Here is a 57,671-nt window from a genome sequence, read left to right on the forward strand (position 1 = left end):
ACCCCGGTATTACCAAGCGTGGCCTGACGGATTTGACCGGCTGCGACAAGTCCACCGTCTCGGCGATTCTGCGCGCGTTTGAAGACATTGGCTTTGTCGAATCGGATGCGGCGCAAGAAACCGGCAAGCGCGGGCGCCCCTCGGCCAACTATCGGCTTTCTGCCGACAATGGCTTGCTGATTGGCGTGCACCTTGAGTTTGAACAGATGGCGATCGTCGCGGCCAGCATTGATGGCACACCGATTCGCAAATGGAGCCAGCCGCTGCCGACCGACCCGGCCGCACTGGCAACCGATCTGCGCCACGCGATTGGCGCGCTTTGCCATGAGATCTCCCGCAGCCAAGATGAGATCCGCGCCATTGGCATCACCCTGCCGGGGCTCGTGGAATCAAGCGGCGGGCTCGCCCATGCGCCGAGCCTTGATTGGTATGAAACCGATATCGGCAACCTGCTGCGCGACCAGATCGACGCGCCCGTCTATATCGACAATGACACCAACGCTGCCGCGATGGCCGAGTATCTCTTTGGCCAATGCGGGCAGCTGACCGATTTTGTGATGATCGACGGCGGGCTTGGCCTTGGCGGCGGGATCTTTTTGGATGGCCGCCCCTATCGCGGCGCTTCGGGCTTTGGCGGCGAATTGGGCCATATCAAAGTGGTGCCCGATGGCCGGATTTGCGGCTGCGGCGCACAAGGCTGCCTGTCGGCCTATATCGCTGCGCCCGCGCTTTTGGCCGCCGCGCAACGATCGTTGCGGGTGCGCAATGTCGAAGAACTGATCCGCGCCGCCAAAGACGGCGCCCCACCGATCCTTGATCTGTTTGAGGATTCAGGCCGCCATCTGGGCCGCGCGCTTTCCGACATCGTCAATATTTTCAACCCCTCGGCCATTGTGCTGGGCGGGATCGTGGGCCGCATCTGGCCCTATGCCGAAATCACCGCGCGCAAAGAACTGGCAAAGCTGGCCATGCGCGCGCCGCTGCAAAACACGCAGATCCTCGTCTCCGATATCAGCGCCGCAGAAACCCCGGTTGGGGCGGTGGCGCTGGCGCTCGAAGGCTTCACCTCTCTCGACGGCCAAAAACCCGGCCCTTGGTAATTGGCTCCCGTCGCCCTCCCACGCTCGAACACGGACCCCTCCCATGGCAACACTCTCCCTCAAATCAGTCACGAAGAGCTATGGCACTGCGCAAGCGGTGCGCGGGATCGACCTAGAGATCCCCGATCATGCCTTCGTCGTCTTTGTCGGCCCTTCGGGGTGCGGCAAATCCACCACCTTGCGGATGATCGCAGGGCTCGAAGACATCAGCACCGGCACGGTCGAAATTGATGGCCGCCCCGTCAACCACCTTGCGCCTGCGGAACGCGACATTGCGATGGTGTTCCAAAACTACGCGCTCTACCCGCATATGTCGGTGCGCGACAACATCGCCTTCGGCCTGCAACAGCGCAAAATGCCAAAAGCCGAGATCGCAGAGCGGGTGCAGAAGATCTCTGACATGCTTGAGCTTTCCGCGCTTTTGGACCGTAAACCGCGCCAGCTTTCGGGCGGGCAGCGCCAGCGCGTTGCGATGGGCCGGGCAATGGTGCGTGACCCGGCGGTGTTTCTTTATGACGAGCCACTCTCCAACCTTGATGCCAAGCTGCGCGTGCAAATGCGTACCGAGATCAAGCGGCTGCACCAAGTCGCCCCCACGACCACGATCTACGTCACCCACGACCAAACCGAGGCGATGACGCTCGCCGATATCGTGGTGGTGATGAAAGACGGGCTGATTGAGCAAGTCGGCACGCCGCAAGAGCTTTACTTCCACCCGCGCACCGCTTTTGTGGCGCAATTTGTGGGCTCGCCCTCGATGAACCTGATCCAAGCGCAGGTGACGGGCAGCGCAGAGGCCCCGCAACTGGAACTCAGCGATGGCACGCTTCTGCCCGTATTGCCCGAGCGCATCCCGGCCTATGGCGCGCATCTGGGCCGCACCATGACCTTTGGCGTGCGCCCCGAAGACCTGCTTTTGGCCGAAGAGGGCGCGCCCGGCTTTGGCATCACGATCGATCTGATCGAACCCTTGGGCCAAGAGATCCTCGCGTTTTTCAAAATCGACGGCCAAAGCTGCGCAATGCGGCTTGATCCGATGTCCGAGGTGCGCCCCGGCGACCGGCTCACCGTCACCCCGCGGCTGGAACGCTGCCACCTCCTTGACCCTGAAACCGACCTTGTCGTGGCCCATGCCGCGACGCCCACAACTGAAAGTGCCTCCCAATGAGCCCGAATTACGATCTTGTCATCAAAGGTGCGACTGTCGTCACCGAGGGGGGGCCGCGCCAATGTGACATTGGCATCACCGGCGAGCGGATCGCCGCCTTGGGCGAGGCGCTTGAGGGCACCGAAGTGGTGGATGCAAGCGGCCTGATCGCCCTGCCCGGCGGCGTGGATAGCCATTGCCACATCGACCAAGTGGACCCGCAAAACGGCCACGGTGCGGAAAGCATGATCTCGGGCACCCGTGCGGCGCTGGCCGGCGGCACCACCTCGATCATCTCGTTCATCTCGCAACATGCGGGCGAAGAAATCGCCGATGTGTTTGCCGAAAGCCTGCGTCGCGGCGAGACCTCGCTTGCCGATTACACCTTCCACCAGATCATCTCGGACCCGACCGACAAAGTCGTGCTTGAAGACATCCCGATGGTGGTTGCGGCGGGCATTCGCTCGCTCAAAGTGTTCCTCACCTATGAAGACGCGCATCTGACCGACCGCGAATTCCTGCGCGTTCTGGCCGCCGCCCACCGCGAAGGCTGCATGGTCACCGTGCACTGCGAAAACTACGACGCGATTGGCTTCTTGACCGAACAGCTTCTGGCGCAAGGCATGGTCGAGCCGAAATATCACGCGTGGTCGCGCCCCGAGGTGGTGGAACGTGAGGCCACCTACCGCACCATTTGCTTGGCGGAACTGGTCGACACGCCGATCCAAATCTTTCACGTCTCGTGCCACGAGGTCGCCGAAGAGATTGAGCGCGCGCAAAAACGCGGCCTGAAAGTCTGGGGCGAAACCTGCCCGCAATACATTGTGCTCGGCGCCAAAGACATGGATCGCCCCGGCCGCGAAGGCGCGAAATACATGTGCTCTCCGGCACCGCGCGACCCGGCCAATGTGGAACCGTTTTGGGATGACATCCGCCGTGGCGTGATTGATGTGATCTCCTCGGACCACAGCGCCTTCTTCTTCTCTGGCCCGAAAAACTCCAAAGAGGTGAACGGCACGGATGCCGATTTCAGCCAAATCCCGAACGGCGTTCCGGGGGTGGGTTCGCGTATGCCGCTCGTTTTCTCAGAAGGGGTGTCGAAAGGCCGGATCGATCTGGAAACCTTTGCCCGCCTGACCGCCACCAACCCGGCGCGGATCTTTGGGCTTTACCCGAAAAAAGGCGCAATTGGCGTGGGCTCGGATGCCGATATCGTGCTGTGGGATGCCAACCGCAAAGTCACCATCACCAATGCTTTGCTGCAACATGCCGTCGATTACACCCCCTATGAGGGGATGGAAGTCACCGGCTGGCCGGTGGCGACCTATCTGCGCGGCAAGCTGTCGATGAAAGACGGCGTTGTCTGTGCCGAGCCGGGCCAAGGCCAATTCCTCAAGCGTGAGGCCTATGAGCTGGCCACGCCGCGCGGCATCACTCCCAACGGCTTCAACGCCGCCAAACTCCCACCGCAAGAAAAGAAGTAAGATCATGACGGTTCAACGCAGCCCGATCCCGCCCAGCAAATCGGAACTCAACATTCTCACCTTCCCCGGCGGCGGCAAGCTCGTTTGGGCGGTGGCCTCGGCCGATGATGTGACCGCCGATTTCACGGGCCAAACGCTTGATGTCTTCGCCAAGATTGAACGCATCTTGAAATCGGCGGGCACCGATCAAACCCATCTGGTGAAAGCCGAGGTGGTGGTGACCGATCACGACAACAAGCCGCTTTTCGACCAGCTTTGGGGCAAGTGGGTGCCGTCCGACCGGGGCCCGGTGCGCTCCTTCGTGGAAAGCCGGATGCCCGAAGGCGATCTGGTCGAATTGATCGTCACCGCCGTGATGCCCGAGGACGAATAATGCCGAAACTGAACTTCCACCGCTCGATCCTGCCCTTGGAGGCGCGCACTTGCGCGCCGGGCGCCACCGCCTATTTCCGGGGCGCGGTCGAGCGCAACTATGCGCTGCTTCCCCCCGAAGGCGTGCTCGACAGCCGCATGCCCGATTATGCGGGCACCATCGTGCGCTTTCTCGCCAGCCCCAAAATGGGCGCGGGCTTCGTGCAAACGATGCTGTTGGTCGCGCCGGGTGGCGGCACCTCGCGCCCCCGAAATGATGGGCTGCAGCATTTCTTGCTGGTGCAAGAAGGCACGTTCAATCTCGGCATCGAAGGGTTCTGTGAAAGCCATGAACTGACCGAGGGCGGCTATGCCTATTTGCCGCCCGGGGTATCGTTCACGCTCAAGAACGAAGGCGACCGCACCGCCCGCGTGCTCGAATTCTACCGGCCGTATGTGCCCGCCGAAGGTCTGGCGACGCCCGGCCCGGTCGTTTCGAACATCGCGCAAGTGGAAAAGGTCAACCACACCGGCAATCCGGGCCGTGGCTGGCAGCATCTGCTGCCCGATGATCTGGCCTTTGACATGGAAATGAACGTGCTCAGCTTCGCGCCCGGCACGCATTTCCCCTCGGTCGAAACCCATATCATGGAGCATTCGCTCTTCTTGCTCAAAGGTCAGGGCATGTATCTGCTTGACCGTGATTGGCACGAGGTCTGGGCCGAGGATTACATCTGGATGGGCCCCTGGGTGCCGCAGCAATTCTATGCCACCGGCTGGGATGAAAGCGCCTATCTGCTTTATAAAGACGTGAACCGCGATGTCAGCTTTGGCTGAGCGGACCTTGGCGCGGCTGGCGGAGCTGGCCGCGATCACGGCGGAGCCGGGCAAAATGACCCGGCTCGCCTTTAGCCCGGAAATGCGCGCCGCAAATGATCTGGTGGCGCGCTGGCTGCGCGAGGCGGGTGCCACCTCGGTGCGTATGGATGCGGCGGGCAATCTGATTGGCCGCTGGGGCGGGCCCGGCCCGGCGCTCGCGCTTGGCTCGCACCTTGATACGGTGCGCGATGGGGGCATTTATGATGGCCCGTTGGGCGTTCTGGCAGCCATCGCCGCAATGGAAGCGCTGCAAATGGCAGGCGACGCCCTGCCCTTCCCCGTGGAAATTCTGTGCTTTGGCGATGAAGAGGGCACGCGCTTTGGCACCTCTTTGGCCGGAAGCCTATCGCTTGCGGGCGGCCACCGCGAGGGTGGGCTGGTGTTGTGCGATGCAGATGGCATCACCGCCCGGCAAGCACTGAGCGATTTTGGCCTCGACCCGGATCGGATTAGCGAAGCCGCTGCTGGCCATAGGGCCTATTTTGGCTATCTGGAACTCCATATCGAACAAGGCCCGGTGCTGGAACAAGCCGGGGTGCCTTTTGGCGTGGTGAGCGGCATTGCGGGCGCCACACGCGGACGGATTGTGGTCACCGGGCAAGCGGGCCATGCGGGCACGGTGCCCATGGCGCTGCGCCAAGATGCGCTCACCGGCGCAGCAGAGATAATTTTGGCGATTGAGCGTGCGGCAGGCCCCGATGTGGTGGCAACGGTCGGTCAATGCACGGTGCGCCCCGGCGGCACCAACACCATCCCCGGCGCGGTGGAATTGAGCCTCGATCTGCGTGCGCTTGAGAATGACAAACGCGCAGCAGCCTGCGCGCAAATCCAGTATGAGATTGCGCAGATCGCCAAGCGGCGCGTGCTCAGCGCCGCGCTCGACATCACCAGCCAATCCGACAGCAGCGCCTGCGCGCCACAGTTGATGGCAAGCCTTTCGCGCGCCACCAAGCGCATGATGGGCGCCGCCCCGCCGGTTCTACCGAGCGGTGCAGGCCATGATGGCGCGCATATGAAAATGATCTGCGATTACGGCATGTTGTTCATGCGTTGCCGGGGTGGGATCAGTCATCACCCAGACGAAGCGATTGACACGCAAGACGTGGCCCCGGCGATTGCCATACTGGCCGAAACCTTGCGCGATCTCGCCCATCACCTAACCGCATAGCGACACAAATTTTGCCCCAAAGGTCAAGTCCCCAACGGGGGAATTGATAGGTTTTCCATAGCCTTACACACTGCCACGGATCGCCCAAAAACCGGGCCAACCGTGACAAAGGAAAGACCCGCTATGTATGACCTGTTTGAGAGCCCCGCCCTGACCGATGAAGCGCAATACGTCGAAGCGCTTATGGACACACTGGCCGAGACGACTGCCGCCGATTGGGGCTTGGATGCCCTGAGCTTGAGTACAGTAGCAAACAGCGCCGGGAGTATCGCCTCCGGAGGAGCAGGCCTTATGAGCACCGTTCAGGGCCTCGCACAGGTCGGGACGAGCGCCGCACAAGCCGCGCTCTCGGAAACCGAAGCCGACGACAGTGGAAAGGTTGCAGGCGCAGCGCCCATTGGCAGTGCCTATGACTTGTTTGGAGCATTCGTTAAAGAACTCCTCGCCTTGAACGACCTGATCCTAGAATTGGCCGCCAAAGGTGCGTCAGAGGAGCAACTCGCCGCCCTCGCGCAGAGCACTTTGACGGGGAAAGCTGGCTACTTCGGCGATAGCATTGGAGCGGCGTTCGGGGACTCGCTCGGAGATGCGATTGGCGACGCGATTGGTGGGGCGATCGGTCCCATCGAAGACGCCATCGAAGAAGCTATAGGCGAGATCGGTGATGCCATCGCAGCCGCGTTAGGCGTGAAAGACCAAACGAGCGAAGAAGCGGAACCGAAAGAGGCAGAAGCGGCAAAGCAAAGCGGATCTGAGCCTGAACAGCTTGACCTTTCCCAAGTTCTCAAAGCGGATAGCTTCGCCTTTACCTTTGCCGCCTAAGGCGCAAGCCGTGGCGCCCTATGCTGCCCGAAACGGCGCATAGGGCCCCTCACCTGCGACCGCAGCGCGCCTGACCAGTTGCTTGCAAATCCCCCTACGATTGGTAATTTCACCTAACCAGTTTTAGGAGAGCCCAGTGACCGTCATTACCTGCATCGACGATTTGAAGCAGTTGCACCGCAAACGCACGCCGAAGATGTTTTTTGATTATTGCGAAAGCGGCTCTTACACCGAGCAGACCTTCCGCGAAAACGTGTCGGATTTCTCGCAAATCCGACTGCGCCAGAAGGTGGCGGTGGATATGTCGGGCCGCTCGACGGCGACCACAATGGCGGGCCAAGATGTGGCTTTGCCGGTGGCGCTCTCCCCGGTTGGGCTTTTGGGGATGCAGCGCGCCGATGGAGAGATCAAAGCCGCCCGCGCCGCCGCCAAATTCGGTGTGCCGTTTACGCTCTCCACCATGTCGATTTGCTCAATCGAGGATGTGGCCGCGCATTCCCCCGACCCGTTCTGGTTTCAGCTTTACGTGATGCGCGACGAAGACTTTGTCGATGCGATCCTTGAGCGGGCGAAACGCGCCAATTGCTCGGCGCTGGTGCTGACGCTGGATCTGCAAATTCTGGGGCAACGGCATAAAGACCTCAAAAACGGTCTCTCCGCGCCGCCCAAGCTGACACTGCCGAACATGATCAATATGGCGATGAAAACGCAGTGGGGCCTTGAGATGCTGGGCACCAAGCGGCGTTTCTTTGGCAATATCGTCGGCCATGCCAAAGGGGTGGCGGATGCCTCCTCGCTCTTTAGCTGGACGGCGGAGCAATTCGACCCCTGCTTGGATTGGTCGAAAATCGCGCGCATTCGCGACCAATGGGGCGGCAAGTTCATTCTTAAAGGCGTGCTTGATGCCGAAGATGCCCGCGTTGCCGCCGATTTTGGCGCCGATGCGATCATCGTTTCAAACCACGGCGGGCGACAATTGGATGGCGCACTGTCTGCCATTCGGATGCTGCCAGAAATCGTGCAGGCGGTGGGCGACAAGGCCGAGGTCTGGCTCGATAGCGGCATCCGTTCTGGCCAAGATATTCTCAAAGCGCTGGCCCTTGGCGCCAAGGGCACGATGGCAGGGCGCGCTTATGTTTACGGCCTTGGCGCGATGGGCGAAGCGGGGGTGACCAAGGCGCTTGAGGTGATGCAAAAGGAGCTTGATATCTCGATGGCGCTATGTGGCGAAAAACGGGTGCAAGACCTCAGCCGCGACAACTTGCTGATCCCGAACGGGTTCTTTGAAACCTACGCCTAAACCGCTCAGGTCCGGGGCGCGCGCATCAGCGCCCAAAGCCCCGGACCCACGGCGGCCATCGCCAACGCCAGCATCAAAAACACCACCCGCAGCCCGGCCCATTCGGCCAAAGCGCCCATTAACACCGGGCCGATGAAAAAGCCCGAAAAGCCGATCATCCACGCGCGCGACAGCGCCCGTGCACGGGCTGCGCGCGTCACCCGTTGACCCAAAAGCGCATTGGTGGAGGGCACCACCACCGCCGCCCCGACACCAATCAAGCCAAGCCCCAAAACGGCGAGTGGCAGCGAGGGCGCGGCCGCGGTGATCACCGCCCCAACGGCCCCGGCTGCGGCGGAAAAGGCCACCAAGCGCGCTTCACCCAGCCGCGCGGCCAGCATTTGCCCACCCAAGCGAAAGAGGCCCATCACCAGCCCAAACATGGCAGGCCCCAAAGCCCCTGCCCCCACCACACCGCCAAGCCCACGTTCCAGATAAAGGGCAGACCATGTCTCGGTGGTGTTTTCCGTCACGAAGGCAGCAAAGAAAATCGCAGCCGCCGGCAAAACAACCGCCCATGGCATCGGGCTTGGCCCGGTGCTCGGCGCATCGGCTTCCGGCCCGGCGCTGTCTCTCGCCACGTGCAACCGCGAAGCCACAAGCACCAGCGCCAAGGCCAAACCGGGCTGGACCAGCTCAGGTGGGAACCCCGCACCGCGCAAGGCGCCCGCGAGCAAAGCCGCCCCGCCAAGCCCAAAGGAAAAGAGCGCATGGTTCCAGTTCATCAAGGGAAGGCCGGTGTCATGCTCTGCCTCCGAAATCCGCACATTGGCGGCAATATCGAGCGCCGACATCGCCGCGCCCATCATCAGCAGCGCCGCCGCAAGCCCCAAGGCAGAGTGGATCATCAAGGGCGTAAAGGTCACTGCAACCAACACAAAGGCGAGCACCTTGAGCGAGCGCGCGCCAAGCTTGGCGGTGATCCGTGGCACCAAGGCCATCGCCCCAACCCCGCCCAGCGCCGCGCATAGCAGCAGCAGCCCAAAGGTGCCGTCATCGACCCCCGCGCGCAGCTTGTAATCAGGAAGATAGGCGGCAAAGGCCCCCCAAAAGGCCCCAAGCCCCGCCAGAGCCAGCCCCGTTTCGCGGCTGGCCCGCATCACTTGCCCTAGTCGCATTCCCGCCCCCCGAAATCTTCGGGTTTAGCGGTAGCACGGGTTTATTCCGCCGCCCACTCCCGCGGGCAGGTTTGTCGGCAAGCTCTTGCCGGTTCTGCAACCTGATCGTGATGGGTGGGCGGGGCCACCACCCGTGTGCAGACCGCGCAGCGCTTCATTTGTTCCAGATGTTTGGCAAAATGCGCCTCTATCCCGCCATCAATCTCGATCTCGCGCTGGATCAAGTCGAAAGCCTCGTCAAAGGGCAGCGCGGCGACATCCGGCAAATGCGCCAACGTGTCATGCGGATCAAGATCGGCCCAATCATCGAACATCGAGCCGATGTCGCACAAAAGCACCGCACCATTGGCGCTCATCACCAATTCGGGCTCTTCAAAGCGCAGCCGATACAGCACGGCCTTCGGGCCGGGGTTCACTGTGGTCACCTGCGGCAAAAGGCTCAACACCTTGGCGGGCACCAACAGCAGGGGTTTGTCATGCTCGATCTGCGCCAACTCGCTGTGCAACAGCAAGCATTGCTCGGGCGCGACAAGCCGCCGATCATTATTGCCCAAAAGCCCAGCAGGCAGCGCAAGCGGCCAGAACCGCTCCGGCAAAGGATGCTGCAATCGCTCAATCGGGAAGCGTTCGATCACCTGGATCGCCCGGCTTCCATTGGCGAAGGTGCGCACCTCCTCACCTTCAATCAGGCTAGAGACTCGGCGCAAACCGCGCGCGGTTTGCAATACGGTTTTACCGTAAAGCCCTTGGGCGAGATCCAGAAACTCGTCCGCCCCACGTAAGTGCTGGCCGGTCGTGGCCATGCGTTCGTCGAAATGAAACACATCGGCGAAAGTATCGCGAAACACGGTCATATGTGACTCCCCTGCCCCCGGATACGTCCCAGCCCGTGTTCTTAGAATTATCCCAAAAACTTAAGGATGAGTTGATTGCCGCCGACCAAGCACAAAGCGCATGACGGCTTGGGGGGGCATGTGCTAGCGTTTTTGAAATTACCTTGTCATCAGCATCCAAACAGTTTCATGTCCGAAACCCTTCCGGGCCTTCCTGCTACCCAAACCAGCGCGCCGGTGGACAGTGTCGATCCGGACAAAACGCACCCGCCGGCCACGATGCTCCGCTATGGCTCGCCAGAAGCGCTGTTTCTCGCCATTCCGCAGATTTCGGAAATGGTGCAGGCGCGTCCGCGCGAAGGAGAAGAAATGGCCGCATTTTTATCGCGGCTGCGGTCCTCCACCACCCCCGAAGAGGCGGTGACCTTCACCGCTTTTGCCGTGGTGCCGCAATTGGCCGTTTGGTGGGCCTACGAATGCCTGCGGCTTTTGCCCGAACAAATTGAGTCACGCGACCGCCCACTTTTGGAAGCGATTGCGGGCTGGACGGCAGAGCCCACGCAAGATCGCCGCTTTGCGCTTATGCGAGAGGCGCTCTTCGCGCCCTTTCGTTCCCCGACCGTGATGTTGGCGCTGGCAGTGGGCTGGTCTGGCGGGCCGCTCGCCCCGAATGACCCGATGCCGGTTCCCCTGCATCGCGCGCCGCGTTCGATCAATGCGGCGGTGCTGTCGTGCCTTGCGCGCGCCGATCTGTCGCGTCGTTCGGTGCTGCTGGCGCGGTTCATCACCATGGCCGAAGCCCTTTACAGGGGCTAGAACACGGGCCACAAATGGGGTTCCTGACGCCGATCGGCGGGGGTGAAGGATCGGACGATGCCGCTGGTTTTGCAAATCGAGAACGTCGATCGTCTACCCGACGGTGGCCCGGTGCGGATCATGGTGGGTTCGCAGGGCTGTCAGGTCGGGCGCAATTCGACCATGCATTGGGTGCTGCCAGACCCGTCGCGAATGATTTCCGGCCATCATTTCGATATTTCCTTCACCGATGGGGGCTGGTGGCTGACCGACCGTTCGACCAATGGCACCTTCTTGCAAGGCAGCCGGTATCGGCTCGATCAGCCCTATCGGTTGCGCCATATGGACCGGTTTCAGGTCGGCCATTACTTGATTGTCGCGCTGATCAAGGAACCTGCCCCCGCGCCACCGCCGCCCAGCCCGCAACCGCCGAGCCCTCAACCCGCTTGGTCGATGCCCTCGCCAAACCCGTCGGCGGGCGCGTACGACCCTCCGGGGGCGGCTTATACCGGTGGGATCTGGAACCTGCCGGGGCAAGATGCGGCAACGCCAGCGGCCAGTGCAAGCGATCCTTGGGCAACGCCTGCGCCAACGCCATCCCCCGCGCCCGCTCCGCAACCGGCCCCCGCGCCGATGCCGCAGCCCAGCCCGATTCCGGCTTCGCAACCGATGCCGCGCCCGGCCCCGCAGCCCTTTGCAACGCCGAGCCAAGCAGCCCCGATGCCCCCTTCGACCGGGCGGATGCCCGGACAGGCAGGCGATTTCGCCGATGATTTCGTCGCCAACCCGGTGTTTCGGCCCGGTACGGTGCCAGAGCCAGCCCCCCCACCAAGCCCTGCGCCCGCCGCACCGCCGCTCGCGGCCCCGACACCAGCGCCCGCTTCGGACGCGCCACAAAGCGCGATCTTGCAACCGCCACCCCCTCCTTCAGAGGAAGGCGTCACGGGGCTTGGCAGTCCGCCCCCCGCGCCGGAACCGCAGCCTTTGTCTGTGCCCCCGCGCGACATCTCTACCCCGCCTGCGCAGGTTTCGCTCCCGCCTCAGGGCGCGGCATCCCCCGGACTTCCCCAAGAAGCAAATACCCCGCCCAACGCGGGGGCAACCGGTGACCTTGTCCGTGCCTTTTGCACCGGGGCAGGGCTAGATCCCGCCGCCTTTGCCGATATCGACCCCGAAGCCTTGGCGCAGACACTGGGCAAGACGCTCAGGTTGACCGCGTCTGAGGTGATGACACAGCTGCAATTGCGTGCTGCAGCCAAGCAATTCACCCGTGGTGGCGACCGCACCATGCGCACGGCGGAACATAACAACCCGCTGAAATTCTTGCCCGATGTCGAACATGCGCTGGAAGCGATGTTCTTGCGCCCGCGGGCGGGTTTTCTGCAAGGCCCTGACGCCATGCAAGAAGCGCTCGTTGATTTGCGCCATCATCAGGTGGCTTTGTTCGCAGCCCTGCAACCCGCACTCAGCCAGCTTCTGGGCGATCTCGCCCCCGAAGATATTGAAGGGGTGACAGAGGGCGGGCTGTTAGGCGGGTCTCGCAAGGCAAAAGCTTGGGAAACCTATGTCGCGCGCTGGGATGCGAAGACTGCGCCGCATGAAAACGGCATCCTTGATGCCTTCTTGATGCATTTCGCCGCCGCATACATGGAAAGCATCGCGGGGCAAAATGGTGGGCGCGGCGGAAACGGCGCGGGCTAGGCCGGCCAAAGCCACACCATAAAAAGCCCCGAATGCAGCCTTGACCCAAACCGGGAAAAAGGGGACGCTCCCGGCATTGACTTAGCTTTTTGGGCCCTTGGGCCAAGAATTTCGGGGGGACCATTACGATGGACTGGTTGACCGACCCTATCTCGGACGAGGCCCCCTGCGGCCCCGATCTAGAAAAGACGGGCGATGCGGAATTCATTGAATATTACTTCGCCGCAGAATCGGAACTCCCCGAACGCTATCTGATGCCTCAGGTCTTCGACCCGGCGTCCATCGACTATCGCAAGGAAAGCACCAAGATCGAAGCGCTGCTCAAACGCAGCCGTGATTTGCGCCTGCTATCCCTTTTGGCGCGCTTCGCCATCCTTTCTGGCCGGGTGAAAGAATTCGCCCAAGCGCTTGAGTCGATGGTCGCGCTGCTGGAAACTTGGCCAGAAGCCGCACATCCCGCGTTGCCTGCGCGCGGCTCGGCGCGGCGCGTGGCGCTCGATTGCCTTTCCAGCACGCCTTGGGTGGTGATGCCGATCCAATATCTGCCGCTTAATGGCATGGCAGAGGTGACTTTGCGCCGCCATCAGGTGGCAACCGGAGAGGCCTCGGCCCGCGACGGCGAAGAAACCAGCACCGCCGCGCAGATCATGGATATGCTGCGCAGCCCCGGCAACAGCGCCAAGGCCGCCGCCACGCAAGAGGCACTCTCGCGCGCTGCGGCAGCGCTGACGAAAATCGCCGATATCTGCACAAAAATCCCCGCCAAACAGATGCAACTTGATTTCGCGCGCCCCTTGGCCGCGATTGCGCAGGCGCAAGAGTTGATCGCGAGCGCCGATCCCACGCTGGCAGTTTGGGCGGGGGATGCCGCGGCGCCCGAAACCGAGGCCGAGCCAGCGAGCACGGAAACCGCCGCTGGCGCCCCCGAGGTTATTCTGCGTGCCCCTTCGGTTTCCGGGGCGAGTTCTGCCCCCGCAATCGAATCCATGGCGCAGGTGAAGGTGGTTTTGAGCGCACTTGAGGCGCATCTTGCGCGCACGGAGCCTTCTTCTGTTGCGCTCCTTTTGGTCACACAAGCGCGGCTCTTGATTGGCAAATCTTTGGTCGAGGCCCTTGAGACATTGCTGCCCGCCGAAGCGAGCAAGGCGACGGTGGATTTTGGCCCGGCCTCGGGCTTTTCGCTCTCGATGGATCGGCTGAAAGCCTTGGCTTCAGAAACCACCGAGACGGCGGAAACAGACACGCTCAGCCCGCCGCAAGCGCCCAGTTTGCGCAACCGCGCCGATATCGCCGCACAGATGCGCGCTGTTGAAGCGTGGTATCGAACGAACGAACCGACGAGTCCAATCCCGCTTCTGCTGACACGGGCCAGAAACTCGCTCGACAAAGATTTCGAAGCCCTTGTCACCGAATTGTTGTCAAAACGAGAAACATGAGGCCGAAAAACGCAATATTCCATCCCGAAGGCACAACGCTAACGGGAATTACGTTGACTCGCACGCGACCCATGCGTTTCACTTTATCCATAAAAGGGAGGTTCACCGATGGCCGCCGACAAAGCCACTGATTTTATCAAGCGCAATCGCCCGCCCCGCGTGCAGATTTCATACGAAGACCCCTATGATAGCGAAAAGCTCGTCGAGCTGCCTTTCGTGATGGGCGTGATGTCCGATCTTTCGGGCAATGCCTCCAAGGTCGAAAAGCCCGAAGTCGAAGAGCGCGAATTTCGCGATGTGACCGGCGCGACCTTTGATCAATATATGTCTGATGTCGCCCCCGGCACCTCCTTCATGGTAGAAAACAAACTTTCTGGCGCGGAAGGCGCGACCAAGATGGGGGTCGAGTTGCATTTCTCGACGATGGAAGATTTCAACCCCGCCAAAATTGCGATGCAGGTCGAGCCGCTGAAAAAGCTGCTTGAGGCGCGGATGCAACTGGCCAACCTGCAACGCTACATGGCGGGCAAGCCCAAGGCGATGGAGCAGATCGAAAAGCTTCTGGCCGATCCTGAACTGATGGCCGCACTCGCGGCGCGTGGCGCGGACGAAGAGAAGGACAGCTAAGATGGCCGAAATGGAAACCCAAGCTGAAGCCCAAGCCGGTGATCTGTCCGAACTCGATCAGTTCTCCGAAATGCTGCGCCAAACGATAAAGCCGCGCACCACAGAAGCCTCGCGTGAGGTGGATAACGCCGTTTCGGCGCTGGTGCGCGAGGTCATGGGCGATCAAGAACTGGTGGCGGGCGATGCGCTCGACACGCTGCAATCGGTCATTTCCAGCCTTGATCAGAAGCTGACCGAACAGATGAACGAGATCCTGCACCATCCCGAATTCCAAAAACTGGAATCCGCATGGCGCGGGCTGGCCTATACGGTCAACAATTCCGAAACCGATGCCACCTTGCGCGTCAAGGTGATGAATATCTCCAAATCGGAACTGGAAGGCATGTTCCGCGCCTATCCCGGCGCGCGCTGGGACAAGAGCCCGCTGAACATGAAGATCTACGAGGCCGAATTTGGCACTTTGGGCGGCAAGCCCTTTGGTGCGCTCGTGGGCGATTACTACTTCGGTTTCGGCTCTGCCGATGTGGCGCTTTTGAAAGATATCGGCAAGATCGCAGCAGCCGCGCATTGCCCCTTCATTTCGGCCGCCGCGCCCGAACTTCTGGGGATGGACAGCTGGAACGAGATCGGCGTGCCACCCGATATCTCGGAAATGTTCCAAACCCCCGATTACGCCGCTTGGAACGGCCTGCGTGACAGCGAAAATTCGCGCTACATCGCGCTGACCATGCCGCGCGTTTTGGCGCGCGAACCCTACAGCCAAGACTCGACCATGAAAGTCGCCGAATTCTCGTTTGAAGAGGATACCGACGGCCATAAGGGCGAGAAATATAGCTGGATGAACGCCGCCCATGCGATGGCGGTGAACATCAACCGCGCCCATAAAGAATATGGCTGGACGGTGCGCATTCGTGGCGTGCAATCGGGCGGTGAGGTGCTGGGCCTGCCGACCCATGTGTTTGAAACCGGCGATGGCTCCAAAGACCTCAAATGCCCCACCGAAGTTTCCATCACGGACCGGCGCGAAGGTGAGCTTTCGGCGGCGGGTCTGTTGCCGCTTGTGCACCGTAAACATACCGACAAAGCCGCCTTCATCGGCGCGCAAACGCTCTACAAACCGAAGAAATACCAAGACGATCTGGCGACCGCCTCGGACAATATGTCGTCACGCCTGCCCTATATCTTCGCGGTTTCGCGCTTCAGCCATTATCTCAAATGCATGGTGCGCGATAAAATCGGTCAAGCGCCCACACGGGTGCAACTACAGACCGAGTTGCAAGGCTGGGTGAACCGCTATGTTGCGGGCAACCCGGATACCGCTTCGGAAGCCGAAAAGGCAAAGAAACCACTCGCCGCCGCAAAAGTCGAAGTGCTGGAGGACGAGGAAAACCCCGGCTACTATATGGGGCGTTTCTTCCTAAAACCGCATTTCCAACTGGAAGGCATGGATATTGGCATGAGCCTCGTCTCCAAGCTTCCCAACAACAAGTGATCAACCAAAGCAGTGACCATTCGAGTGTTGCCTAATCAACGGAGCTTACCATGTCTGTCGATATCTTTCTGAAACTTTCCAATAATATCAAAGGCGAGTCGCAAGACACGACCTATGCGGACAACATTGACGTTCTGGCCTGGTCCTGGGGCATGACCCAGTCGGGCACCACCCATATTGGCGGCGGCGGTGGCGGCGGCAAGGTGAATGTGTCGGACATCACCTTGACCAAATATGTCGACCTTGCCTCCAATGACCTGATCAAACGCTGCACCTCAGGCGAGCATATTGAGGAAGCCGAGCTGATCGTGCGGAAGGCGGGCGGCAAGGCCCCGGTCGAGTACTTCAAGCTGAAGATGGAGATGGTGATGATCACCTCCTACCAGACTGGCGGCTCGAAAGATGGTCTGGACCGGATTCAGGAAACGCTGACGCTGAACTTCCGCAAATTCCAGATTACCTACACGCTGCAAGAAGAGTCTGGCGCTGCGGGTCCGGAAAGCACGACCGGCTGGGACATCGCCAAAAACGAGGAATGGAGCTGATCCATTTGCGCAACCGCGCAGCATGACAGGATGCGGCACCTTATGTGCCGCATCTCTTCCTTGTTATTTCAAAGCACCGGACAGCCGCGATGCGACAGCCCGTTTCTTCGGCGTCCGGCTCGGGACGCACTCCGCAAAGCGGTTTCAAGCAGCGTGACCGTGCCCGCCGCCAGCTTTCCGTGATGCATGTCTTTCGCCTGTGCGCCGAAACTGGCAGCTCGCGGAAATCGACGATGCAAGCGCTGTCGAGTGACGGCGAAACCACCACCCCGCCGATGGTGCGGCTGGCGCGCGAAGGGGTCTCGCCCGAAGATTTGCGCCGACATCTGTCGATTGACCTTGCGAGCTTGATGAACACGATCCGGCTCGATTCCGTCATCAATCTCGACAATCAGCCCAATGTGCGCCGCTCGGTGATCAACCATGGCTTTCTGGATCTGACGGCGATTGCCCGCTCGCGGCGGGCCGAATTGGCGATTGCCGAAGAAATCCGCCGCACGCTGATTGAGCGTGAGCCACGGCTCAACCCCGACACGCTCTCCGTCACGCTTGGCGAACAAGATCAAACCCGCACAGAGAAACTGACCTATCAGATCGAGGCTGAAATCCGCGCCTATCCGGCCGATGTGCCCGTGGGCTTCACCGCCGAAATTGACGTTGGTGCAGGCAAGATACGGATGCGTGGGATGCAGGGGGGCAGATGAAAAAGGCATTCCGCGACACTTATAACGATGAACTCGCGCTGCTTTACGAGCGTGCGGCGGAATTTGCGGCGGAATATCCGGGCATCGCAGAACGCTTGGGCGGGTTGCTGCAAGACAATACCGACCCCGGCATCGCCGGGCTGTTAGAGGGGACTGCCTTCCTCGCAGCGCGGGTCCAGCTCAAGCAACGCGAAGAGTTTCGCGGCTTCACCGATGAATTGCTCGAACAATTCATGCCCGGCCTGCTAGAGCCTTTGCCCGCGATGATGATGGTGCAAGCCCACGGCGCGGACCCGGACAAACTGGAAACCGGCAAGAAAATTCCTGCGGGCTCGTATCTTGATGCACGGCTTTTGGATGCCGAAACCCGGGTGGCGTGCCGTTTCCGGCTAGGGTCTGAAATTGAGCTTTGGCCGCTTGAGATTGAAAAGATCGCCTATTTGGGTACGGCAGCCGAAGTCTCCGCCCTTGGGCAGGATGCCGCCCCAACCACCCGCGCGGCGCTTTCCATTTCGCTTTCCCGACAAGGCGATGCGGGTGAGCCCATTGGCACGCTGCCGCTTGATCGATTGCGGATGCATCTGGGCGGGCCGCTCGCTGAAGCGGTGATGCTTTACGAGCAATTCTTCTGCAATCGCGCCCGGATCAGCCTGCGCTGGCTAGATACGTATGGCGACCCGACCTTTCTGCGGCTGGATCCTGATTGCGTGGCGCAGCTTGGCTTTGGCGCAAAAGAGCGGCTGGTGCCGCATGATGGGCGGCTTTTTGAAGGCTTTGCCGAATTGCGTGAGGGGCTCGCCTTTCCGCGCAAATATCTGGGCTTGCAACTTGAGGGGCTGGCGCAGGCGATTGCCCGCGTCACCTCAGACAAAATGCAACTGATCTTTGAATTTGATCGGGTGCAGCCCGTGCTCTCGGCGCGGCTTGGGCCAGAGGCGGTGATGCTGCATGCCGCGCCCGCGATCAACCTGTTTGACGAGGGGGCCAGCCACGTCCGCCCCGACCGAAAGCGCGCCGATTACATTGTGACGCCCGATCCAAGCCCCTCGACCCATTATGAGGTGATCCGCATCACCGATGTCTATGCGCATTACCCCGGCCGCGCGACCCGGCAGCGGGTGCTGCCGCTTTACGGTCTGCCCGATGGGGAGGCGAACCCGCGGCAAGCGCTGTACTTCACCACGCGCCGTCGCGAACGGCGCCTGACGGAAGATGAGCAACGCTTTGGCCGCCGCGCAAGGTATCTGGGGACCGAGACCTTCATCGCGCTGCATGAACCCCCACTTACCGATGAAGCCGATGCCGTGCAGCGCATCGCGATCCGGGCGCTGTGTTCAAACCGCCATCTGACCGAATATCTGCCGATCGGTGAAAACCGCGATGATTTCCATCTGACAGAAGATGTGACGATCCGCTTTGCCTGTTTGACCCAGCCCACGCCACCGCGCGAGCCGCTTGCCGTTTTGGACGCTGGCGGGCCGCATCATGTTATGCAAGGCGATGTGAACTGGCGGTTGATCAGCTACCTTGCGCTTGGGGCCTTTGGGCTTGATGGGCGCGAGGGGCCAGAGGCGGGTGCCGCCGGGCTGCGCGAGATGCTGTCGCTCTTTTGTGACCAATCCGATGGGGCGACCGCACGGCAAATCCGTGGCATTGAGGGGCTGGCGACCCGGCCCGTCACCCGGATGATCCGCCGCGCCGATGGGTTTTACCCGGCGCGCGGCACGGAGGTTCGCATCACCTTCGACGAAGAGGCGTGGGAGGGCTCCGGCATCATTGGGATTGGCGCGCTGATCGACCGGTTCTTGGCCGATTATGCCCCGGTCAACAGCTTCACCCAAACGGTGATTGTTTCACGCCAGCGCGGGCAGGTGCATGTCTGGCCGCCGCGCACTGGATCGGGGCCGCTGATATGAGCCACAAGCGCGTTCCCGTTCCCGGCCCTGATACGCCCGATGCCGATGAGGCCGCGCGCGATGCTGCGGGCCGCTACGGGCTTTTCGCGCTGTTACGGTTCTTGGAACGGTCCCGCCCGGATCTGCCGCGCATTGGCCGCAACAAACAACTCAAAGACGAATTGGTCGATATCGGCCAAGACCCCTATCTTGCCTTTCCCGATAACGATCTATCCGCCGTTTCGATAGATGCCCGCGGGCGCTGGCGGCTGCGCTCGCAGGTGATTGGCCTCTTTGGCCCGCAAGGCGCACTGCCGCTTTCCACCACCGAAGAAGCCCTGCGCTGGCAGGCGGCGGGGGAAGATGGGTTCACTGCCTTTGCCGATTTACTGTCTGCCCGGTTTCAACAGCTTTTCTTCCGCGCTTGGTCAGACAGCCATGCGATTAGCCAGCATGACCGCCCGGAAGAAGATCGCTTTGCGGGGTTTCTGGCCGCCCTCATCGGCTTTGGCACACCTGCGATGAGCGGGCGCGACAGCGTGCCAGACAGCGCCCGCGTGCATGTGGCCGGGCTGGCCTATGGGCGGGATCGCTCCCCCGTGCGTCTGCGGCAAATCCTAGAACGGCTGTTAGGCGATCCGATTGAGGTGATCGAACATTGCCCGAGCTGGATCGATATCGAACCCGAAGACCGCAACAGCATGGGGCTGCGCGGCAGCCGCTTGGGGCGCGATATGTTTTTGGGCGCGCGTATCCGCACCGTGAATGACCGCATCACGCTTTCGGTCAAGGTGGACAGCTTGCAGGCCTACCGCGATTACCTGCCCGGTGGCCCCTCGCATCGCCGCCTGACCGATTTGGTCTTTTGGTATTTGCGCGACCGAGTCGCGGTAACGCTGCGCCTGTCACTCCCCGCCAATGCCATTCCGCCTGCCCGCCTTGGCCAAACCGCCGAGCTTGGCTGGATGGCCGCCCTTTCCCCCACCTTCGCCCCGGACGATGACCATTGTGTTCCGGTGGCGGAATATCTTCTCGACTTTTCATCACCGACCGCAACCGAGACACACGTCGCAGCTTGAGGCCCGCCATGACAGAAATCACCATTGAGAAATATGCTGGCAAGATGAACCGCGCTGGCTATGACGCCTTCATTCAGGCGATGCGCCACGCGCGTGGCGAGGGCAACCGCCATGTCGAGGTGATCCATTGGCTGTTTCATGCGCTTTCAAACCAAAACGCCGATATTGCGGTCACGTTGCGCGAAACCGGCGTGGACCGGGGCGCGGTGCTCAAATCGCTCGATCAAGCGATGGCGCGGCTGCAAAAGAACGTCACAGAAACGCCCGGCATTTCGGACCGGCTGGCCGATCTGCTCAACCATGGCTGGACCTATGCGACGCTCTTCTTTGGCGAGGTGCAAATTCGCACCGGGCATATGCTGCTTGCCGCGTTGAATGATACGCATCTGAAGCGCGAAATCACCGCAGCCGCGCCGCAGCTTTCGGCGCTGTCTGCCGATCTATTGGGCAAGGAAAGCCGCCGCCTTTGGGCCGCCTCTGAAGAAGAACAGATGCGCCCGATGGATGGCTCGGGCCTTGGCAGTTCGGCGGCTGGCGCAGATGGCGAGGGTGGGCCCGGTGCCGCCACCGCTTTGGGACGGTTTTCGGTGGATATGACCGCCGAGGCCGAGGCGGGACGACTCGACCCGGTGGTGGGCCGCGATGATGAGATCCGGCAAGTGATCGACATTTTGCTGCGCCGCCGCCAAAACAACCCGATCCTGACGGGCGAGGCGGGCGTTGGCAAAACCGCCGTGGTCGAGGGCTTTGCCCAAGCGCTGGCGAAGGGCGATGTGCCCCCCGGTCTGAAAGGCATCCGGCTGCATATGCTTGATATTGGCGCGATGCAGGCGGGCGCCTCGATGAAGGGGGAATTCGAGCAGCGCCTGCGCTCGGTGATTGACGAGGTGCAAGCGAGCCCCAAGCCGATCATCTTGTTCATTGACGAGGCCCATACGCTCGTGGGCGCGGGCGGCGCGCAAGGCACGGGCGATGCGGCGAACCTGCTCAAGCCCGCCTTGGCGCGCGGCACCTTGCGGACCATTGGCGCCACCACCCATGCCGAATACCGCAATTATTTTGAAAAAGACCCGGCGCTTACCCGCCGCTTCCAGCCTGTGCATGTTGAAGAACCCACCGTCGATGTCTGTTGCTACATGCTGCGCGGCTCGCTTGAACCGATGGAAAAACACCACGGCGTGCGCATCTCGGACGAGGCGATTGTCGCGGCCGTGAAGCTCTCCGCGCGCTATATCCCGGCGCGGCAATTGCCCGATAAGGCGGTCTCTTTGCTTGATACCGCTTCCGCCCGTGTGGCGGTGAGCCAAGCCACCACCCCTGCCCGCATTGCCGATTTGCGCGCGGGCATTGCGGCGCTTGATGCGGAGATTGCAGGCAAACTGTCTGAACGCGATTTGGGCGAGGGCAATGAAGAACGGCTGGGCGAGGCCGAGACCGAAAAAGCGAAGCTTGAAGCCCAGCTATTGGACCTTGAAGCGATGCATGCCGCCGAAAAGGAACTGGTCGATAAGATCGTCGAACTGCGCAAATCCATGGTCGAACCGGGCGAAGAGCTTGATGTCGAGGCTTTGCGCGCCGAGATGATGGAGCGGATGGAAAAACTGGCCGCCACCAACCCCGATGATCGTATGGTCTATGCCCATGTCGATGAGCAGGCGGTCGCCTCAGTGATTTCGGATTGGACCGGGATTCCGGCGGGCCGGATGGTGGCCGATGAACTTCAGGCTATTCTGAACCTTTCGGAAACCCTGAAAGAACGCGTGATCGGCCAAGACCACGGGCTGCGAATGATCGCCAAGCGGATCGAAACCTCCCGTGCGGGGCTCTCCAACCCGAACAAGCCGATTGGGGTCTTTATGCTTTGCGGCCCCTCGGGCGTGGGCAAAACCGAAACCGCGCTGGCGCTCGCCGAACAGCTTTATGGTGGCGAGCAAAACGTCATCACCATCAATATGAGCGAATTCCAAGAGGCGCATTCGGTTAGTCTGCTCAAAGGCGCGCCTCCGGGCTATGTCGGCTATGGCGAGGGCGGACGCCTGACCGAGGCGGTGCGGCGCAAACCCTATTCGGTGGTGCTGCTGGACGAGATCGAAAAAGCCCACCCCGATGTGCATGAACTCTTTTTCCAAGTCTTTGACAAAGGGATGATGGAAGACGGCAATGGCCGCCCGATCAACTTCCGCAATACGCTAATTTTGCTTACCTCCAACGTCGGCACCGAGGTGGTGATGCAGATGGCCGATGAAGGCAAGCTAACGCCCGAACCCGAGGTGGTGGAAGCGGCGCTCAAACCCTCGCTGCTCAAGTTCTTCCCGCCCGCGCTTTTGGGGCGGATTGTCACCATCCCATATTTCCCGCTCTCGGCAGAGGTGTTGGGCGGTATCGCACGGCTTAAACTGGGCTCTGTCGCCAAACGCCTGCATGATGCGCATGGGGCCAAGCTCACCTATGGCCAAGACGTGCTCGACCACATCATCGAGCAATGCCGCGACCCGGACAGCGGTGGCCGGATGATCGACAATATCATCACCAATTCGATCTTGCCGGACCTGTCACGCCAAGTGCTGGGGCGCATGGTCACCGGCAACAAAATGACCGAGGTCGAGATTGGGCTGAAGGATGGCGAGTTTGACTATCGGTTTGACGGTGCAACGGCCCCCGGTGCCACCCGGGTTAATGCCCCACAGGAAGCCGATAGTGCTGTTGCTGCGGCCGAACCCGCAGAACCGGTCTGACGAGGAGGAAATTGCAATGGCGAAAGATATTGAATGGGTCTTGATCAAGAAATTCGGGCCAGAGCCGATTGGGGCCGTGGGCTTCATTGGCGACAAGGTGGTGACGGTGATCGGCTTTTATGATGACCGTGATGGCAACCAAGATGGCAAGGTATCGGCGGCGGAATGGCTCGCCTCAAAGCTTTCGCCTATCTCGGTAGAGGGTCGGTCTGTGGCCGAAGTTGCGATGCAAGCGCGCATTGAGCCCGATGTGATTATGCGTGACAGCAGCTTTCCGCAGATGGCCGCACAGATCTACCTCAACTTCGCGCGCGGCCTGCTGCTGGATGGGATCTACGCGGTGTATTTCGCGCGTGGCGTCAAGATGGTGGGCAGTGGTATCGCAAAAATGGTCACCTCAGGCATGATCAAAGAATATGTCGTGCGCAAGGGCTTCGAGAAAGCCGTCCGGGAGGCGTTTGATACCGGCACCGGACGCTGAGCGCGCACGGTCAAAGAGATCAATTGGCGCGTCTCGCGGGCTCCGGCCCCAGCGCGCCCACCACTTGATCGGCGAGCGCGATGAAGGCCTTCACCTCGGGCGGGTCTTCCACCGCCGGCGCGGCGATGATTGTCGCCCCCGGGCCGTTCATCTTGCGGGCCGCCCAAGCCTTCAGATCGGCGACGGTATAGTTTCGCAAGAACGGGTTGGCGCTGACCACCCCCGCGCCCATGACCACGGCGATCATATCGGCATCGCCTGCCGACAGCACCCGGCTCGCGCCCTCCGGCCCCAAGAAGTGCGCCAGATAAAGCCGCCCCGAAGTGATCTGATGGCCACGCGCGCGCAGATAGGCTTCGTTTTCCTGCGCCAGACGTTTCACCATTTCGGTCGAGAGCGTCGGGTCCGTGCGTAAAGCCAACAGTTCTGCCCGGCTCATTTTTGCGACGAAATCGGGGTGATAGTCGCGCATCATCCGCAGCCATGTGCTTTCGATGAACTGGCCCAGCCCGGTTGCGGTGGACAGCGGGTTCTTCGCATCTGCGCGCCCGCCGCTTTCCACCTTCACAATCCGCGCCACCAAAGATTCCACCGCATCCGAGCCTGAAACCGCCGCCGCGACTGCGCCCGACAAAAGCGGCATCGGGTCGACCGGCGTACCAGACTGCCGGAGTTCAAAATGCAAATGCGGCCCGGTCGATAGCCCGGTGGAGCCCACCTCGGCCACCTTTTGCCCCGCTTGCACCAGCGCGCCAGTGGTGATGCCCGGCTCAAAACGGCTCAGGTGGCCATAGCGGCTTTCATAACCACCGGGATGGCCAATGATCAAAAGGTTGCCATAGCCACGATCAACCCCTGCAAATTTCACCTTTCCAGCCCCGGTTGACACAACAGGCGTGCCGGTGGGCGCGGCCCAGTCGATCCCGGCGTGAAGCCGCATCGTTTTCAAAATCGGATGCAGTCGTGGGCCAAATTTGGAGGTCAAAATCCCCGCGACCGGGGTCACAAATTGCCCACCACCAGGGCTCACGCCCGCCGTGCCTCCGGGCACGCGGCATTTAAATCCACCACTCGGATCAGGCATCACATAACAGCGAAAACCCGCGCCGCCTTTCGCGGGCTTGACGCCCACAAACAGCCATTGCCCCGCAGCCGTGCCCCCCGGTCCGGGGCGCGCTGCATAGGCCAATGTTACCCGATCACCCACCTGCGCGGAGCGCTCCAACTCCTGCCCTTTGGAAAGGATGGCGATCAACTCCCCCGCCAATTCGGTAGAGGCTCCATTGCGAATTGCGGCCGAATAGATGGCATCCAGCAACCGAAAGCCCGAGTTCGTGCCTGCGACGCCGCCGGTTTCCGCTCCATCCGTGCCAGCGCGTGCAAGGCTTGGCAGGTTGTCGCGCACCCAAGGATCGGTCGCAGGAGAAATCGTGCCCGCCGGGTCAATCCGAACCGAGCCACGAAAGCCCGAGGCATCATAATGCGAAAGCACCGAGAGCAGCTTGCCCGTAGCGCCCTCGGGCAAGAGCCGCAGCCCCAAAATGGCGCCCACAGGCAAAGGATCGATCCCGTCAAGCACAGCGGCCAGTTGAGGAGCGAGGTCTTCCGCCCCGACCACGCCCTTGCCTGCAAGCACCCCCGCCAAGGGTTGCTCGACCTCGGCCAAGATCACCTCATCTTCGAAAAGCGCACGCCGCGCGGCCTCGGGGCGAACATAGGCCACAGAGGTCGCCAATTCCTCAGCGGGGGGGGGGGCCTCAAGCGCGGCGGGGTTTGCCAAAATGTCCGGTACCGTCTCTTGCGGTAAGGCCAAAATATCGGGGATCGGCACCTGCCCGCCTGCAGCTTCGACCGCAGGCAGGGCAATCCCGTAAACCGCATCGGGCGCGCCCAGATCAACGTCTGTATCAATCGCTTCCAGTTCGGCCCGATCTGCAGCGCCCAACACGGCGGGGCTGGCCATCTGCCCCTCTGCGGCATCGCGCTGCGCCAAGAACAGGGCAAAATCCTCCCGGCTGGAAGGCAGCGCGATCATCAGCTGCCGCGAGGTGGGCACAAGCTCATCTTCAAAGACGGTAAAGCGACCGGGTTCGGGCAAACCAAAACGGGTGATCGACATCACCCCCGGCCCCGAGGTTGAAACCACGCGCGCCTTTGCGCCGGCCTTGGCAAAGCGCAACAAAGTGGGGTCGCCCGCGATATTGATGAAAGCATTGCCCTGCACCACCGGGGCCGCCACATCATCGCTGGCCACCTGCACCATCGTCTCTTCCGCCCCGCCCAGAAGCGCGAGCCGCGCACGCTCTGCAAGGCCCGGCAGATCGACAAAGAACGCGGCCCCCACCAGTATCAGGGCCAAAGGCAAAATGCCGAACAGCAAAACCTGCCGCGCACGGCGGCGGCGATGGCGCGACAGCGCCTTGCGACGGCCCGTTTGAAAGCTGGGGTCGACCTCAAACATCGCCTAGCGCATCACACCCCGCCCCAAAGCCCCGGCGTCGATCCCGCCCGAAGGCGCAGTCCGGGCCGCTGGGGCGGCAGGAGCCGTGGCCGCAGGCGTGGTGCGCCGCGTCGTGGTGGCCGGGGCCGTGCGCGCAGCCGGTGCCGCAGCCCGCACCGGCGCCGGGCAAGTGACATCTTCCGCCGTCAGAATATGGCGCCAAAGCACCAAGGTGGGCTCACGCGTGGGCGCTTGCGTGCCGCGTTGCGCATAATACCGATCCACCGCCCCGCGCGAGCCATTGCCCCACTGCCCATCCACCCGCGCCGTGTAACAGGCCATGCGCTGCAATTCGGTTTGGATCGCGGCGACCAACTGCCCCGGCGGCGGATCAAAGGCACCGCTCTCCACCACAGCGGCAAAAGCGGTGGCATCTTCCGCCCGCATCGCAGCGCGGTCCTCGGCTGAAAGGCCCGAAATGGTCAAAGCCTGCGGCTCTTCTGGGGTCAGGGGGATATCTTCATCGGGGCGAAATGCGGCTTCGGTCGGCGCAATCTGCCCCACAATCACAGAAGGACGCGGCAAGCCCTCCGCCGTTGGCCGTGCAGCCAGCAAGACCCGCGCCGAGACATCCACGATCCGCAAGCCCCCGCCCGGTCGCACCGCAGCGGGTGTGACCGCAGGCGCAGGCACCAGTGGCGAAACGGGGCTTACCGGCGACACAGGCGAAACCGGGGACGGCGTGGTGAGCGGGGAGACCGGCCCAGTGCCCGAAGGCGTCGTCAAGATCGTGCCGCTGCCCCCCGCAGCGCGCGGCATCGCATCAAGCTTTTGCCAAAGTGCGGCCAATTCCTCTGCCTGCTCGGGCGGAAGGCTCCGCAAAAGCGCGGCGCGATCCGCATAAGGCGCGGCAACACCCGTTGAGGCCACTTGCGCCACGGGCGCAGGCAGGCGGTGCAAAAGGCGATTGTCAGCCCAACCCGCACCGGGGGCCGCTGCAAACGCCTCGGCCAAATCGGAACGGCCACTGCCCAAGGCGCTCAAGAACCGATCTGTGAGCCGGGGTTCCCCTGTGGCCTCTGCCGGGCAGCCTTGCGCGGGGTCCGCGGGTAAAAAGAAAACGGTTTCCGCCAAAGGATCGACGCGGGGTAACAGCGGCAGAGCGGGAGGCGCATTTTCCGGGGCAGCATCGGTGGCCGCGTCGACCTCCGGCTCCGGGGCAAAGGCGGGCGGCGGAGCCGGAAGTTCCGCGAACCCTGAGCCTGCAGTGTGACACCCCTCAATCACCACCACGACCTGCAGCGCCCCACGCGCTTTGAGTGCCTTCACCGTCGCGCTAAGGGGCCACCCTTCGGGCCGTCCACCGGTTTGGCTTTGCGCGCCGGGCGCCAAAAGCCATGTCTCGCCGCCTTGCGCCAAAGTCGGGCCAGAGAAATAGAGGATCGTCAGCGGGGCGACCGTCCCAAAGGCGAAATTCGCAGGATCCGCATTTTCACGCCGGATCACAGTGACACCGGCCCCGATCATCGCGCGCGAAACGGCCATCCCGTCTTGGCGCGCCTGCTTTAGCTCGCCCCCGCCCGCTTTCGTCGTCACGAGCACATAGCCCACACGGTCTTGCGCCCATGCGGCTGCGCCGGGCAGGGTCATCCCCAGCCCCAAAGCAACCACGGCAAGACACTGGCGCAGGTGCATAGACACCCCTCCGGCACGCAAAACGACTGTGCTTAGTTTAGGTGAAAAACGCTTTCGCGGCCACATCGAAGCCCATTCCTTCCCGGCCCGGCTCATGGTGTGGCCCTTAAAAACAGGGTCCAATCTGCATTGTCGCCGGTATCGACCTCGATGAAAGGCGCTTCAACATAGCCGCGCAACGCGCAATCTGATTCGCCCTCAATCACAAAACGCTTCGGCGCAATGCATAACGGCACCGAACCAGAGAGCAGTTCTTTGCCAAAAATATCGGTCGCAAAAACATACAAAAACCGCGCAGCAATTGGCTTTCGGATCACTTCTGCACATTGGTTGGGGCCAATCTTCCACCAACCCCGGCTTTCGAACCCCACCCCATCGGGTTGGCCGATCGCTACATTGGCAAGGTCAAGCGTCTGATTGCAGACCTGAAATCCGGCTGTTGCGGGCGGGCAAAACACCGCCCAAAGCGCAAGCGCCGCCGCCATCACACGGCCCTTTTTTTCCAGCCTGGCAAAGCTCAACACTTCTGCAACACCTTTCCCGCGCGTCGCCCGCAAAGTTGAGAAAAAACGCTCTTAATGATAAAGTCAGCCTGATCGAGTAGATAATAATACCCAACAAAATACGAAAGCGAACCCAATGCTCAAGTCCTTTGGCATGATGGTGACGGCTTTAGTCTCCGGGGTTTCCGGGGCAGCATTCCTTGCGACTTCCCAAGATCATTTCTCCAAGCAACCGCAAGCCGAAGGGCCGCAACTGCGGATCGAAACCGCCGCTTTGAGCGATGCGCCTGCGCTCGCTCCGGCACCGATCCGGCTTATCTCCCCCACAGCGCCCAGCGCTGAGGAGGCGCGGCCAGAGCTTTCACCTGCCGCGCTCGAAATGCCCGCCGCGCCTGTTCTGGTCGCAAACCTTCCGGCGAGCGCATCAACTGCTTTGGCGCCGCTGCATCTGCCCGCCATCGCCATTGCCGAACAATCCGTGCCGCTCACGCCCCGGCGTTATACGGCGGCCGAACGCGCCGAATGGCCACGCCCCGTGCCCGCCCCGTGGCGCGGAGGCCCCATCGCGCAAGACGATACGACGGGCTATGTTGCGCCCTATCTCTCGCCCGATGATATGATCACGCCGCTGCCAGATTTTGACGCGGCAGAACCGGCCTCTGCTCCTGCGTTGCGGCGAATGCGCACGGATCAACCCGATTTCAACCCATGGAGGACGGGCGTCTACCGATAGACAACCCCGACCCCACCCGCTGATGCGGGTTCAAAAAGATTGCATCTTGTCGCCTGCCCGCTATCCAATCGAGGGGTTACGCGGGAATTTCTCTGCCCGTCCGATTCTGCCTGCCCTTTATCCGGAGACCTTTGCCGATGACGTCCGCCTCCGCGATCACCACGATTTCTGTCTTTTCCGCCCTTGGAATGCTGTCACTCGTCGGAACAACGGTGGCGATATTCAAGATCATCCAGTTCAATCGGCTGGGCGTTGGCAAATTGAAAAAGGCCGAAGCGATCCTTGATGCTTGGCTTGGAGGCCGCCCTGATGAGGCGATGCGCGCCGCATCCAAACGCGACTGCGTGCTGGGCCGGGTGCTGCAAGGCACGTTAACGGCACTGCGCGCGCGCCCGAATGACTCTGCCTATGCCGAAGAATTGGGCCGCCAATCCGCGCTCATTGAACTCACCGCGATGTCCTCGCGGATGCGGGTCTTGGAAACGGTCATTCAAGCCGGGCCGATGCTCGGGCTTTTGGGGACCGTGGTCGGTATGATCCAAGCTTTTGCAACGCTTGCCGATGCGGGTGGTGCCGCCGATCCCGCGCAATTGGCTTCGGGCATTTGGACCTCGCTCACCACCACCGCGACCGGGCTTGCGATTGCGCTGACGGCCTATTTCATCGCCAACTGGTTGGAGGCCCGGATCGAGCGGGAACGGCTGACGATTGAAACCCTGATCTCTGCGGCGATCCATGGCCGGATCGAGGCGAAATCCGCCAAGGGTGGGCGCTGAGGGAGGCACGGCGATGCTCGACACCCTCGGCAGCACTGGCAAACTCCCCGCCTCCGAGCGGCGCCACGGCTTTACGCTGATGCCGCTGGCCGATGCGATGATGCAATTGCTGATCTTCTTCATGCTCTCGTCTTCGCTATCCACCTATTCGCTGATTGACCTGCGCACCGGCCCGCCCCTGACAAGCGGCAGTGGCACCGCGCCCTCGCTCGCGGCATTGGTGGCCGACACGGGGCCTGATAGCAGCGCGCTTTGGAGCATTGAGCCGGGGTTCGTGATCGCCAATGGCCAGCGCTTCGGCTTTGACACATTGCCGTTGATGGTCGGCGCATTGAAACAGCAAGAGGCGCCGAAAGTGCTGCTTATTTTGCGCAAGGGCAGCAGCGTGCAAGACCTTGTCGTGGTGCTTGAGGCGCTCTCGGCAGGGGGCGTTGCCGATGTGCAGATCGTCACCGGGGAGGCTGGCTGATGCGCCCCTTACCCAAACCGCATGCACGGGTGCGGCTGGATTTCTCCTTCCCTGTCGTCAACATCGTGCTCTTGTTGATCTTCTTCTTTCTGGTCACGGGGCGGCTTTTGAACCCGGTCGACCCGGAGATTGAACTCGCGGAAACCTCGGAATTGCCGCTTGATGCGCTGCCGTCGCCGCTTTTGGTGATCACGGGATCGGGCGCGTGGCAACTGGATGGCCGCGAGCTTGCCCCCGAATTGTTGGGCGTGGCGATCAGTGAATTGCCGCAACCGCCGGTGCTGCATCTTCTGGTCAACCGCCATGCCGATGCCTCGGTTTTGGGGGCGGTTCTGGCACGGCCCGAACTTGAAGGCGTGCGGCTGCGCCTTGTAACCCTGCGCACCCAGACGGAGGCGCCATGAGCGCGCTTCTGTATCGAGAACGCAGCGGATGGTGGGCCTCGGCCTTCTTAGGGGCGACAGCGCTGCATGGTGGCGCCCTAGCCGCGTATTTTGATGTGATCCCGTGGCAAGGCTGGCTCGCGCCCCCTACCCCGGCGCTGACGGCCGAAATCACCGTCGCCAGCCTGATCGTGCCCGAAGATCAATTGGCACAGCTTGAAGGCGACGGCACCTCTGCTTCTGACCCCGTGCCTCCCGAAGCGGAGCCGGAACCAGAAGCCCAGCCTGAGCCACCACCGGAACCGCAGGTAATCCCGGACCCAGCCCCCGAACCGGAACCACCACCACAGGTGACACCAGAGCCAGAACCGGAGGCTCTGCCCGAACCTGAACCGACCCCGGAGCCCGAAGTGACGGAACCGGAGCCAGAACCGGAGCCGCCTGTGGAGCCCGAACCCGCCCCAGAGCCCACCGCACCACCGCCCGAAGAAACCGCGAACCCGCTTTTGCCAGAAGAAGATCCAGCAGGTGCAGAGGGCGGCGCTGAGCCGGGGCCCGGCCCCGGAGCCCCGCTGCCGGAACCTGAACAGCCAGAGATTGAGCTTCCACCGCTCGAATTGGCGACGGTGGCACCGGATATCCTTCCCGAAAGTGACCCAATCCCAGAACCAGAGCCACCAGCCCCCGAAGCAGTAGATCCCGCACCTGCCGAGGTTCCGCCTGCCGTGTCGGTTCCGGAACCTGCGGCGCCGGTGCGCCCACGCTTGGGCGAACCGATCGTGGCCCCGCCGCCGCCCAGCCCCGATGCCGAGGCTCTGCGACGGCTCGTGTCGCGCATCCGCAAACAATTTGGCGATTCTTGCCTGATCGCCCTTCCGCAACTTGGCGCGGGGCAAGCGCCGAGCGTGGTGATGCTGTCGGACCGCGACCGTTCAATGGTGGGCTATGCCGATGCGGTTTTGCCCGATCCACAAGACCCAGAGGCCGACCCGATCTCCAGCCGCGCGGTCTTGGTCGACAATCGCCAATGCCCGGCGGTGAACTTCTTGCGCGCGCGCGGCGAATATCCGGCCTTTGGTCTTTCGCTCGGCCTTGTCAGCACACAGGTTCTTTCGGGCGGGCGGCTGATTGGCTCGATTGAGGGCGCGCCCAGCGGGACACAAACCGCGCTTTTGTTGGTGGATGACAATGGCGTGGTGCAAGATCTGCGCCGGTTCTTGCAGTTTTCGGGCGGGAAAATCACCTTTGACGTGCCTGTCACCCGCGATGGCGATGCGCGCGATACCAGCCAAATGCTGATCGCGCTCGCCACTCCGAAACGGCTTGATACCGTCACCAACTTGGCCGGGCGCTACGCGGAGGATTTCTTCCCCGCGCTGCAAAAAGAACTGGGCGAAGGCGCGGCGATTGCCGTGCTCCCCTTCGATCTGCGCTAAGTCTTAGGGCGTCAGCGTCAAAAAGGCCGCCTGTGCACCGACCTCCAGCTTGCGCGTGGTGATCTCTGCCGCCACGGCCGGGATCAAGCTTGCCGCAGGAACGCCCGGCGCTGCGGTGCCCGCCGTCACAAGCGCGCGCGGCGAGGCCAGCGCCACAATCAATTGCGGTTCGGGCTTGTCACTGTCGGATTTGAGGCCAATCGCCAGCAAAGCCGAACCATCAGGCTGCCGCTCGATCCGGTCTGTCAGATCGAAAACGGCCCCCGTCCCAGAAACAAGAAACAGCCAAAGCGTGCGGCCTTGCAAATTGGCAATCCGCCCAATCACCGACCCGCCCGAGGGCACCACATCGGCATCGAGCGTGACCAAAGGCGCGTCAGCCTTGCGGCCTTGCAGGCCCCGCATCAATTCCAAAACCGGGCATTGCGCTGTGGTCACCTGTTGCTCAAGCACCGTGGGCGCCGCCCCGAAAGTCCCCGCATAGGCTTGCGAAATCGCAGGCAGTTTGCCCGGCGCATCGGCAAAAACCGCAATCTTTCCACTGTTGCCACCAGAGGTGATGCGCGTGGCAAAACTGCAAGGTTCTTCGGCGCGATAGGCTGCCAAAAACCCTTCCCGCGTAGCAGCATTGGGCGGGCCAAGCGCGGGGGCATTGACCTGTTGCGGTCTTTCCGGCGCCGGAGCGGGATCGACGGCAGGCGGCGTAACGCTTTCTGGCGGCGTCGCCTCTGTGGTTTCGACCGGTTTCGGCTCCGGTTCGGGCGTGGTTTCCTCGGTGATCTGAGGTGGCTTGGGCAGCCCCGGGATCGGCAGTTTGCCCTGCATGTATAGCCAGCCTGCCCCGACAGCCCCCGCCAGCGCCAAAAGCCCAAGAACAATCGGCAGCCCGCCGCCTTTTTTGCGCGCAGGCGGCGCTTCGGACACAGGCTCAGTCTTGGGCAAGCCGGTGAAAGTTCCGCCGCCAGTCGTTGCGCCGGTGACCATTTGCCCGGGCGCCATGGAGGCCGGGGCCATAGATGCAGGCGTCATGGACCCGGGGGGCGGATAGCTCGTCGCCGTACCAGGCATTTGGCTTGCGCCCGTCTGCATACCCCCGGTTTGCAATCCCGCAGTCTGCAAAGTGCCCGGCGGCAGGCTGCTGCCCGCGCCTGTCATCTGCATGGGCGTGGCAATGACCGTGCGATCATCGCCCCCATCCATCGCGCCGCCCCATTGCCCATAGACACCGGGGATCAAACGCGGCTCGTCCAGCAGCCGCACCACCGCGCCCATATCTGCGGGGCGATTCACCGGATCAGGCTCCAACATATGCGCCAAAAGCGGCGCAAGCCCCGGCGGCACGCCATCAAGCGCCGGGATCGCCCGGCGCGCATTCACGGCCTCGACGATCGACGAGCCCATATCAAGCGGCTTGCCGCGCAACGCCGCCGCAATCAGCAGCGCAAGGCCATAAATATCGGTGCGCGGGCCAACCTCGCCGCCAAAATGGCCCAATTGCTCGGGCGAGACATATTTGAACTTGCCCGCGAATTGGCCATGCAACGTGCCTTCCGTCATCGTGGCCGACCGCGCGATGCCAAAATCGATCAGCACCGCTTGGTCCACATTCCCCCCGCGCAGCATGATATTGTCGGGCGAAAGATCACGGTGCACGATCTCTAGCTTATGCGCACGATCCAGCGCCACCGCGACTCGCCTCATCAGCCGACGCGCCTCGGCCTCGGTCAAAACCTCGCCCAGCTTGATCCGGTCAGACAGCGGCACCCCGTCGATGAAATCCATCACCAAGCAGTAGCGATCCACCACCGGCTCATGGAAACTGTCGAGATAACGCGCAATCGCCTCGTCGGTCAGTTTGAACAGAATGCGGGCTTCGCGCTTAAAAAGGCTCAGCACCTTTTCGTCATGCGAGAGCGATTGCAGCACCGCCTTGATCGCGACGCGGTTGCCCGTGAAGAGGTGCTCCCCCTCATAAACCTCGCCCATACCGCCCGCGCCAATCAGTCGGTCAATGCGGTAGTTGTTGTTGAGCACTTTCCCGACAAGGTTGTTTTCGGGCCGTACAGCTTTTTTTTGCTCTTCGCTCATCTTGCCCTCAATCCAGAACCGGCGCCGGGTGGCAGCGCACCGCCACAGCCGTCACGTTGTCATGCGCGCCCCGCTCCAGCGTCAACGCGACAAGTTCATCGCACAAAGCCTGCGCCGATCTCGGGGCCTTGGCCATTTGTTCAATCTCATTGTCTTCGATATGGCCCGTCAGCCCGTCCGAGCACAGGATGAACAAATCCCCAGCCTCAACGCGCCCGGAACTCCGCTCACATTCTGGCAGGTCTGTCACGCCAATCGCGCGGGTGATGACATTGCGGCGCGGCCATGTGCGCGCCTCTGCCTCGGTGATCGCGCCTGCGTTCAAAAGCGCCTGCACCTCGGTATGATCTTCGGTCAGACGAAAGAGGGTGCCGCCGCGCATCAAGTAAACCCGGCTATCGCCCGCCCAGAGGCACGCAAATTCGTCTTCATACAAAAGCAGCGCCACCAGCGTGGCCCCAACCGTGGCCCCACCCAAGGCTTGCGAACGCGAACGGATCGCCATGGTTGCGCGGCCAAGACGTTCAAACACCCGCGCTTGCAGGTCATCCAATGAGCCCGGCACACCGATCTGACCAAGCTCTCCGGTGATCGCAAGCGAGGCAAAATCCCCCGCCGCATGACCGCCCATACCATCGGCCACCACCCAAAGCCCCGCATCAGGGCGGGCAAGGTAGGCATCTTCATTATGGTCGCGGACACGTCCAACGTCGGTGCGTTGACCGGTATCAAACAGGAAAAGGTCAGTCTCGGACATCGTCGAAGCTCCGGGGTGGCGCCGGGTCGGCGGGGGGGGTGACAGGCTCATCATCCATGATCTCGGGCATGGCGGCTGTGACGGGGGCCGGGTCCGCGGAAACGGGGCTGTCTTCGGCAGCCGTACCAGCCAAGATCCACGCCAGCCCGACCCCTTCGGGCAGGCCGGGGCCCGCCATCACAGCGGCGGCACGCCCGGGGGCTGGGTCGGCCCAAATGTAGCTACTATGGCTTGCCGCGCGGCGGTGATCATGTACCGCCAACTCCGCCCAAAGCCGCGCCACGGGCAGCGCAGGATTGACCGCCCAAAGAAGCGAAGACACCTCTGCCGCTGAGGGGGAGCCCCCCACGAGCGCCGTGAAGCTGGGGGCCAGCCCGGCCAAATCGGCAGGGCGCGCCGCCCGTGCCAAATGTGCCGCCTGCACCGCTGCCGCCGCAAAGCCATCGTCCGCCGCAAGCGGTGGCGGATCGGCGGGCGCGGGATGCTGGAGCACCAGAAACGGCCAACGCCGCCCGACCTTATCACGCGAGGGCAACGCCCAACCGCGCAGCGCCGCCCCGCCGCTTTCGGCCAGCACCTGCCCCCCAATCCAAAAGCCAAAGCCCGGGCTTGCGTCCCAGACCGGTTCCCACGCCGCGCCCAGCGTTTTCGCCGCCTCGGGCAGCGCGCGTTCCAGCCAATGATCAAGCGCATGGCGCAGCGCGGGGGCCACCCCAAGGCCGATGAAATCGCCAAAACCGGGGTGTTTCCCGGCAAAGCCGATCCCTGCAGGTAAGCCGGTCTCGCGCGTCCCCCCTGCCATGCTCAATCCAACGAGGCCGGGCACTCGAACTGCTTGAGTTCGGGCATGGTGAAAGGGTTCGTCAGCGCGTTGATCGTGAAGTCATAGGTGATATCGCGTCCACCCACCACGAAGGTGGCACGGGTCGTATCGCCCCGTTTTTCGCGCGCCACGGCCGCATTCATGAACTGGATGATCGTCCATGAAGACCCGGTGAAGCCAAGCGAGTTTTGCCCATCAATCTTCGGGCTCAACTGCACCGCCGTAACCTTGCCATTGCCGGGCCAAACGGCGGTTTTCGGCACCTCATGCGGGATCGTTTCAATCCGGGTGTCGTTGATCATCAAGATCGCACTTTTCACCGTTGCGTGGCTTGAGACATGGGTCACCGCAATCTCGACGGAAGGCGCAGTGCCGCCACCCGAGAAATAGGCCTGCCGAATACGCTCAGCGCGTTCAAACTGGCGTAAGGTCGCCAGCGAAAGCCGATCCGCCAGCGGGCTATCTTCGCGCCAGCGCAGCCCATCGGAGGTGCGCTCCACATGCGGGGCCAGATATTCGGTGAAATACTTGTCCATATCGCCGCCCGGGCCGAAGAACTTTGAGAAGTTCTCGATCGACAGGAACCGGTTCGAGTTGGAGAACGGGAAAGAGGCTTTGATCGTATCGCGGCAGAAATAGGTGATCCGGTCGGCCAGTGCGCGGTTCATCGCTTCTAGATTCGCATCCGACGCGCCTTTGCGGAAATCACTCTCCGCCTCATTCACCAGATCGGCCATCGGCGTGGGCAATTGCGAATTGTTTTGCGTCAGCGCATTGAGAAGCTCTGCCTGCACAGCGGCAGTTTGCTGCGGATCTGCCTGCGCAAGCCGCAGGTTGTTCCAGATTGCCCCCAGGTTGCCCAAGATCGCATCAATCGGCCGTTGCCCGCTTTCCCCCAAAAGCAGCTCATGCCACATCGAGAAATCTTCTTCGATACGCTCAATCGGGGCACGGATCGGGTCTTCGCCACCGCCGCCCGTCAACCGCGCCTGCCCTTTGCCTTTGCCCATCACCGCATCAAACAAGATCCGCTGCACCCCGCTCGACCGCGCGCGCATCCGCTCGATCATATCGGCCTGCACGCTATCGACCACAGCGCCCGGCGCCATCATCGCTGGCGTCAGCCCATCTAAGCCCTCAAACTCGCGCGTGAGCCGGGTCTCGGCATCCACCTCCCGCACCAAAAGCAACAGCGGCGAAGCCGAGGCCGAGGCCGCCGCGCCAAGCGTGCGATAAGCGGGTTCATCCGCCACCAAGGAATTGAGCGCGAGATTGCCCAAAACCTTATCCCAAGCGGCTTTAAAATCGGACCGATAGCGGTCCATCAATGTGCGATCCAAGCGGCCCAATTGCGCTTCAAAATCGGGGCGCTGCCCCTCGGCCCCAAGCACCCATTGATCTTTGCGCAGACTATCGGCCACTTCCGCCAATTGCGGGTAGAACCAGCCCCAGAACCCTTCATAGGTGAAGGCGGCAGGCACGGTCATACTATCCAGATCGGCGCCGTCACGGGTGGTGAAAACGGTCTTCGCGGCAGGGCCGGTACGATCCGCCAAAGACCAATCGCGCAGCCCCGAGGCCGCTGCCCCATCCATAATCACCGCATAGGCCTGATCGGCCACTGGCAATTGCACAATCGCTTGGCGGGCTTTGCTGACCAATTCACTGTCCAAGTCGACGAGCAGATTGCGCCCGGAATCAAGCTTCAGCATCGCCGCAAGATGGCCGCGCAGTCGGTCGCGCAAATCGGTTTGCGATGGGCCGGGGTAAGCTTGCGTCCATTCCTGCGCAAACCAGCTTTCAATCGTCGCATCATCATTGCGCTCGCCCTGCCCGCCCAAAAGCAAATAGACCTTGAGCGCGCGGTACACCCCGGTCGCGTCGGCGTTGTCGGTCAGTTCATGCAATTGCTGTTCGACCGAGAGCAACAGTCGCGGGCGAAGCATTCGCTCCAATGCATCCGAATAGGCGCTGTCCGCCGCGACCGACAGCCGACCCAATTGCCCCAGACCAAGCCCATCCAGCAGCCCGCCTTTACTTTCCACCCCGTAGCCCGTCGGCATGGAGCGAATGTCATCCAAAATTGGCACGATGCCATCCAAAGCGGGATCTTCGATCAGATCGCGGCGCAATTCATCGCCCGCGCCGCGCCGATAAGCGTCGGTTTCCGCCTGCGCCACGGCAATCAGCGCGGCGTTGCGCCAATAGCTGATGCCAAAGCCCGCGATCAGCCCGACCGTCGCCAAAAGAATAGCGGTGATGGCAGAGGCCCGGAGGATCCGGTCGCGCCGCACCGCGCCCCGGTCATGGCTGACCCAATCACGTTCTTCAAAGATCACACGGGTCAGCAGATCATGCAGGAAGAAGCTTTTCCCCTTGCCCGACATGAAGCCCGGCGCAATGCCGCCCACAGCCCCCTCGGCGCGTGCCACCGCCCCCAACACTTGGTCAATCGGCGTGCCTTCTTGCGTGCCTGAGGTAAAATAGAAGCCGCGTAAAATCGCATTGGTGGCATAGCGCGTCGGCTCAAACACCCGGCGCAGGAAATCGGCCACTGGCTCGCGCAGCATCGCCATTTGCCCCGGCAGACCAAAGATCGCGATGCGCGCGGTGGCGTCTCCTTCTTCGGTCAGACGATCAATCACCTCATCCGAAAGGCGCGCGACAAGGCGGTCATATTCCTCGGGCACCGCCTCATGGGTCAGCGCCTTGCGCTCGCGGCTTTGGAAGGTGCAGCCCCAAACCGAATTGCGCCGCGCCAAGCTGAAGCTCGAGAAAAACTCGCGGAACCCGGCGATCAGGTCGCATTTCGTGAAAAGCACATAGACCGGGAAATCGACCTTCAACGCCTCATGAATTTCGGCCAAACGGGCGCGCACAATTTCTGCATGGCGGGCGCGGGCCTCTTCATCGGCGTTGAGCATATCCTCAACCGAAAACGCCAAAAGCACGCCATTGATCGGCTGCTCTGGGCGCGTTTTCTTGAGCAATTCAAGGAACGCATTCCAGCTGGCACTATCGGCCGAGGCATCGCTGTCTTGCGTGGTGTAGCGGCCTGCGGTGTCGATCAAGATCGCATCTTCGGCAAACCACCAATCGCAATAGCGCGTGCCGCCAAAGCCCGCGACCGCACCGCCCTCTTGCCCAGCCAGCGGGAATTCGATGCCCGAATTCATCAAGGCCGTGGTTTTGCCGGCCCCCGGCGGGCCAATGATCACATACCACGGCAGGTCATAAAGATAGTTGCGCCCCCCCGATTTCTTGAGCGTTTCCAACGCCTCGGCCATGCGCTCTGACAAAACCTCGCCATCGCCCACAGGTCCAGAGGGCACGACCGCAGCTTCAAGCCTGCGCGCGGCGCGGCGGCGCAAGATAAACCGGATCAGCCAGATCAGCACCACGAGGCCCAGCACACCGCCAATCAACGCGGCACGGAAGGTGACGGTAGACAGGTCTTCGCGGCCCGTCATCGGCAAGCCGAACCAAATCGCCGCGCAAAGGCCCGCAAGGCCCAAGATCGTCAGCGGGATTGAGATCCACGGATTGCCCTTGGCTTTGGGAAGTTTGACACCAAAGAGTTTCAAAACGTGCCCTCCCTGGCGATCATCACTTCCACGCGGCGGTTTTGCGCGCGCCCTTCGGCGGTGGCATTATCCCCAATCGGATCGGCCTCGCCTTTGCCCTCGGCACTGATCCGGCCTGGGTCAGAGAGCCCTTTGGCCAAAACATCGCGCACCGCTTGCGCGCGCGCTTGGGACAGTTCCAGATTGGTCTTGAACCGCCCCCGGCCCGACATCGGAATGCTGTCGGTATAGCCCCAGACCTTGATCGGCCCCTCTTCCTTCTCGATCTCTTCGGCAATACGCGCAGCAAGCGGCGCGAATTCCGCTTTCACATCCGCTTTGCCGCTCTCAAACAGCAAGAGGTTGCCGACCCGGATCGCGATGGCATCGCCTTTGAGCACCACATCGACCAGCCCCTGCTCGATCTCTGGCGCAAAAGCCCCGCGCATCCGCTCCAACTGGCTTTGTGCGGTGGGCGCAACATAGGGCACCAGCGGCTTGTCGGGCGTTTTCACATCCAGCGCGATTTTGCCCTCGGTCGGATGCAGGGTGTAGAGCGCCTCTGCCGCCATCGCCCCGTCACGGTTGATCAGCGTCGAAAGCGTGGCAAAGAAGCCCACCACCAGCGCCGCAGCGATCCCCGCCACGGCCCAAACGGGCACCCCCCCAAACCGCCGCCGTCCGCCCAAAAGCACCGGCAACCAGCGCACCGACAAATCTTCGTTCGGGCGCGGTTTCACCCGGCGCAGCGTTTCATAAATCGCGCGCCGAATTTGCGCGAGCTGCATGCCGCCATTGGGGGCGGTGCGGTATTGCCCCTCAAAGCCAAGCGACAGGCAGGTCAGCATCAGTTCCAAAAGGTTGGCATATTGCAGCGGAGACTGCATCGCCTTCTCCGCTTCTTGGAAGAAGCCCACCCCAGTTTCGCGGGTTTGGAAAAAGCGCGCAGCCATCGAATATTGCACCCAGACGCCGCGATCCGCGCCCGGCAGGTTTTGCACGATATCATCGGCGGTGCCGCACAGCAGATATTTGGCGACCATCGCCTCTTGCGGGCCAACGCCAGCCGAAAGGACATTACGCTCAAACGTGTCGATTTCGCGTGCGACATGCTCCATCAGCGGCATCGCCTGCATATCGACAAGCCCCGTGCGCAAACGTCCAAACAAAATCAGCAGGTTGGTCGCTGCCGCGATCAGCGGGTTGGTGGAACTTCCGCGCCCAAGGCGCGCCGCCTGCAATGCCTGCTGCAAGGAAATCCGGGCTGTAACCCGTTTTTGCGTTTGCACCGGCGGCGTGGAAACATCCGGGAAAAAGCCCTGCGCGGCGCCGGCCCCAAAGGGGCTGCCCATACCCTGCCCAAGTCCCGTGCCAAAGCCCGCCTGCTGTGGCGCACCATAGCCCTGTTGCGGCGGGGGCGCCGAAGGACATGCAGAGGGCTGCGGTTGTGATGGATAGGCGCTTGGTTGCGGATAAGGGTTTTGCGGGGGATAGGGGCTTGGCGGCGGCGTTTGCGGCATCATGCCGGGGCCGGGTTGCGCGGCTGGCAGCCCCCCACCCAGCCATGTGTTTTCCCCCGGGCTTTGCCCGGCCCCCATATCATTGGGCGGAAATCCGGACGCTTGCCCGGGGTAAGCATTGGGAGGGGCGCCGGGATGTGGTGCCTGTCCGCCTCCGGGCATGGCCAGATCGGGCGGATTGAAGGCACCGCCGATCACCGTGCGCTCGGTGCCCGGCATTTGCGGCGCCTGTGCGGGGGGCTGGCGCAGCGCATAGGGGTCATCCGGGTTCGGGGCCACAACGGGCCGGGGCGGCTGGTTCGGATCGGGTCGCGGCGGAAGCGCGCCCCCGATCACCGTCTTATCGCGATCATCGCCATGCGCCATGGCCCGGCCCTCCCCATTCACGCGCCGCCTCTGCCCCGGTTCGCAGCTTGCGGCACTCATTCCTCCCCGAGCGATGCCCCGTCAGATCCCCCCGTCTCAGATCTTTTCAGGGATCGCCCAGAATTCCAATTTCAACTCCGGCCAATCGCCCGCAAAATGCATCCCGATCGCGGGCGCATTCGAAAATTCGGACCAAAGCGGCGTGTTCCGGTCGAGCAAGAAATAGACGTTTGAGGCCACGACACGGATCTGCCGCGGCGGGTTCGGCAAGTGCACAAGCCCAATCCCCGGCAGGTTGTTCTTGACGATCTCGCTCATCCGGGTGTTGGGGCCAACTTTGCACAGTTGCGGGAACTGCATCATCACCTGCGCCAGCGGCTTGGCGCTTTCCACCTCAATGACAAAGGTCGCCTCGCGGAACAGATTGCGGTCGGCCACTTCGGCCAAATAGGAATTTTGCCGCACCATCCGCAGCGGCAAGCGCACCGCACGCCCCACATCGCGCGACAATGCGCGCTGAATATCCATCACCACCGGGGTGAAGCTCTCCTTCGGCTCGGCGTGATCATAAGGCGGATATTGCGGCGCCAGCCGCGCCCCGTTGTCAAAGGTCGCCAATTCCCCCGCCAACCCAATAAGACGGCGATAAAGTTCCTCGGGGTGAACACAATCCAATGCACTCATATGCCGCAGCACCGTGACTTCACGGTTGAGCGTCATCAACATCAGATAATCTGACGCCTGCATCCCCCCGCCCGAGGACGGGTCTGCGGCATAGCGCGCAAGGGTTTCAAGTTTGGCTTCCACCCAGCCAAGAACCCGGCTCAGGTAACCGCCCAAAACAGGATGGGTGCCCAAAATCAGCGCGGGCGGCGGCACCGTATCATCCAGCGCAATCACCCCGTCGCGCATTTCATGAATACGAGCGATGCGCAGACACTGATACCCCGGGCGCGGCGTGCGCCGAATGGCCAATTCCAACCGCGGCACCGCAATTTCCACCAATTGCTCGATGCGCGCGCCAGCGGCATTATCCGCCACACTTTCCGAAGACAGCCGATAGCGGGTCGAGGCATCGGCCTCATCGGGGCCAATATCGCGCCCATTGGGCGAAGCCTCTGGAACGGTCAGCCAAATGAATTGCCCCGCCGCATCCTCCGGGCACACCACCGATTGCGGCAATTGCCCGGCATCAGGCGCATCAAACACCAAACCATCGGGCATGATCCCACTCACGCGGCGCAGCGCGATCTTGCCCTGCTGCGCCATGTCACGGTCGATCACCAGATCGGTGAACCCCCAGATATAGGGACGCAGGCGCCGCAGCCGCGTATCCATCAGATGTTCGATATACCGGTCTGACTGCTGCAAATGCTGCGGTTGCAGGAACAGCCCTTCCTTCCAGGCAACCTTGCTGAACAAAGACATTGCTTTATATCTCCCGCCGCGCAGCGCGCACGACCCCGCCCGTTGAAGTGACGCCATAGTGAAGCCCGACCGAGGATCGGTCAAGCTTCACGAACCGGGCCCCACCGTCGCAGCAAGGGCCCAATCCGGCGCGATCAGAACTGCCAGCGCGCCTGTGCGGTCAGGGCGGTGCTGTTCATCGAGCCACTGAAGCGGCCATCAAGGCGGACAGAGGCGTTGAACTGCTTGGCGGGCAGACCATGACCATTGGTTTGCAACACTTTCAAATAGCTCATGCCGATGCTGATCTCGCCAAAGGAGCCAAGCGTCTCTGACGCCAAACTGCCTTGGATCGCGTTTTCCGGGTCCGCGTAATGGCTGGCCAGATCTTCCGAGAAATCACGGTAATAGGTGCCCGTGATGAAGTAGCTCTTGGCGGAATCCTCCGTTTCCGCGATCCGCAATTTCGATGCCGACAGCCCCAAGAAGCCAAGCTTGGTGGTGTGATCATCAATTTGCAGGGTGGCAGGCTGCGTTTCTCCGGAGCGAAGGTCAAAGGTGATGGTGTCCGTTTTGCTCCGCGACAGCATGAAACCTGCGGTCGGCACGAGGTTCCAGCCGGTTTCCTTCAGCGGGAAGCTTGCCGAGACAGACCCAGACACCGTGGTCGCGCGCGACGCAAAGGTCGCATCGCTCAAGGCCGTGCCTGCAATAGACGCGTTGTTGAGCGTGAAATCGGTTTTTTCCGTCCGGACCTGAAGATCGGCAACAAGGTTCCCCTTAGAGGCGGTCATATACACGCCACCATAGCTTTGTTGGAAATCATTCGCTGTCGGCGAACTGGTCGCGGTCGAATTCGCCACCGAAATGGTGGAGATTGTGCCGGAACCACGGTTGAACCCGAGGAAGCCCCCGAACGCCATATCCCAGCCGCCGATGGAGCCGTTGAAGCAGGACAAATCGCCGCCAAGCTGGACGCCGGTATAGGTCGCGGTGACATTCGAGCCGTTTTGCATCCCACCCGAATCCGTCGTATCGCCCGACGCATCGACGTTACCGCCCGTCACCCGGCCCCAACCACCGGGTGCACAGTTTTTCTCTTCGGGGATCGCACGGCCCACGGTGAAGGGGCTGGTCGGGCGGTTCACAAGCGCCCCGATCAAGCTTTGCGACAGCGCCACACTGCCCGCCAGCGCTCCCACGTCTTGGTCGATCGCGACATGCAGGGCAAGACCGCTGCCACCGCTCTCCGGCACCACCGTATAATCATAGCTTGGGTTGTTTTGCGTAAGATCGGTGAAATCATAGGTGAAGCTCGGTGCATTTTCGCTGCCCCAAAGCAAGAACGTCAAATCAGAGGCCGGCAGATCCGCATTTGCAGAGGTCGCATCCGCAAAGCTCAGAAGGAACGAGCCAGAGACCTCACCGGTGACGTCAATCAGGTCGATATCTGCCGCGCTGTCCGCCAAATCCACGTCAAAAGCGAGCACCGTATTGCTCACCCCCACCAAGTCTCCGGTGACCGAGAAGGTCTGCCCCGTCGTCCCATTGGCCAAAGAAATCGTGTTTGCCGAAGAGATCGACCCGTCAACCGTCGCATTGCCCGAGACATTCAGCAGCCCCGCGCCCGTGATGCTCCCGGTCACAAGCGCGCTATTTTCAAAATTGATCGTCCCGGTATTGCTGACCGCGCTCAACAGGGTCGCATTCGAGGTCACGGTGAGCGAAGAGGTTCCATCGACCGTCGTACCGCCAGCGCCACTCACCGTCAGATCCGTCGCAATGACCCCATCGCCAATCGTCGCTTGACCACCGTTGAGCAATGCAAAATCGCCCGCGATGCTGCTCGTCCCGGTCGTATCGAACTGGGTGCCGACACCATCAATCGTCACATCACCAGAGGCCGCTCCCACCGTCACCGACGACCCGTCGCTCAGCGTGAAAGACCCGCCCGTTACAGACACATCGCCCGCGATCTGCCCCGCGTTATCAAGCGCCCCGCCCGAAACGAGCGCCCCGCCATTCATCGCGCCCGTCGCCGCGTTCGTAACCGTGCCACTGGATACGCTCACTGCGCCAGTGATGGCGCCCGCATTTGTCACTGCCCCCGCGCTTGTCACTGCGCTCGCAAGCGTCGCGCCTTCACGCACATCCAAAGTGCCACCCGCAGACACATCCGTGGTTCCGCTGCCAGCGCCAACATTCATGTTCTCAAGCGTCAGCGCATCCGCATCCCCAACCGTCAGCGTGCCATCCGACCCAACCGTCACATTGCCGGTGTTGAACGTCGCGCCGCCAACAACCGACAGCGCCGCAGCATTGCCGCCAGCCCCAGTCACATCCGTCGTTCCAGAAACCGTCAGCTGATCAGGCGTGGCATCGGTATTACCCACTATTGCCGTACCCTGCGCCCCCACCGAGAAAGCCCCGGCGATGCTGCTCGTCCCCGTCGCAAGGAAACCCGCCGCACCGGTATCATCGCCGATCGTCACATCACCCGGACCGGCGCCAGCACCGCTCCCATCAACGACCGTCCCGCCCGAGAGATTGAAGTCACCGCCCGTCACAGACACATCGCCTGCAACTTGGCCAGAGTTCGTCAAAGTCCCGCCTGTAACGCTCGCCCCCGCATCCATCGTCCCGGTGTTCGTCACCGTCCCATTCGACACGCTCACCGCGCCGGTGATGTCCCCGGTGTTCGCGAAACTATTCGAACTGTTGTGGATCAGCGCGCCCAGCGTGCCCGCGTTCGACCCGGTGCCCAAGCCTTGGTTCGTCACCGTGCCCGCTTGACCGTTTGATTGGTTTACGAAGGTGCCGCTGTTCGACACGTCTGCCAAAGACCCGTCACTGGTAATTTGCGTGCCAGATGCGAGCGTCGCAGTCCCCGTCACAACGCCGCTTGTGCTTTGCAAAAGGCTCCCGGCGCCACTCAGCCCAAGCGTTCCATTGATCGTCCCGGCGTTTGTCACCGCCGATGCGCTTGTCACTGCGCTTGCAAGCGTCGCGCCTTCACGCACATCCAAAGTGCCGCCCGCAGACACATCCGTGGTTCCGCTGCCCCCGCCAACATTCATGTTCTCTAGCGTCAGCGCATCCGCATCCCCAACCGTCAGAGTGCCATCGGAGCCAACCGTCACATTGCCGGTGTTGAACGTCGCGCCGCCAACAACCGACAGCGCCGCCGCATTGCCGCCAGCCCCAGTCACATCCGTCGTCCCCAAAACCGTCAGCGCAGTGGCCACGGGCGTCACACTATCTCCAACCGTCGCCGTGCCCTGCGCTCCCACCGAAAAAGCCCCGGCAATGCTGCTCGTCCCCGTCGCAACGAACGTCGCCGCACCGGTATCATCGCCGATCGTCACATCACCCGGACCGGCGCCAGCACCGCTTCCATCAACGACCGTCCCGCCCGAGAGATTGAAGTCACCGCCCGTCACAGACACATCGCCTGCAACTTGGCCAGAGTTCGTCAAAGTCCCGCCCGTAACGCTCGCCCCCGCATCCATCGTCCCGGTGTTCGTCACCGTCCCATTCGACACGCTCACCGCGCCGGTGATGTCCCCAGTGTTCGCGAAACTATTCGAACTGTTGTGGATCAGCGCGCCCACCGTGCCCGCGTTCGACCCCGTGCCCGTGCCTTGGTTCGTGACCGTGCCCGCTTGACCGTTTGATTGGTTCACGAAGGTGCCGCTGTTCGACACGTCTGCCAAAGAACCGTCACTGGTAATTTGCGTGCCAGAAGCGAGCGTCGCAGTCCCCGTCACAACACCGCTTGTGCTTTGCAAAAGGCTCCCGGCGCCACTCAGCCCAAGCGTTCCATTGATCGTCCCGGCGTTTGTCACCGCCGATGCGCTTGTCACTGCGCTTGCAAGCGTCGCGCCTTCACGCACATCCAAAGTGCCGCCAGCAGACACATCCGTGGTTCCGCTGCCACCGCCAACATTCATGTTCTCAAGCGTCAGCGCATCCGCATCCCCAACCGTCAGCGTGCCATCCGACCCAACCGTCACATTGCCGGTGTTGAACGTCGCGCCGCCAACAACCGACAGCGCCGCAGCATTGCCGCCAGACCCAGTCACATCCGTCGTTCCAGAAACCGTCAACTGATCAGGCGTGGCATCGGTATTACCCACTATTGCCGTACCCTGCGCCCCCACCGAGAAAGCCCCGGCAATGCTGCTCGTCCCCGTCGCAACGAACGTCGCGGCACCGCTGTCATTCCCAATCGTGACATCGCCAGAGGCAGCGCCCACAGTCACCGACGACCCGTCGCTCAGGGTGAAAGCCCCCCCCGTCACAGACACATCACCTGCAATCTGCCCCGCGTTATCGAGCGCCCCGCCCGAAACGAGCGCCCCGCCAGTGATCGTATCATTGTTCGTGAAGGTGCCACCCGTGTTCGACAGGCTCGCAATCGTTCCGTCGTTCGTCCCGTCGCCAGAGTTCGTTACGGCCCCCGCTGTACTCGCATTGACGAACGTCCCCGCATTCGACACCGCAGAAAGCGTTGCATTGTTCGTGACGCTGACCGGTGCGGCCACGGAGGTCGTTCCACTCACAACCCCATTGGTCAGGTTCGCCGTGCCACCATTGATGGTAAGATCGTTCGTGACCAGGCCACCGTTGAGCGTGAAGGTCGCAGAGCTTCCCGCACTCAAAGTGACGCTTCCTTGCAAGGTGCTAGAGTTGACGAGATTGAACGTGCCCGAATCCGTGATGGTAACACCGGTGACGGAGGTCAGGATGCCGCTCGCCGTATCCACCGTCACGGTCCCCGTTCCCGAAATTACGACGGTGGGCGACGTCAGGTGGTTGGGAATGGTGAGAATGCCCGTCGAAATCGTCGTCGCGGCAACGGATTGATCGCTGTTCAAGGTGGGCTGGTTTACCGCTGTGTTATCACTAAACTCAGCCGTGTCCCCCCCTCCGGGGGCTGCATCCCCAACCCAGTTCGTGCCAGTGTCCCAGTTTGTGTCGGAACTCCCATCCCAAATCACTTGCGCAGAGAGGCTCATTGGCATCGCGGCCAGCACCAGCGCCAATGCTGTGCTTTGCAGCAACCGCTTGGGCGCCGCGAATTGCGCCCGGCGGGTTTGGTGGCCGTCAATAAAATTCACAGTCTGCAGCGCCATGGCTTGGTCCCCGATATCCAAATGGATCGGCCAGTGGCTGAAGCGCCACCGTGCGGACCGACAGCGACCGCCTGCCCGGTTCAAAATGGGCACCAAAACAGACAGCCCGGCCACGCGCGCCGATGCGTTATACTTTGTACTTAATAATCCAGAAGCCGCGCATTAACTCAACTCTTTCGAAGGTTGACATTCTGCCCCACCCCCATTTGCGAAATGATTGCGGCAAATTTGCCATCAACATTCGGAATATTGCGCGCGGGGGCCGTTTCTTGCACAGCTCCGGCGCGACCTGTTGCCGCCGCCATTGCACCCGCGCAGGTTTCACGCGACCCTAGTCGCATTCCAGCAAAACGCCCGCCGAAAGAGCCCGATGACTCACCCGATCCGCCATGCCGCCCTTGGCCTCTTTGCCCTGATCCTTGTTGTTGTTTCGGTTTTGATGCTGGAACGCGAGCGGATGGGCGTAGAAATGACGCCGCTTGCGGTGGGCACAACGCCGGTGACGCTATACCAGATGCCGGGGGCCGATGGGCCTGCGGTGGTGGTGGCGCATGGGTTCGCGGGCTCGCGCCAGATCATGCTCGGCTATTCTTTGCGGCTGGCGCAGGCGGGCTATCGGGTCTTGGCCTTCGATTACGAAGGACAAGGGCGCAACCCTACGCCGATGCGCGGCGATGTGACGAAGATCGAGGGCACAACGGTTTACCTGATGGCCGAGACGCGCGCGGTGGTTGCCGCCGCGCGGGCGCTGCCGGGGGTAGAGGGCGTCGCGCTTTTGGGCCATTCGATGGCGACCGACATCATCATCCGCGCCGCTGAGGAAGAGGCCGCGGCAGGCACGCCGATCACCGCTGTGATTGCAATTTCAAGCTTTTCCGAGGCGATTACACCCAGCGCGCCGCCCCGACTTTTGCTCATTTCGGGCGCGTGGGAGGGGATGTTGCGCGACTTCGCCCGCAAAGCTGTGGCGCAGGTGGACCCCGCCGCGCAAGAGGGCGATTTGGCGGTGGTGGGCGATGTGGAGCGCCGCGCCGTGGTGGCCCCGCATGTGGGCCATGTGGGCGTGCTTTACAGCCCCATAGCGATCACCGCCGCGCGCGACTGGCTCGACCGTGCCTTCGGGCGCACGAGCACGGGCGCCATTGACGCGATGGGCGTTTGGATCGGCACGCTTTTGACCGGGCTTGTGCTTTTGTTCCACCCGATGGTCGCGCTTTTGAAAAAGGGGCCAGGGCCGCGTGAGGTGCCGCTAAAACGGTTCCTCCTCGCCGTTTTTGTGCCTGCGAGTGTCACGCCGCTGGCGCTGCTTGCCTTCCATACCAACCCCCTGCCTGTGACCGCGATCAGCGCGTTGACCGCGCATCTGGCGCTTTATGGCGTGCTGCAAATCGCGCTGTTGCACGGCGTGGGGCTGCGCGATCGGTTGCATTGGGCAGCGGCAGGGGCGCTTGTGCTTTGGGGCATCGGTGTCTTTGGCTTTGCGATTGACCGCTATTTCACCAATTTTTGGCCCTCGCCGGAGCGTGCTTTGCTGATTGCCGTTTTGGCGCTTGGCACCCTGCCCTTCATGCTGGGGGATGCTTTGGTGACAGAGGCCGGGCGCGGTGCGCTTTGGCGCCGGGTGCTGGCGCGTTTTGCGGTGCTTGCCTCGCTTGGCGCCACCGTCGCACTGGGCGATGACGACCGGATGTTTGTGATTATGGCGCTACCGGTGCTTTTGGCGTTTTGGCTCGTGCACGGGCTGCTCGCACGCTGGGTGGCGCGGCGCGCGGGGGCCCCGGCCGCCGGGCTCGGCGCGGGGCTGAGCCTTGCTTGGGTGCTTGGCGTTATCTTGCCGCTTTTGGCGGTTTAAGCGGTAGGCTTGCGGATCGGGTCGGTCAGCAAGCGCAAACCGTTCAGCACCACCAGCACCGTGCCGCCTTCATGGCCCACAACCGCAATTGGCAACGGCAGCGAGAAGAAGAGGCCCGAGGTCACCAGCACCACCATCGCGCCCATCGCAAAGATCAGGTTTTGCCGGATGATCGTCGCCGTGCGTTTGGCCAACCGATGCGCCTCGGCCAGTCGCGCGATATCATCAGAGAGCAGTGCGACATCGGCCGCCTGAAGCGCAACCTCAGAGCCCGCCGCGCCCATCGCAATACCCACATCAGCACGGGCCAGCGCAGCCGCATCATTCACCCCATCGCCGACAAAGGCGACGCGTCCTTTCCCCGCCATATCGGCCACGAGGGCGACCTTATCCTCGGGACGCAGATCGGCGTGAATGGCTTTGGGAGCGATATGCAATTCTGCCCCCACCCGCTCGGCCACGGCGCGGCGGTCGCCCGTGAGCATGGCGATGTGTTGCACGCCCCCGGCGCGCAAAGCCGCCAAGCCATAAGGGGTAGAGCTGCGCGCTTGGTCTTCAAAGGTGGCAGAGCCGATGTAATGCGCGCCGCGCCCGAGCAAAACGAGCGTGCGCGGGGCCTCTTGCACCGCCTCGGGCAAGGCTTGCGCGGCATCGACCTCGGCTTTCGCGCCCATGCGCGCGGCCAAACGGGCATTGCCCGCCCACAAAACGCCCGCCTCATCGACGCCAACCATTCCCTCGCCCGGCACGGCGCGCGCCTCGCGCACGGTCACGGGGCTAAGCCCCCGCGCCTCAGCAGCCCGGCGGATCGCCTCGGCAATCGGGTGTTCGGAATGCGCCTCAAGCCCGGCAAGACGGGCGAGAAAATCGTTTTCATCGCCCGCGCAATGGATCTCGACCAATTCCTGCCGCCCGGTGGTCAGCGTGCCGGTTTTATCAAAGGCAAAGGTCGAGACAGAGGCGAGCGTTTCAAGCGCCGCACCGCCTTTGAATAGCACCCCACCGCGCGCGGACACCGCAAGCGCTGACAAGATCGCCGCCGGCACAGAAATCACAATGGCACAGGGGCTGGCGGCCACCAAAAGCGTCGCCGCTTTATACAGCGCTTGGTGCCAACCATGGCCCAGCACGACAAAGGCGATAAAGGCCAAAATCGCCCCCGCCAGCACGGCAATCGTGTAGCGCTGCCCGAACCAATCCGAGAACCGCTCCGAGGGCGCGCGGGCGGCCTGCGCCTCGGTCACCAGGGCGATCATCCGCGCAACGGTGCTTTCAGACAAAGGCTTGCGCACTTCAACCGCGAGCACGCCATGCAGGTTCACCGTCGCCTCAAACACCTGCGCGCCGGGGGCTTTGTGCACCGGAACAGACTCGCCCGTGATGGTGGATTCATCGACCGAGCCCTCGCCCTCAACAATCACCCCATCCACCGGCACCCGCGCGCCGGGGCGCAACATCACCACATCGCCGGGGATCAGGCTGTCCACCGGAACCTCTTGCGTGCTCTCCCCCACGCGCTTCAGTGCGCGGTCGGGCCGCAGTTCCATCAGCGCCTCAATCGCGCGGCGCGTGCGCCCCATCGCGCGATGTTCGAGCGTGGTGGACAGGCTGAACAGCGTCAGCAAAACCGCGCCTTCCAGCGCTGCGCCCACGGCGGCAGCGGCCACGGCCGCAATGACCATCAACAGATCAATATCGAGCGTGCGTTCCTTGATCAGCGCTTCTAGCGCACGCGAAGCCGCAGGCACGCCCCCGGTGAGGAAAACCAGCCCCAAAGCCGCTGCCTCGGTCCAGCTTTCCGCATAGCCCGGCAGCACCCAATGACACAGCGCCGCTGCCGCCATGCCAAGGATCGTCGCCCATGTCAGGGCCAAGCGCTGTGTTTCTTCGCTCACCAGTCCACTCCCGCTGCAAATCGCCGAAAGGCCGTCTGCGCTCTTCTAGCGCATTTTGACGCTGATAACAGGCGACGCTTCGTCTAGGCAAAGCTTAGTAGCCGGGCGGGAAATGCTCGGTCAAATAATCCACCACTTCCCGCATCGCCTCGGGGCGGCGCTCGATATCGGTCATATCGACCACATGCTTTTCCCATTCGGGGCGCGAGCGGCCATCGGCATTGGAGATTTGCATCAGCGAATGGCAGCGGGTGCATTCTTTGCGCAAGGTCTTGAGCCCCTCGCCTTTGGGCAGCGGAAAGGACGTAGCAGGACCTAAACTGACCACGAGCCAGATCACAGAGAGGGCAGAAAAGGCAGCAAAGCGGGGCAGCATGGTTCAAAACGCATTTCTGGATGGATGGCACCTTATGCCGGAAAGGCATGACGATTTCACGACAGGGGCGCCGCCCGTCATGAAACCGCAACAAAAGCTTCATTAGCGCGCGTCGCTATATTTCGATAAATCATGAATTATGGAACATGACGCCGCTGCCCGCGCTTTTGCCACCCTTGGCCATCCGGACCGCCTTGCGGCGCTACGGCTGATCTTGCGCTTTGCGCCCAAAGGCGTGCGCCCGACCGAGATTGCGGATGCGCTCCATATCAAGCCCAACACGCTATCCCATCACTTGGCCGATCTGGCCGCCGCGGGGCTGGTGACGGTTACCCGACAAGGCCGCTCGCTTTTTTACGCGGCAGATTTGACCATGACCGAGGGCTTGATTGGCTATCTGGCGCTCGATCTGGGGCATGCCCGCGCCGATCTTATGCCAGAAGTTTTGCGCAAGCCGCCCCAAGTCAGCGCCCCCTTTCATGTGCTGTTTCTGTGCACCGGCAATTCGGCCCGTTCGGTCATGGCAGAGGCACTGCTGCGCGACCTTGGCGCGGGGCGGTTCATCGCCCATTCCGCTGGCACGCGCCCCGGCCCGGCCCCCAATCCCTTCGCTCTAGAGGTATTGGCGCGCAGCGGGCATGCAATCGAGAACCTGTTTTCAAAGCCGCTTGACGGCTTCCAGCGGGCTGCTGCCCCACAAATGCAGTTTGTCTTCACGCTGTGCGATGTGGCCGCAACCGAAGACTGCCCCCCTTGGCCCGGCCAGCCGATCAGCGCGCATTGGGGCTTGCCAGACCCCGCGCGGGCAGAGGGCACAGGCGCGCAAAAAGCCCTCGCCTTTGCCGAATGCTACGCGCAGCTGCGCCGCCGGATCGAAGCCTTTGTCGCGCTCCCGCTGGAAAACCTTGATCGGCGCGCCTTGCAAAAGCGCCTTGATACCCTCCCCCAACAAACGAAGACGGAGTAACCCATGCCACGCATCGCCCTGAATGGTCTTGGACGGATGGGAAAGCTCGCCCTGCGCAACCTGATGGATGCGGGCGCGGGCGGAGAGATTGTGTTGATCAACGAACCGGCGGGGGATGCAGACCAACTCGCGCTGTTGATGGAATTTGATTCCGTGCATGGCCGCTGGCCCACCCCGGTGCGCGCGGTTGCGAATGCGCTGGAACTCAATGGCCAGTTGATCCGCCTGACGCAGGCCAAAAAGATTGAAGAGCTGCCGCTGCGCGAGATGGGCATTGATCTGGTGATTGACTGCACTGGGGTCTTTAAGACCGCTGCGAAGATTGCGCCCTATTTCGCCGCCGGGGTACAAAAGGTCGTCGTGAGCGCGCCCGTCAAGGATGGCGATGCGCTGAACCTTGTCTATGGCATCAACCACAAGCTTTACGATGGCAGCCAACGGCTGATCACGGCGGCGTCTTGCACCACGAACTGCCTCGCCCCGGTGGTAAAAGTGGTGCATGAAGCGCTTGGCATTCGCCACGGGTCGATCACCACGTTGCATGATGTCACGAACACCCAAACCATTGTGGATCGCCCGGCGAAAGATACACGCCGTGCGCGATCCGCTCTGACAAACCTGATCCCCACCACCACAGGCTCAGCCACGGCGATTACGCTGATTTATCCGGAGCTAAAGGGCCGCCTCAATGGTCATGCGGTGCGGGTGCCCCTGCTCAACGCTTCGCTCACCGATTGCGTGTTTGAACTGGAGCGCCCCACCACAGCAGAGGAGGTCAACGCGCTTTTCACCGCCGCGGCCGAAGGCCCGCTCAAGGGGATTTTGGGGGTGGAAACGCGGCCCTTGGTCTCGAGCGATTTCACCAATGATCCGCGCTCAGTGATCCTTGATGCGCCCTCGACCATGGTCATCAACGGGACGCAACTGAAGCTCTATGCTTGGTATGATAATGAATGGGGCTATGCCTGCCGCTTGGCAGATATTGTCCGCATGGTTGCGCACAGTCTTTGACCGCAGGACATGCCATGAGCCAAAACCCGATCCGCGCCTATGCCGCCGTGACCGCCGCCTATTGGGCTTTCATGCTCTCCGACGGCGCGTTGCGGATGCTGGTGCTGTTGCATTTCAACGGGCTGGGGTTCAGCCCGGTCGATCTGGCATGGCTCTTTTTGCTCTATGAGGTGGCGGGGATCGTGACCAACCTTGGTGCGGGTTGGCTTGCCGCGCGCTTTGGCTTGGCGGCGACGCTTTATGGCGGGCTTGGTTTGCAAATCTTTGCGCTCGTGGCGCTGGCGCAGTTGGACCCGGCGTGGAGCCTGACCGCCTCGGTGATCTTTGTGATGGCGGTGCAGGGCGTTTCGGGCGTGGCGAAAGACTTGGCCAAAATGTCCTCTAAATCCGCCGTCAAACTGCTGGCGCCAAGTGCCGATGGCGCGCTTTTTCGCTGGGTGGCGGCGCTGACGGGTTCTAAGAACGCGGTGAAGGGGCTTGGCTTTTTCCTTGGCGCGGCGCTTTTGGCGCTTGCCGGGTTCAAACCCGCCGTTTGGGGCATGGCCGGCGTGTTGGCGCTGATCTTGGCTGCCGTGGTGCTGTTTTTGCCAAAGGGTCTGCCGGGGCGGATGAAATCAGCCGAAAGCTGGGGCGGCTGGCGGTCGCAAAACCCGCGTGTGAACCGACTTAGCCTTGCGCGGATGTTCCTCTTTGGCGCACGCGATGTTTGGTTTGTGGTCGGCATCCCGGTCTATTTCCACGCGGTGCTGGCCGATGGCACAGCGGCAGGGAACCGCGAGGCCTTTTTCCTGACAGGCGGCTTTATGGCGTTGTGGATCATTGGCTATGGTACGGTGCAGGGCTTTGCGCCCCGACTTTTGGGGGCCAAAGCACAGCCCGAAGCCGCCATCACCCGCAAAGCGATCACTTGGGCCGGGCGGTTGGTGCCGATCCCCTTTGGGCTCGCCTTGGCGGTTGCGCTGGCGGGAGCCCCTGCACCTTGGCTGACCGTAACGCTCGTGGCGGGACTTTTGCTTTTTGGGGCGGTTTTCGCACTCAATTCCTCGATACATTCCTATCTGATTTTGGCTTTTGGATCGGCAGAGCGGATCACCCGTGATGTGGGCTTTTACTATATGGCGAATGCGGCGGGGCGGCTGATGGGCACGCTGCTTTCGGGGCTTAGCTACCAAATCGGCGGGCTGGCGCTGTGCCTTGCCACTGCGGGGGTTATGGCCGCAGCCAGTTGGCTTTCGGCGCGCCGCTTACTAACCGCGTGAGCCAAAGCAAAACGCCCCCTTGCGGGGGCGTTTGCGGCGATCTGTTCAAATCTTACTGGTCAAGGAAGGAGCGCAGCTTGCGCGAGCGCGACGGATGCTTGAGCTTGCGCAGCGCCTTCGCCTCGATCTGCCGGATCCGTTCACGGGTCACGCTGAACTGTTGGCCGACTTCTTCCAGCGTGTGGTCCGTGTTCATGCCGATGCCAAAGCGCATCCGCAGCACGCGTTCTTCACGCGGCGTGAGCGAGGCCAAAACCCGCGTCGTCGTTTCCTTCAGGTTTTCCTGAATCGCGCTATCGAGCGGAAGAACGGCGTTCTTATCCTCGATGAAATCGCCCAGTTGGCTGTCTTCCTCGTCGCCGATCGGCGTTTCGAGCGAGATCGGCTCCTTGGCGATTTTCATCACCTTGCGGACCTTCTCAAGCGGCATTTGCAGCTTTTCGGCCAGTTCTTCCGGCGTCGGTTCACGGCCGATTTCATGCAGCATCTGCCGCCCGGTCCGCACCAGTTTGTTGATCGTTTCGATCATATGCACCGGAATACGGATCGTGCGCGCTTGGTCCGCGATCGAGCGGGTGATCGCCTGACGGATCCACCACGTCGCATAGGTCGAGAATTTGTAACCGCGGCGATATTCGAATTTATCGACCGCTTTCATCAGGCCGATGTTGCCTTCCTGAATAAGGTCGAGGAACTGCAGACCACGGTTGGTGTATTTCTTGGCGATGGAGATCACGAGCCGCAGGTTCGCCTCGACCATCTCTTTCTTCGCCTGACGGGCTTCTTTTTCGCCCTTTTGCACTTGGTTCACGATGCGGCGGAATTCGGAAATATCCACGCCGACATATTGCCCAACCTGCGCCATTTGCCCGCGCAAATCTTCCAGCTTGTCGCCGCTTTTTTCCATCAGCGTGGCCCAAGCACGGCCCGATTTCGCAGCCATCCGGTCCATCCACGTCGGATCGAGTTCATAGCCACGATATTCGTCGATGAATTCGCGCCGCGGAATACGGGCCGCATCGGCCAGTTTCACCATGCCGCTGTCGATCGACATGATCTTACGGTTGATCCCGTAAAGCTGGTCGATCAGCGCTTCGATCCGGTTGTTGTGCAGGTGCAGTTCATTCACCAGCAGAACAATCTCAGAGCGCAGTTTTTGATAGGCGGCTTCTTCGGCAACCGAGAAGGTGCCGTCTTCATTCAGCGTAGCCGACATCCGCTGATCTTGCATCTCAGCGAGTTTCGCATAGTCGCGTGCGATCAGGTCGAGCGTTTCAAGCACCTTGGGCTTGAGCGCGGCTTCCATCGCGGCGAGCGACATGTTCGACGAGTCATCATCGTCGTCATCGTCGTCATTGCGGGCGATCGGGTTGCCATCGGCATCGTATTCGGGCTCGTCAGAAGCAGGACGCGGTTGGGCGTTGGTGTTATCCCCGCCCTCCATCGTCATGCCTTCGACCGGGCCTTCCATTTCCTCGTCATCCTCGCCGTCGATCGAGCGGCCAAAGGTGGCATCAAGGTCGATCACGTCGCGCAGAAGAATTTCTTCCGACAGAAGTTCGTCGCGCCAGATGGTGATCGCTTGGAAGGTCAGCGGGCTTTCGCACAGACCCGCAATCATCGTGTTGCGGCCAGCCTCGATGCGCTTGGCGATAGCGATCTCGCCCTCACGCGACAACAGCTCCACCGAGCCCATTTCGCGCAGATACATCCGCACCGGATCATCGGTGCGATCAAGCGTTTCCGAGGTGGAGCCTGCAACCGCAACCTCACGCGAGCCGGAGCCGGTCTCGACAACCTGCCCGCCTTCGGGTTCCTCAGCCTCTTCGCCTTCGACGACGTTGATGCCCATTTCCGAAAGCATCGACATGACATCTTCGATCTGATCGCCCGAAACCTGTTCGGGCGGCATCACCGCATTGAGCTGGTCGATGGTGATGTAACCACGTTCCTTCGCCTCGGCGATCATCCGCTTTACAGCGGCTTGGCTCATGTCGAAGGAGGTCTCCTCGTCAGCGGCGGTATCGGGTTTGCTGTCGTCGATGTCCTTGGCGGCCATGGGCGCTCCTTGCTCGGGCTTCATCGGGCTGGACTTCGTTACGCGGGGCCGTGCGCAACGGAATCGAATCGTTTCCCGCCGTTTTATCGAATCAGAACGGCGAATCACAGAGGGCGAATCGGTTTTGACGCGTTTAGCCCCCAGAATGCTTATCTAGGAGGGATTGCAGGAATTGCGACATCGCCGCGCGATCCTCGCCAAGGTCGGATGTGTCGTTGATTTTCGACTTTTCCGCATGGTGATAGGCCTTCGTCGCTTGAGTGATTCGCCACGTCACGCCCTCGTCTGCCAGACCTTCAAGCGCTTCGATGGCTTCTTCCGTTTCTGCCTTCACCGCGCGGGCTGCCGTTAGTTTTGCCAATTCCTCTGCCAAGCACATGCGAGCAAAGTCGGTATCGGTCCGGCGCAACACGGGGGGGGCGGTCTT

General features: G+C 62.0%; 44 protein-coding genes (2 of these 44 only partly in view). 28 read left to right on the forward strand and 16 right to left on the reverse strand.

What is annotated here, in order from left to right; genetic code table 11:
* The 8 genes from BW967_RS03735 to BW967_RS03770 all read left to right on the forward strand — a co-directional run.
* On the forward strand, window positions 1-1,100 hold the 3' portion of the coding sequence (locus BW967_RS03735; protein WP_076483717.1) for an ROK family transcriptional regulator. 61 nt of this gene lie to the left of the window's left edge; the window shows 1,100 of its 1,161 coding nt (coding positions 62-1,161); its start codon lies off the left edge, out of view; the stop codon is at window positions 1,098-1,100.
* Window positions 1,101-1,143: 43 nt separating this feature from the next.
* On the forward strand, window positions 1,144-2,268 hold the full coding sequence (locus tag BW967_RS03740; protein WP_076483718.1) for an ABC transporter ATP-binding protein: 1,125 nt from the start codon (window positions 1,144-1,146) through the stop codon (window positions 2,266-2,268).
* Window positions 2,265-3,731 carry a dihydropyrimidinase gene (gene hydA / locus BW967_RS03745; RefSeq protein ID WP_076483719.1) on the forward strand — a complete coding sequence of 489 codons (1,467 nt, stop codon included), beginning with the start codon at window positions 2,265-2,267 and terminating at the stop codon, window positions 3,729-3,731. The genes BW967_RS03740 and hydA overlap by 4 nt, the downstream gene beginning before the upstream one ends.
* 4 nt (window positions 3,732-3,735) lie before the next feature.
* On the forward strand, window positions 3,736-4,104 hold the full coding sequence (locus tag BW967_RS03750) for a Rid family hydrolase (RefSeq protein ID WP_076483720.1): 369 nt from the start codon (window positions 3,736-3,738) through the stop codon (window positions 4,102-4,104).
* Window positions 4,104-4,919 carry a (S)-ureidoglycine aminohydrolase gene (gene allE, locus BW967_RS03755; protein ID WP_076483721.1) on the forward strand — a complete coding sequence of 272 codons (816 nt, stop codon included), beginning with the start codon at window positions 4,104-4,106 and terminating at the stop codon, window positions 4,917-4,919. The genes BW967_RS03750 and allE overlap by 1 nt, the downstream gene beginning before the upstream one ends.
* Entirely contained in the window at window positions 4,903-6,129 is a 1,227-nt protein-coding gene (locus BW967_RS03760) for an allantoate amidohydrolase (protein WP_076483722.1), read from the forward strand. Before allE ends, BW967_RS03760 begins: the two co-directional genes overlap by 17 nt.
* 123 nt (window positions 6,130-6,252) lie before the next feature.
* Entirely contained in the window at window positions 6,253-6,951 is a 699-nt protein-coding gene (locus BW967_RS03765) for a hypothetical protein (RefSeq protein WP_076483723.1), read from the forward strand.
* Between the two features lie 136 nt (window positions 6,952-7,087).
* Complete coding sequence (locus BW967_RS03770; RefSeq protein ID WP_076483724.1) at window positions 7,088-8,251, forward strand: alpha-hydroxy acid oxidase; 1,164 nt, start codon at window positions 7,088-7,090, stop codon at window positions 8,249-8,251.
* A 5-nt stretch (window positions 8,252-8,256) separates the two neighbouring features.
* Here BW967_RS03770 and BW967_RS03775 read toward each other — a convergent pair whose 3' ends face one another.
* A complete protein-coding gene (locus BW967_RS03775; protein WP_083951912.1) occupies window positions 8,257-9,408 on the reverse strand; it encodes an MFS transporter in 1,152 nt (383 codons plus the stop codon).
* Window positions 9,409-9,449: 41 nt separating this feature from the next.
* The gene (locus tag BW967_RS03780) at window positions 9,450-10,262 is read right to left on the reverse strand and encodes a Hint domain-containing protein (protein WP_076483726.1); all 813 of its coding nucleotides are present in this window, start codon (window positions 10,260-10,262) and stop codon (window positions 9,450-9,452) included.
* Between the two features lie 168 nt (window positions 10,263-10,430).
* Here BW967_RS03780 and BW967_RS03785 point away from each other — a divergent pair, with 168 nt between their 5' ends.
* The 11 genes from BW967_RS03785 to BW967_RS03835 all read left to right on the forward strand — a co-directional run bounded on the left by BW967_RS03785 (window position 10,431) and on the right by BW967_RS03835 (window position 23,731).
* Complete coding sequence (locus tag BW967_RS03785; RefSeq protein ID WP_245826424.1) at window positions 10,431-11,057, forward strand: DUF6931 family protein; 627 nt, start codon at window positions 10,431-10,433, stop codon at window positions 11,055-11,057.
* 57 nt (window positions 11,058-11,114) lie between these two features.
* Window positions 11,115-12,737, forward strand: coding sequence for a type VI secretion system-associated FHA domain protein TagH (gene tagH / locus BW967_RS03790; RefSeq protein ID WP_076483727.1), 1,623 nt, complete (start codon window positions 11,115-11,117; stop codon window positions 12,735-12,737).
* A gap of 128 nt (window positions 12,738-12,865) precedes the next feature.
* Complete coding sequence (locus BW967_RS03795) at window positions 12,866-14,173, forward strand: type VI secretion system protein TssA (protein WP_076483728.1); 1,308 nt, start codon at window positions 12,866-12,868, stop codon at window positions 14,171-14,173.
* A 108-nt stretch (window positions 14,174-14,281) separates the two neighbouring features.
* Entirely contained in the window at window positions 14,282-14,800 is a 519-nt protein-coding gene (gene tssB, locus BW967_RS03800) for a type VI secretion system contractile sheath small subunit (RefSeq protein WP_076483729.1), read from the forward strand.
* A gap of 1 nt (window position 14,801) precedes the next feature.
* Window positions 14,802-16,292, forward strand: coding sequence for a type VI secretion system contractile sheath large subunit (tssC, locus tag BW967_RS03805; protein ID WP_097082257.1), 1,491 nt, complete (start codon window positions 14,802-14,804; stop codon window positions 16,290-16,292).
* Window positions 16,293-16,342: 50 nt separating this feature from the next.
* Window positions 16,343-16,837 (forward strand): Hcp family type VI secretion system effector, encoded by a 495-nt coding sequence (locus BW967_RS03810; RefSeq protein WP_076483730.1) that lies wholly within the window; start codon window positions 16,343-16,345, stop codon window positions 16,835-16,837.
* An 89-nt stretch (window positions 16,838-16,926) separates the two neighbouring features.
* Window positions 16,927-17,541 (forward strand): type VI secretion system baseplate subunit TssE, encoded by a 615-nt coding sequence (locus BW967_RS03815; RefSeq protein WP_076483731.1) that lies wholly within the window; start codon window positions 16,927-16,929, stop codon window positions 17,539-17,541.
* The gene (gene tssF, locus BW967_RS03820; RefSeq protein ID WP_076483732.1) at window positions 17,538-19,457 is read left to right on the forward strand and encodes a type VI secretion system baseplate subunit TssF; all 1,920 of its coding nucleotides are present in this window, start codon (window positions 17,538-17,540) and stop codon (window positions 19,455-19,457) included. Before BW967_RS03815 ends, tssF begins: the two co-directional genes overlap by 4 nt.
* Complete coding sequence (gene tssG / locus BW967_RS03825; RefSeq protein ID WP_076483733.1) at window positions 19,454-20,515, forward strand: type VI secretion system baseplate subunit TssG; 1,062 nt, start codon at window positions 19,454-19,456, stop codon at window positions 20,513-20,515. The genes tssF and tssG overlap by 4 nt, the downstream gene beginning before the upstream one ends.
* A gap of 8 nt (window positions 20,516-20,523) precedes the next feature.
* Entirely contained in the window at window positions 20,524-23,250 is a 2,727-nt protein-coding gene (gene tssH, locus BW967_RS03830) for a type VI secretion system ATPase TssH (RefSeq protein WP_076483734.1), read from the forward strand.
* A 16-nt stretch (window positions 23,251-23,266) separates the two neighbouring features.
* Window positions 23,267-23,731: a hypothetical protein gene (locus tag BW967_RS03835; protein WP_139327791.1), complete on the forward strand. Its 465-nt coding sequence runs from the start codon at window positions 23,267-23,269 to the stop codon at window positions 23,729-23,731.
* 19 nt (window positions 23,732-23,750) lie between these two features.
* On the opposite strand, the gene BW967_RS03840 is transcribed toward BW967_RS03835, so the two are convergent.
* The 3 genes from BW967_RS03840 to BW967_RS03850 all read right to left on the reverse strand — a co-directional run bounded on the left by BW967_RS03840 (window position 23,751) and on the right by BW967_RS03850 (window position 28,351).
* Entirely contained in the window at window positions 23,751-26,192 is a 2,442-nt protein-coding gene (locus BW967_RS03840; RefSeq protein WP_076483736.1) for a peptidoglycan DD-metalloendopeptidase family protein, read from the reverse strand.
* Window positions 26,193-26,195: 3 nt separating this feature from the next.
* Window positions 26,196-27,866 carry a hypothetical protein gene (locus BW967_RS03845; RefSeq protein ID WP_076483737.1) on the reverse strand — a complete coding sequence of 557 codons (1,671 nt, stop codon included), beginning with the start codon at window positions 27,864-27,866 and terminating at the stop codon, window positions 26,196-26,198.
* 92 nt (window positions 27,867-27,958) lie between these two features.
* Window positions 27,959-28,351, reverse strand: coding sequence for a DUF1036 domain-containing protein (locus BW967_RS03850; RefSeq protein WP_076483996.1), 393 nt, complete (start codon window positions 28,349-28,351; stop codon window positions 27,959-27,961).
* A 154-nt stretch (window positions 28,352-28,505) separates the two neighbouring features.
* Here BW967_RS03850 and BW967_RS03855 point away from each other — a divergent pair, with 154 nt between their 5' ends.
* The 5 genes from BW967_RS03855 (at window position 28,506) to BW967_RS18670 (ending at window position 32,166) form a co-directional block, all read left to right on the forward strand.
* Window positions 28,506-29,102, forward strand: coding sequence for a hypothetical protein (locus tag BW967_RS03855; RefSeq protein WP_076483738.1), 597 nt, complete (start codon window positions 28,506-28,508; stop codon window positions 29,100-29,102).
* A gap of 137 nt (window positions 29,103-29,239) precedes the next feature.
* Window positions 29,240-29,878: a MotA/TolQ/ExbB proton channel family protein gene (locus tag BW967_RS03860; RefSeq protein ID WP_076483739.1), complete on the forward strand. Its 639-nt coding sequence runs from the start codon at window positions 29,240-29,242 to the stop codon at window positions 29,876-29,878.
* Window positions 29,879-29,891: 13 nt separating this feature from the next.
* Window positions 29,892-30,347, forward strand: coding sequence for an ExbD/TolR family protein (locus tag BW967_RS03865; RefSeq protein ID WP_076483997.1), 456 nt, complete (start codon window positions 29,892-29,894; stop codon window positions 30,345-30,347).
* The gene (locus BW967_RS03870) at window positions 30,347-30,751 is read left to right on the forward strand and encodes an ExbD/TolR family protein (RefSeq protein WP_076483740.1); all 405 of its coding nucleotides are present in this window, start codon (window positions 30,347-30,349) and stop codon (window positions 30,749-30,751) included. The genes BW967_RS03865 and BW967_RS03870 overlap by 1 nt, the downstream gene beginning before the upstream one ends.
* Window positions 30,748-32,166 carry a hypothetical protein gene (locus tag BW967_RS18670; RefSeq protein ID WP_076483741.1) on the forward strand — a complete coding sequence of 473 codons (1,419 nt, stop codon included), beginning with the start codon at window positions 30,748-30,750 and terminating at the stop codon, window positions 32,164-32,166. Before BW967_RS03870 ends, BW967_RS18670 begins: the two co-directional genes overlap by 4 nt.
* Before the next feature lie 3 nt (window positions 32,167-32,169).
* Here the strand turns inward: BW967_RS18670 and BW967_RS03880 are convergent, their stop codons facing one another.
* From BW967_RS03880 to BW967_RS03910, 7 genes are all read right to left on the reverse strand, one after another.
* Window positions 32,170-34,254, reverse strand: coding sequence for a serine/threonine-protein kinase (locus tag BW967_RS03880; protein ID WP_076483742.1), 2,085 nt, complete (start codon window positions 34,252-34,254; stop codon window positions 32,170-32,172).
* 7 nt (window positions 34,255-34,261) lie between these two features.
* Window positions 34,262-35,011 (reverse strand): PP2C family protein-serine/threonine phosphatase, encoded by a 750-nt coding sequence (locus BW967_RS03885; RefSeq protein WP_076483743.1) that lies wholly within the window; start codon window positions 35,009-35,011, stop codon window positions 34,262-34,264.
* A complete protein-coding gene (gene tagF / locus BW967_RS03890; protein WP_076483744.1) occupies window positions 34,998-35,813 on the reverse strand; it encodes a type VI secretion system-associated protein TagF in 816 nt (271 codons plus the stop codon). Before tagF ends, BW967_RS03885 begins: the two co-directional genes overlap by 14 nt.
* Before the next feature lie 2 nt (window positions 35,814-35,815).
* Entirely contained in the window at window positions 35,816-39,418 is a 3,603-nt protein-coding gene (tssM, locus tag BW967_RS03895) for a type VI secretion system membrane subunit TssM (RefSeq protein ID WP_083951916.1), read from the reverse strand.
* A complete protein-coding gene (gene tssL / locus BW967_RS19010) occupies window positions 39,415-41,283 on the reverse strand; it encodes a type VI secretion system protein TssL, long form (RefSeq protein WP_076483745.1) in 1,869 nt (622 codons plus the stop codon). Before tssL ends, tssM begins: the two co-directional genes overlap by 4 nt.
* A gap of 96 nt (window positions 41,284-41,379) precedes the next feature.
* On the reverse strand, window positions 41,380-42,711 hold the full coding sequence (tssK, locus tag BW967_RS03905) for a type VI secretion system baseplate subunit TssK (protein WP_076483746.1): 1,332 nt from the start codon (window positions 42,709-42,711) through the stop codon (window positions 41,380-41,382).
* 134 nt (window positions 42,712-42,845) lie between these two features.
* Entirely contained in the window at window positions 42,846-47,825 is a 4,980-nt protein-coding gene (locus tag BW967_RS03910; RefSeq protein ID WP_139327792.1) for a beta strand repeat-containing protein, read from the reverse strand.
* 370 nt (window positions 47,826-48,195) lie between these two features.
* Here BW967_RS03910 and BW967_RS03915 point away from each other — a divergent pair, with 370 nt between their 5' ends.
* Window positions 48,196-49,677: an alpha/beta fold hydrolase gene (locus tag BW967_RS03915; RefSeq protein WP_076483748.1), complete on the forward strand. Its 1,482-nt coding sequence runs from the start codon at window positions 48,196-48,198 to the stop codon at window positions 49,675-49,677.
* Here the strand turns inward: BW967_RS03915 and BW967_RS03920 are convergent.
* Entirely contained in the window at window positions 49,674-51,521 is a 1,848-nt protein-coding gene (locus BW967_RS03920) for a heavy metal translocating P-type ATPase (protein ID WP_083951955.1), read from the reverse strand. The genes BW967_RS03915 and BW967_RS03920 overlap by 4 nt on opposite strands.
* 145 nt (window positions 51,522-51,666) lie before the next feature.
* Window positions 51,667-51,948 (reverse strand): hypothetical protein, encoded by a 282-nt coding sequence (locus tag BW967_RS03925; protein WP_076483750.1) that lies wholly within the window; start codon window positions 51,946-51,948, stop codon window positions 51,667-51,669.
* A 139-nt stretch (window positions 51,949-52,087) separates the two neighbouring features.
* Here BW967_RS03925 and BW967_RS03930 point away from each other — a divergent pair, with 139 nt between their 5' ends.
* From BW967_RS03930 to arsJ, 3 genes are read left to right on the forward strand one after another with little or no spacing between them, the layout of a single operon-like run.
* Window positions 52,088-52,915, forward strand: a complete 828-nt coding sequence (locus BW967_RS03930) for an arsenate reductase/protein-tyrosine-phosphatase family protein (RefSeq protein ID WP_076483751.1) — start codon at window positions 52,088-52,090, stop codon at window positions 52,913-52,915.
* A 3-nt stretch (window positions 52,916-52,918) separates the two neighbouring features.
* Window positions 52,919-53,926 (forward strand): ArsJ-associated glyceraldehyde-3-phosphate dehydrogenase, encoded by a 1,008-nt coding sequence (locus BW967_RS03935; RefSeq protein ID WP_076483752.1) that lies wholly within the window; start codon window positions 52,919-52,921, stop codon window positions 53,924-53,926.
* 14 nt (window positions 53,927-53,940) lie between these two features.
* Window positions 53,941-55,185 (forward strand): organoarsenical effux MFS transporter ArsJ, encoded by a 1,245-nt coding sequence (gene arsJ, locus BW967_RS03940; protein ID WP_076483753.1) that lies wholly within the window; start codon window positions 53,941-53,943, stop codon window positions 55,183-55,185.
* Between the two features lie 52 nt (window positions 55,186-55,237).
* Here the strand turns inward: arsJ and rpoD are convergent, their stop codons facing one another.
* Window positions 55,238-57,244 (reverse strand): RNA polymerase sigma factor RpoD, encoded by a 2,007-nt coding sequence (gene rpoD, locus BW967_RS03945; RefSeq protein WP_076483754.1) that lies wholly within the window; start codon window positions 57,242-57,244, stop codon window positions 55,238-55,240.
* A gap of 133 nt (window positions 57,245-57,377) precedes the next feature.
* Window positions 57,378-57,671: the final stretch of a DNA primase gene (gene dnaG, locus BW967_RS03950; protein WP_076483755.1), read on the reverse strand. 1,638 nt of this gene lie beyond the right edge of the window; only the last 294 of its 1,932 coding nucleotides appear in the window; its start codon lies off the right edge, out of view; the stop codon is at window positions 57,378-57,380.

The sequence above is a fragment of the Rhodobacter aestuarii genome (assembly GCF_900156655.1).
Lineage (GTDB): Bacteria > Pseudomonadota > Alphaproteobacteria > Rhodobacterales > Rhodobacteraceae > Rhodobacter > Rhodobacter aestuarii.

What these genes read in the sequence shown, in the direction of transcription:
- tssG (WP_076483733.1), top strand. Translation starts at nt 19,454, where the DNA reads ATGAGCCACAAGCGCGTTCCCGTTCCCGGCCCTGATACGCCCGATGCC.
- tssH (WP_076483734.1), top strand. Translation starts at nt 20,524, where the DNA reads ATGACAGAAATCACCATTGAGAAATATGCTGGCAAGATGAACCGCGCT.
- rpoD (WP_076483754.1), bottom strand. Translation starts at nt 57,244, where the DNA reads ATGGCCGCCAAGGACATCGACGACAGCAAACCCGATACCGCCGCTGAC.
- BW967_RS03920 (WP_083951955.1), bottom strand. Translation starts at nt 51,521, where the DNA reads ATGGCGGCAGCGGCGCTGTGTCATTGGGTGCTGCCGGGCTATGCGGAA.
- BW967_RS03835 (WP_139327791.1), top strand. Translation starts at nt 23,267, where the DNA reads ATGGCGAAAGATATTGAATGGGTCTTGATCAAGAAATTCGGGCCAGAG.
- tagH (WP_076483727.1), top strand. Translation starts at nt 11,115, where the DNA reads ATGCCGCTGGTTTTGCAAATCGAGAACGTCGATCGTCTACCCGACGGT.
- hydA (WP_076483719.1), top strand. Translation starts at nt 2,265, where the DNA reads ATGAGCCCGAATTACGATCTTGTCATCAAAGGTGCGACTGTCGTCACC.
- BW967_RS03935 (WP_076483752.1), top strand. Translation starts at nt 52,919, where the DNA reads ATGCCACGCATCGCCCTGAATGGTCTTGGACGGATGGGAAAGCTCGCC.
- BW967_RS03885 (WP_076483743.1), bottom strand. Translation starts at nt 35,011, where the DNA reads ATGTCCGAGACTGACCTTTTCCTGTTTGATACCGGTCAACGCACCGAC.
- BW967_RS03750 (WP_076483720.1), top strand. Translation starts at nt 3,736, where the DNA reads ATGACGGTTCAACGCAGCCCGATCCCGCCCAGCAAATCGGAACTCAAC.
- BW967_RS03795 (WP_076483728.1), top strand. Translation starts at nt 12,866, where the DNA reads ATGGACTGGTTGACCGACCCTATCTCGGACGAGGCCCCCTGCGGCCCC.
- BW967_RS03925 (WP_076483750.1), bottom strand. Translation starts at nt 51,948, where the DNA reads ATGCTGCCCCGCTTTGCTGCCTTTTCTGCCCTCTCTGTGATCTGGCTC.
- BW967_RS03845 (WP_076483737.1), bottom strand. Translation starts at nt 27,866, where the DNA reads ATGCACCTGCGCCAGTGTCTTGCCGTGGTTGCTTTGGGGCTGGGGATG.
- tssF (WP_076483732.1), top strand. Translation starts at nt 17,538, where the DNA reads ATGAAAAAGGCATTCCGCGACACTTATAACGATGAACTCGCGCTGCTT.
- BW967_RS03930 (WP_076483751.1), top strand. Translation starts at nt 52,088, where the DNA reads ATGGAACATGACGCCGCTGCCCGCGCTTTTGCCACCCTTGGCCATCCG.
- BW967_RS03815 (WP_076483731.1), top strand. Translation starts at nt 16,927, where the DNA reads ATGCGACAGCCCGTTTCTTCGGCGTCCGGCTCGGGACGCACTCCGCAA.
- tssL (WP_076483745.1), bottom strand. Translation starts at nt 41,283, where the DNA reads ATGGCGCATGGCGATGATCGCGATAAGACGGTGATCGGGGGCGCGCTT.
- BW967_RS03760 (WP_076483722.1), top strand. Translation starts at nt 4,903, where the DNA reads ATGTCAGCTTTGGCTGAGCGGACCTTGGCGCGGCTGGCGGAGCTGGCC.
- allE (WP_076483721.1), top strand. Translation starts at nt 4,104, where the DNA reads ATGCCGAAACTGAACTTCCACCGCTCGATCCTGCCCTTGGAGGCGCGC.
- BW967_RS03855 (WP_076483738.1), top strand. Translation starts at nt 28,506, where the DNA reads ATGCTCAAGTCCTTTGGCATGATGGTGACGGCTTTAGTCTCCGGGGTT.
- tssK (WP_076483746.1), bottom strand. Translation starts at nt 42,711, where the DNA reads ATGTCTTTGTTCAGCAAGGTTGCCTGGAAGGAAGGGCTGTTCCTGCAA.
- BW967_RS03870 (WP_076483740.1), top strand. Translation starts at nt 30,347, where the DNA reads ATGCGCCCCTTACCCAAACCGCATGCACGGGTGCGGCTGGATTTCTCC.
- BW967_RS03740 (WP_076483718.1), top strand. Translation starts at nt 1,144, where the DNA reads ATGGCAACACTCTCCCTCAAATCAGTCACGAAGAGCTATGGCACTGCG.
- tssB (WP_076483729.1), top strand. Translation starts at nt 14,282, where the DNA reads ATGGCCGCCGACAAAGCCACTGATTTTATCAAGCGCAATCGCCCGCCC.
- BW967_RS03810 (WP_076483730.1), top strand. Translation starts at nt 16,343, where the DNA reads ATGTCTGTCGATATCTTTCTGAAACTTTCCAATAATATCAAAGGCGAG.
- BW967_RS03865 (WP_076483997.1), top strand. Translation starts at nt 29,892, where the DNA reads ATGCTCGACACCCTCGGCAGCACTGGCAAACTCCCCGCCTCCGAGCGG.
- tssC (WP_097082257.1), top strand. Translation starts at nt 14,802, where the DNA reads ATGGCCGAAATGGAAACCCAAGCTGAAGCCCAAGCCGGTGATCTGTCC.
- BW967_RS03915 (WP_076483748.1), top strand. Translation starts at nt 48,196, where the DNA reads ATGACTCACCCGATCCGCCATGCCGCCCTTGGCCTCTTTGCCCTGATC.
- BW967_RS03775 (WP_083951912.1), bottom strand. Translation starts at nt 9,408, where the DNA reads ATGCGACTAGGGCAAGTGATGCGGGCCAGCCGCGAAACGGGGCTGGCT.
- BW967_RS03840 (WP_076483736.1), bottom strand. Translation starts at nt 26,192, where the DNA reads ATGTTTGAGGTCGACCCCAGCTTTCAAACGGGCCGTCGCAAGGCGCTG.
- BW967_RS18670 (WP_076483741.1), top strand. Translation starts at nt 30,748, where the DNA reads ATGAGCGCGCTTCTGTATCGAGAACGCAGCGGATGGTGGGCCTCGGCC.
- arsJ (WP_076483753.1), top strand. Translation starts at nt 53,941, where the DNA reads ATGAGCCAAAACCCGATCCGCGCCTATGCCGCCGTGACCGCCGCCTAT.
- BW967_RS03910 (WP_139327792.1), bottom strand. Translation starts at nt 47,825, where the DNA reads ATGGCGCTGCAGACTGTGAATTTTATTGACGGCCACCAAACCCGCCGG.
- BW967_RS03780 (WP_076483726.1), bottom strand. Translation starts at nt 10,262, where the DNA reads ATGACCGTGTTTCGCGATACTTTCGCCGATGTGTTTCATTTCGACGAA.
- tagF (WP_076483744.1), bottom strand. Translation starts at nt 35,813, where the DNA reads ATGGCAGGGGGGACGCGCGAGACCGGCTTACCTGCAGGGATCGGCTTT.
- BW967_RS03785 (WP_245826424.1), top strand. Translation starts at nt 10,431, where the DNA reads ATGTCCGAAACCCTTCCGGGCCTTCCTGCTACCCAAACCAGCGCGCCG.
- BW967_RS03850 (WP_076483996.1), bottom strand. Translation starts at nt 28,351, where the DNA reads ATGGCGGCGGCGCTTGCGCTTTGGGCGGTGTTTTGCCCGCCCGCAACA.
- BW967_RS03765 (WP_076483723.1), top strand. Translation starts at nt 6,253, where the DNA reads ATGTATGACCTGTTTGAGAGCCCCGCCCTGACCGATGAAGCGCAATAC.
- BW967_RS03860 (WP_076483739.1), top strand. Translation starts at nt 29,240, where the DNA reads ATGACGTCCGCCTCCGCGATCACCACGATTTCTGTCTTTTCCGCCCTT.
- BW967_RS03880 (WP_076483742.1), bottom strand. Translation starts at nt 34,254, where the DNA reads ATGAGCGAAGAGCAAAAAAAAGCTGTACGGCCCGAAAACAACCTTGTC.